The organism is Leptolyngbya sp. PCC 6406 (assembly GCF_000332095.2).
Classification (GTDB): Bacteria; Cyanobacteriota; Cyanobacteriia; order Phormidesmidales; family Phormidesmidaceae; genus PCC-6406.
Genome location: NZ_KI913949.1, coordinates 4,583,509 through 4,640,549, shown reverse-complemented (window position 1 = coordinate 4,640,549; position 57,041 = coordinate 4,583,509). Strand labels below are relative to the sequence as shown.

Annotated in this window: 56 protein-coding genes, 1 tRNA gene and 1 other annotated feature (1 of these 58 running past the window's edge); of the genes, 31 read left to right on the top strand and 26 right to left on the bottom strand. The window is 54.8% G+C overall.

Translation table 11 applies throughout. The annotated features are described in order from the left end of the window. The 3 genes from LEP6406_RS0220705 to LEP6406_RS0220695 all read left to right on the top strand — a co-directional run. Positions 1-680 carry the 3' portion of a cobalamin-binding protein gene (locus tag LEP6406_RS0220705; protein ID WP_008314064.1) on the top strand. Its footprint begins 259 nt before the window's first position, so only the last 680 of its 939 coding nucleotides appear in the window; its start codon lies beyond the left edge, outside the window; the stop codon is at positions 678-680. A gap of 293 nt (positions 681-973) precedes the next feature. Then, a complete protein-coding gene (locus LEP6406_RS0220700; protein WP_008314063.1) occupies positions 974-2,092 on the top strand; it encodes an NAD(P)/FAD-dependent oxidoreductase in 1,119 nt (372 codons plus the stop codon). After that, the gene (locus LEP6406_RS0220695) at positions 2,055-3,746 is read left to right on the top strand and encodes a nucleoside recognition domain-containing protein (RefSeq protein WP_263971205.1); all 1,692 of its coding nucleotides are present in this window, start codon (positions 2,055-2,057) and stop codon (positions 3,744-3,746) included. The genes LEP6406_RS0220700 and LEP6406_RS0220695 overlap by 38 nt, the downstream gene beginning before the upstream one ends. A gap of 31 nt (positions 3,747-3,777) precedes the next feature. Here the strand turns inward: LEP6406_RS0220695 and LEP6406_RS0220690 are convergent, their stop codons facing one another. Beyond that, the gene (locus tag LEP6406_RS0220690) at positions 3,778-4,389 is read right to left on the bottom strand and encodes a cysteine dioxygenase family protein (RefSeq protein WP_008314059.1); all 612 of its coding nucleotides are present in this window, start codon (positions 4,387-4,389) and stop codon (positions 3,778-3,780) included. Positions 4,390-4,880: 491 nt separating this feature from the next. On the opposite strand from LEP6406_RS0220690, the gene LEP6406_RS33075 reads away from it, so the two are divergent. Next, entirely contained in the window at positions 4,881-5,192 is a 312-nt protein-coding gene (locus tag LEP6406_RS33075; protein ID WP_155834734.1) for a hypothetical protein, read from the top strand. A gap of 197 nt (positions 5,193-5,389) precedes the next feature. On the opposite strand, the gene LEP6406_RS33070 is transcribed toward LEP6406_RS33075, so the two are convergent. From LEP6406_RS33070 to LEP6406_RS0220665, 3 genes are all read right to left on the bottom strand, one after another. Beyond that, the gene (locus LEP6406_RS33070; protein WP_008314056.1) at positions 5,390-5,557 is read right to left on the bottom strand and encodes a hypothetical protein; all 168 of its coding nucleotides are present in this window, start codon (positions 5,555-5,557) and stop codon (positions 5,390-5,392) included. Between the two features lie 774 nt (positions 5,558-6,331). Beyond that, on the bottom strand, positions 6,332-8,251 hold the full coding sequence (gene ftsH, locus LEP6406_RS0220670) for an ATP-dependent zinc metalloprotease FtsH (RefSeq protein ID WP_008311260.1): 1,920 nt from the start codon (positions 8,249-8,251) through the stop codon (positions 6,332-6,334). Between the two features lie 191 nt (positions 8,252-8,442). Beyond that, positions 8,443-9,123, bottom strand: coding sequence for a phosphoribosylanthranilate isomerase (locus LEP6406_RS0220665; RefSeq protein ID WP_008311258.1), 681 nt, complete (start codon positions 9,121-9,123; stop codon positions 8,443-8,445). Between the two features lie 135 nt (positions 9,124-9,258). Here LEP6406_RS0220665 and psaK point away from each other — a divergent pair, with 135 nt between their 5' ends. From psaK to LEP6406_RS0220640, 5 genes are all read left to right on the top strand, one after another. Continuing rightward, complete coding sequence (psaK, locus tag LEP6406_RS0220660; protein WP_008311257.1) at positions 9,259-9,537, top strand: photosystem I reaction center subunit PsaK; 279 nt, start codon at positions 9,259-9,261, stop codon at positions 9,535-9,537. 237 nt (positions 9,538-9,774) lie between these two features. Further along, positions 9,775-10,908: a CobW family GTP-binding protein gene (locus LEP6406_RS0220655; RefSeq protein WP_008311256.1), complete on the top strand. Its 1,134-nt coding sequence runs from the start codon at positions 9,775-9,777 to the stop codon at positions 10,906-10,908. Continuing rightward, positions 10,901-11,374 (top strand): HIT family protein, encoded by a 474-nt coding sequence (locus LEP6406_RS0220650; RefSeq protein WP_008311255.1) that lies wholly within the window; start codon positions 10,901-10,903, stop codon positions 11,372-11,374. Before LEP6406_RS0220655 ends, LEP6406_RS0220650 begins: the two co-directional genes overlap by 8 nt. 104 nt (positions 11,375-11,478) lie before the next feature. Then, the gene (locus LEP6406_RS0220645) at positions 11,479-11,676 is read left to right on the top strand and encodes a hypothetical protein (protein WP_008311254.1); all 198 of its coding nucleotides are present in this window, start codon (positions 11,479-11,481) and stop codon (positions 11,674-11,676) included. A gap of 260 nt (positions 11,677-11,936) precedes the next feature. Beyond that, positions 11,937-12,440, top strand: coding sequence for a Tic20 family protein (locus LEP6406_RS0220640; RefSeq protein WP_008311252.1), 504 nt, complete (start codon positions 11,937-11,939; stop codon positions 12,438-12,440). A gap of 149 nt (positions 12,441-12,589) precedes the next feature. Here the strand turns inward: LEP6406_RS0220640 and LEP6406_RS31545 are convergent, their stop codons facing one another. From LEP6406_RS31545 to rplS, 9 genes are all read right to left on the bottom strand, one after another. Beyond that, on the bottom strand, positions 12,590-14,212 hold the full coding sequence (locus LEP6406_RS31545) for an S-layer homology domain-containing protein (RefSeq protein WP_008311250.1): 1,623 nt from the start codon (positions 14,210-14,212) through the stop codon (positions 12,590-12,592). A 252-nt stretch (positions 14,213-14,464) separates the two neighbouring features. Then, the gene (gene rplL / locus LEP6406_RS0220625) at positions 14,465-14,851 is read right to left on the bottom strand and encodes a 50S ribosomal protein L7/L12 (protein ID WP_008311248.1); all 387 of its coding nucleotides are present in this window, start codon (positions 14,849-14,851) and stop codon (positions 14,465-14,467) included. Between the two features lie 111 nt (positions 14,852-14,962). Beyond that, on the bottom strand, positions 14,963-15,496 hold the full coding sequence (gene rplJ / locus LEP6406_RS0220620) for a 50S ribosomal protein L10 (protein WP_008311247.1): 534 nt from the start codon (positions 15,494-15,496) through the stop codon (positions 14,963-14,965). 186 nt (positions 15,497-15,682) lie between these two features. After that, positions 15,683-15,836, bottom strand: a sequence feature (ribosomal protein L10 leader region). An 86-nt stretch (positions 15,837-15,922) separates the two neighbouring features. Then, positions 15,923-16,639, bottom strand: coding sequence for a 50S ribosomal protein L1 (gene rplA, locus LEP6406_RS0220615; protein ID WP_008311245.1), 717 nt, complete (start codon positions 16,637-16,639; stop codon positions 15,923-15,925). A 102-nt stretch (positions 16,640-16,741) separates the two neighbouring features. Then, positions 16,742-17,167 carry a 50S ribosomal protein L11 gene (gene rplK, locus LEP6406_RS0220610; RefSeq protein WP_008311243.1) on the bottom strand — a complete coding sequence of 142 codons (426 nt, stop codon included), beginning with the start codon at positions 17,165-17,167 and terminating at the stop codon, positions 16,742-16,744. Between the two features lie 3 nt (positions 17,168-17,170). Further along, on the bottom strand, positions 17,171-17,830 hold the full coding sequence (nusG, locus tag LEP6406_RS0220605) for a transcription termination/antitermination protein NusG (protein WP_008311241.1): 660 nt from the start codon (positions 17,828-17,830) through the stop codon (positions 17,171-17,173). Beyond that, positions 17,830-18,072 carry a preprotein translocase subunit SecE gene (gene secE / locus LEP6406_RS0220600; RefSeq protein ID WP_008311239.1) on the bottom strand — a complete coding sequence of 81 codons (243 nt, stop codon included), beginning with the start codon at positions 18,070-18,072 and terminating at the stop codon, positions 17,830-17,832. The genes nusG and secE overlap by 1 nt, the downstream gene beginning before the upstream one ends. A gap of 104 nt (positions 18,073-18,176) precedes the next feature. Continuing rightward, positions 18,177-18,249, bottom strand: a tRNA-Trp gene (locus LEP6406_RS0220595). A gap of 86 nt (positions 18,250-18,335) precedes the next feature. Further along, on the bottom strand, positions 18,336-18,698 hold the full coding sequence (gene rplS / locus LEP6406_RS0220590) for a 50S ribosomal protein L19 (protein WP_008311236.1): 363 nt from the start codon (positions 18,696-18,698) through the stop codon (positions 18,336-18,338). A gap of 243 nt (positions 18,699-18,941) precedes the next feature. Here rplS and map point away from each other — a divergent pair, with 243 nt between their 5' ends. From map to LEP6406_RS0220570, 4 genes are all read left to right on the top strand, one after another. Beyond that, positions 18,942-19,739, top strand: a complete 798-nt coding sequence (gene map / locus LEP6406_RS0220585) for a type I methionyl aminopeptidase (protein ID WP_409978150.1) — start codon at positions 18,942-18,944, stop codon at positions 19,737-19,739. Between the two features lie 205 nt (positions 19,740-19,944). Beyond that, positions 19,945-20,769: a 4-hydroxy-tetrahydrodipicolinate reductase gene (dapB, locus tag LEP6406_RS0220580; protein ID WP_008311232.1), complete on the top strand. Its 825-nt coding sequence runs from the start codon at positions 19,945-19,947 to the stop codon at positions 20,767-20,769. A gap of 483 nt (positions 20,770-21,252) precedes the next feature. Continuing rightward, positions 21,253-21,465 (top strand): chlorophyll a/b-binding protein, encoded by a 213-nt coding sequence (locus LEP6406_RS0220575; protein ID WP_008311228.1) that lies wholly within the window; start codon positions 21,253-21,255, stop codon positions 21,463-21,465. 80 nt (positions 21,466-21,545) lie between these two features. After that, entirely contained in the window at positions 21,546-21,785 is a 240-nt protein-coding gene (locus LEP6406_RS0220570; RefSeq protein WP_008311225.1) for a hypothetical protein, read from the top strand. Between the two features lie 205 nt (positions 21,786-21,990). On the opposite strand, the gene LEP6406_RS30595 is transcribed toward LEP6406_RS0220570, so the two are convergent. The 3 genes from LEP6406_RS30595 to LEP6406_RS35035 all read right to left on the bottom strand — a co-directional run bounded on the left by LEP6406_RS30595 (position 21,991) and on the right by LEP6406_RS35035 (position 24,148). Further along, entirely contained in the window at positions 21,991-22,731 is a 741-nt protein-coding gene (locus LEP6406_RS30595) for an FHA domain-containing protein (protein ID WP_008311222.1), read from the bottom strand. Positions 22,732-23,084: 353 nt separating this feature from the next. Next, complete coding sequence (locus LEP6406_RS0220560) at positions 23,085-23,963, bottom strand: alpha/beta fold hydrolase (protein ID WP_008311220.1); 879 nt, start codon at positions 23,961-23,963, stop codon at positions 23,085-23,087. 5 nt (positions 23,964-23,968) lie between these two features. Further along, complete coding sequence (locus LEP6406_RS35035; protein WP_008311218.1) at positions 23,969-24,148, bottom strand: hypothetical protein; 180 nt, start codon at positions 24,146-24,148, stop codon at positions 23,969-23,971. Positions 24,149-24,327: 179 nt separating this feature from the next. Here LEP6406_RS35035 and speA point away from each other — a divergent pair, with 179 nt between their 5' ends. Beyond that, the gene (speA, locus tag LEP6406_RS0220550; protein ID WP_008311216.1) at positions 24,328-26,307 is read left to right on the top strand and encodes a biosynthetic arginine decarboxylase; all 1,980 of its coding nucleotides are present in this window, start codon (positions 24,328-24,330) and stop codon (positions 26,305-26,307) included. A 47-nt stretch (positions 26,308-26,354) separates the two neighbouring features. Then, positions 26,355-26,753, top strand: coding sequence for a nucleotidyltransferase domain-containing protein (locus LEP6406_RS29090; RefSeq protein ID WP_051463808.1), 399 nt, complete (start codon positions 26,355-26,357; stop codon positions 26,751-26,753). Between the two features lie 72 nt (positions 26,754-26,825). On the opposite strand, the gene LEP6406_RS0220540 is transcribed toward LEP6406_RS29090, so the two are convergent. Then, positions 26,826-28,025 carry an IS4 family transposase gene (locus LEP6406_RS0220540; RefSeq protein ID WP_155834733.1) on the bottom strand — a complete coding sequence of 400 codons (1,200 nt, stop codon included), beginning with the start codon at positions 28,023-28,025 and terminating at the stop codon, positions 26,826-26,828. A 757-nt stretch (positions 28,026-28,782) separates the two neighbouring features. On the opposite strand from LEP6406_RS0220540, the gene LEP6406_RS30590 reads away from it, so the two are divergent. After that, the gene (locus tag LEP6406_RS30590) at positions 28,783-29,217 is read left to right on the top strand and encodes a hypothetical protein (RefSeq protein ID WP_008312683.1); all 435 of its coding nucleotides are present in this window, start codon (positions 28,783-28,785) and stop codon (positions 29,215-29,217) included. 397 nt (positions 29,218-29,614) lie between these two features. Further along, positions 29,615-30,532 (top strand): NAD(+) kinase, encoded by a 918-nt coding sequence (locus LEP6406_RS0220530; RefSeq protein WP_008312681.1) that lies wholly within the window; start codon positions 29,615-29,617, stop codon positions 30,530-30,532. A gap of 550 nt (positions 30,533-31,082) precedes the next feature. Here LEP6406_RS0220530 and LEP6406_RS0220520 read toward each other — a convergent pair. The 5 genes from LEP6406_RS0220520 to LEP6406_RS34930 all read right to left on the bottom strand — a co-directional run bounded on the left by LEP6406_RS0220520 (position 31,083) and on the right by LEP6406_RS34930 (position 32,724). Then, positions 31,083-31,493 carry a type II toxin-antitoxin system VapC family toxin gene (locus tag LEP6406_RS0220520; protein WP_008312680.1) on the bottom strand — a complete coding sequence of 137 codons (411 nt, stop codon included), beginning with the start codon at positions 31,491-31,493 and terminating at the stop codon, positions 31,083-31,085. Next, positions 31,484-31,741, bottom strand: a complete 258-nt coding sequence (locus tag LEP6406_RS29080; RefSeq protein WP_008312678.1) for a hypothetical protein — start codon at positions 31,739-31,741, stop codon at positions 31,484-31,486. Before LEP6406_RS29080 ends, LEP6406_RS0220520 begins: the two co-directional genes overlap by 10 nt. Positions 31,742-31,979: 238 nt before the next feature. After that, positions 31,980-32,261 (bottom strand): hypothetical protein, encoded by a 282-nt coding sequence (locus LEP6406_RS33065; protein WP_155834732.1) that lies wholly within the window; start codon positions 32,259-32,261, stop codon positions 31,980-31,982. Next, on the bottom strand, positions 32,200-32,463 hold the full coding sequence (locus tag LEP6406_RS0220510; RefSeq protein ID WP_008312677.1) for a ribbon-helix-helix domain-containing protein: 264 nt from the start codon (positions 32,461-32,463) through the stop codon (positions 32,200-32,202). The genes LEP6406_RS33065 and LEP6406_RS0220510 overlap by 62 nt, the downstream gene beginning before the upstream one ends. 129 nt (positions 32,464-32,592) lie before the next feature. After that, positions 32,593-32,724, bottom strand: a complete 132-nt coding sequence (locus tag LEP6406_RS34930) for a hypothetical protein (protein WP_263971204.1) — start codon at positions 32,722-32,724, stop codon at positions 32,593-32,595. Between the two features lie 92 nt (positions 32,725-32,816). Between LEP6406_RS34930 and LEP6406_RS33060 the strand changes: the two genes are divergently transcribed. The 9 genes from LEP6406_RS33060 to LEP6406_RS0220475 all read left to right on the top strand — a co-directional run bounded on the left by LEP6406_RS33060 (position 32,817) and on the right by LEP6406_RS0220475 (position 43,132). Then, positions 32,817-33,014: a hypothetical protein gene (locus LEP6406_RS33060; protein WP_008312671.1), complete on the top strand. Its 198-nt coding sequence runs from the start codon at positions 32,817-32,819 to the stop codon at positions 33,012-33,014. Between the two features lie 77 nt (positions 33,015-33,091). Then, positions 33,092-36,493, top strand: coding sequence for a HEAT repeat domain-containing protein (locus LEP6406_RS0220505; protein WP_008312669.1), 3,402 nt, complete (start codon positions 33,092-33,094; stop codon positions 36,491-36,493). 173 nt (positions 36,494-36,666) lie between these two features. Then, complete coding sequence (locus tag LEP6406_RS0220500) at positions 36,667-37,158, top strand: HEAT repeat domain-containing protein (protein WP_008312666.1); 492 nt, start codon at positions 36,667-36,669, stop codon at positions 37,156-37,158. Between the two features lie 9 nt (positions 37,159-37,167). After that, positions 37,168-37,269: a HEAT repeat domain-containing protein gene (locus tag LEP6406_RS35715; protein WP_071992258.1), complete on the top strand. Its 102-nt coding sequence runs from the start codon at positions 37,168-37,170 to the stop codon at positions 37,267-37,269. Next, a complete protein-coding gene (locus LEP6406_RS32345) occupies positions 37,266-37,493 on the top strand; it encodes a hypothetical protein (RefSeq protein ID WP_008312665.1) in 228 nt (75 codons plus the stop codon). Before LEP6406_RS35715 ends, LEP6406_RS32345 begins: the two co-directional genes overlap by 4 nt. A 172-nt stretch (positions 37,494-37,665) precedes the next feature. Beyond that, complete coding sequence (locus LEP6406_RS0220490) at positions 37,666-38,115, top strand: DUF937 domain-containing protein (protein ID WP_008312663.1); 450 nt, start codon at positions 37,666-37,668, stop codon at positions 38,113-38,115. Between the two features lie 290 nt (positions 38,116-38,405). After that, positions 38,406-40,478 carry an NAD(P)H-quinone oxidoreductase subunit 5 gene (locus LEP6406_RS0220485; RefSeq protein ID WP_027269311.1) on the top strand — a complete coding sequence of 691 codons (2,073 nt, stop codon included), beginning with the start codon at positions 38,406-38,408 and terminating at the stop codon, positions 40,476-40,478. A 162-nt stretch (positions 40,479-40,640) separates the two neighbouring features. Next, on the top strand, positions 40,641-42,218 hold the full coding sequence (locus LEP6406_RS0220480; protein WP_008312657.1) for an NAD(P)H-quinone oxidoreductase subunit 4: 1,578 nt from the start codon (positions 40,641-40,643) through the stop codon (positions 42,216-42,218). Between the two features lie 503 nt (positions 42,219-42,721). Continuing rightward, positions 42,722-43,132, top strand: coding sequence for a GNAT family N-acetyltransferase (locus LEP6406_RS0220475; protein ID WP_202807544.1), 411 nt, complete (start codon positions 42,722-42,724; stop codon positions 43,130-43,132). On the opposite strand, the gene LEP6406_RS0220470 is transcribed toward LEP6406_RS0220475, so the two are convergent. Together LEP6406_RS0220470 and LEP6406_RS0220465 are read right to left on the bottom strand one after the other, a co-directional pair. Continuing rightward, positions 43,125-43,592 carry a hypothetical protein gene (locus tag LEP6406_RS0220470; protein WP_036028637.1) on the bottom strand — a complete coding sequence of 156 codons (468 nt, stop codon included), beginning with the start codon at positions 43,590-43,592 and terminating at the stop codon, positions 43,125-43,127. The two genes, LEP6406_RS0220475 and LEP6406_RS0220470, sit on opposite strands and share 8 nt — an antisense overlap. 103 nt (positions 43,593-43,695) lie before the next feature. Next, positions 43,696-44,895: a site-2 protease family protein gene (locus LEP6406_RS0220465; protein ID WP_008312650.1), complete on the bottom strand. Its 1,200-nt coding sequence runs from the start codon at positions 44,893-44,895 to the stop codon at positions 43,696-43,698. 209 nt (positions 44,896-45,104) lie between these two features. Between LEP6406_RS0220465 and glgX the strand changes: the two genes are divergently transcribed. The 3 genes from glgX (at position 45,105) to radC (ending at position 49,754) form a co-directional block, all read left to right on the top strand. Beyond that, the gene (glgX, locus tag LEP6406_RS0220460) at positions 45,105-47,249 is read left to right on the top strand and encodes a glycogen debranching protein GlgX (RefSeq protein ID WP_008312648.1); all 2,145 of its coding nucleotides are present in this window, start codon (positions 45,105-45,107) and stop codon (positions 47,247-47,249) included. 38 nt (positions 47,250-47,287) lie between these two features. Continuing rightward, positions 47,288-48,736, top strand: a complete 1,449-nt coding sequence (locus LEP6406_RS0220455; RefSeq protein WP_008312647.1) for a pyridoxal phosphate-dependent decarboxylase family protein — start codon at positions 47,288-47,290, stop codon at positions 48,734-48,736. Between the two features lie 277 nt (positions 48,737-49,013). After that, positions 49,014-49,754 (top strand): RadC family protein, encoded by a 741-nt coding sequence (radC, locus tag LEP6406_RS0220450; protein ID WP_008312644.1) that lies wholly within the window; start codon positions 49,014-49,016, stop codon positions 49,752-49,754. A 52-nt stretch (positions 49,755-49,806) separates the two neighbouring features. Here the strand turns inward: radC and LEP6406_RS34470 are convergent, their stop codons facing one another. After that, complete coding sequence (locus LEP6406_RS34470) at positions 49,807-50,277, bottom strand: c-type cytochrome (RefSeq protein WP_008312642.1); 471 nt, start codon at positions 50,275-50,277, stop codon at positions 49,807-49,809. 11 nt (positions 50,278-50,288) lie between these two features. Continuing rightward, positions 50,289-54,434 carry an EAL domain-containing protein gene (locus LEP6406_RS30585; RefSeq protein WP_008312640.1) on the bottom strand — a complete coding sequence of 1,382 codons (4,146 nt, stop codon included), beginning with the start codon at positions 54,432-54,434 and terminating at the stop codon, positions 50,289-50,291. A gap of 569 nt (positions 54,435-55,003) precedes the next feature. Here LEP6406_RS30585 and LEP6406_RS0220435 point away from each other — a divergent pair. Both LEP6406_RS0220435 and LEP6406_RS0220430 read left to right on the top strand, forming a co-directional pair. Further along, positions 55,004-56,095, top strand: coding sequence for a D-alanine--D-alanine ligase family protein (locus LEP6406_RS0220435; RefSeq protein ID WP_008312638.1), 1,092 nt, complete (start codon positions 55,004-55,006; stop codon positions 56,093-56,095). 244 nt (positions 56,096-56,339) lie between these two features. After that, positions 56,340-57,041 (top strand): IS4 family transposase (locus tag LEP6406_RS0220430; protein WP_027269308.1); only part of this gene is annotated, 702 nt, incomplete at its 3' end.

The following is a 57,041-nucleotide window of genomic DNA, read 5'->3' as shown; positions in this document are numbered from 1 at the left end:
CCACCCACATTGTCACCCAGGCCCAGTGTGAGGTGTGCGCTGTCAGCCTGGGAGAGGTAGAGGCGGCGGTGGCTCAGCTCACCCAGAGTCATCCCCAGATTATTTCCCTCGAACCCAACCGACTGGCAGAGGTCTGGACGGATATTGAACGCATTGGCACAACCCTCTTAGGAGAGGCCGCGCCCACCAAAACAGCAGCGGTTTTAGCCGATCTCCAGTGCCGCCTTCAGTCCTGCGCCCACCGAGCCGCGACCGTGACCCCGCAGCCAACGGTCGTCTGCATCGAATGGACAGAACCGCTGATGGCCGCCGGTAACTGGGTGCCCGAGCTGGTTCAACTTGCCGGTGGCCAGTGTCTATTGGCCACCGCCGGTCACCATTCGCCCTGGATGTCTTGGGAAGAATTGGCCGCTGCCGACCCCGATGTGATCGTCATCATGCCCTGTGGCTACGACCTAGCGGTCACCCGTCGAGAGGCCCAGGCGTTGGCCAACCATCCAACCTGGGAAACCCTAAGGGCGGTGCGCCAGCAGCGGGTCTACATTACCGATGGCAACCAGTACTTCAACCGTCCAGGGCCGCGCCTGGTGGATTCCCTAGAAATTTTGGCCGAGATTTTTCACCCCGAGCAGTTCGACTTTGGCCATCGGGGTTCGGGCTGGCTGCCCTGGGCCGGGTAGCCTTTATTTCTATCGAAGTCGTTGGCTTTGCCGCCCCAAGGGGGCTAGATGACATCTGGGGTATCAACTCAAAGCGGGACAAATGTCGTGGGGAGAAGTTAGGAGTTAGGAGTCAGAATCTAGGAGAGTACTGGATTCTGACTCCTGACTCCTGAATTCCTCGGAGCCCATATTGTCTCGGCTTACGTTGATGCCGGACATCTGTAGTCTTATTGCGGGGAATTGGTATTACTCTAGTTGCACGAAAGAATGATAATCATTATCATTTTGTAGGTATTCCCTCTGGTATTCCTGTGGCCAAATCAAGCGTTCCCTATGATGTCGTCGTCGTTGGTGCGGGAGCGGCGGGAATTGGCATTGGGGTGGTGCTCCAAGAGCTAGGGGTGAAGCGGTTTGTCATCCTGGAGCGCCATCAGGTCGGCGCATCCTTCAGCCGCTGGCCCCAGGAAATGCACTTGATTACGCCGTCGTTTCCCAGCCACGGCTTTGGGCTGCTCGATCTCAATGCGGTGACGCGGCAGACCTCTCCGGCGATCGCCTTTCGGCGAGAGCATGTCAATGGCCAGCAGTACGCGGAATATTTGCAGCGGGTAGCCAGCCATTTTGATCTGCCTATCCATACGGGGATTGATGTAAAAAGCGTAGAACCGTTGTTGGGCGGTGGCTTTGCCCTGCATACTGACCTGGGTCAGTTGCGATCGCAATTTGTGATCTGGGCCGCTGGAGAATATCAGTACCCCCGCACACACACCTTTCCGGGGGCAGAGCACTGTCTGCACAACTCCCAGGTGCCCTCGTGGACTGAGCTAAAGGGCGACGATTTTATCGTCATTGGTGGCTACGAAAGCGGCATGGATGCCGCCGCCAACTTGGTCACCCTGGGCAAAACAGTCAGGGTGCTTGATCGCAGCAGCGCCTGGGCCGACCCCGATACCGACCCCAGCATTGCCCTATCGCCCTACACCGCCCAGCGGCTAGAAATGGTGTACCGCACCGGTCGCCTCGACCTGGTGGGCAATGCCGCCGTCGAAGCGGTCAAACCCGTCCCTGGCGGCTATGCCGTCTACAGCGAATACCAAAAGTGGGTGACCGCCCATCCCCCGATTCTCTGCACCGGCTTCGACACCAGCCTGAAGCTAATCGCCCCGTTGTTTGACTGGTCAGAGGGCCATGCCGCCCTCACCGATAACGATGAATCCACCCTCACCCCCGGCCTCTTTGTCGTTGGCCCCTCCGTCCGCCACGGCGATCTGATCTTTTGCTTTATTTACAAATTCCGCCAGCGGTTTGCGGTGGTAGCTAGCGCGATCGCCACCCGCCTCCGCCTCGACACCACCCCCCTAGAAACCTACCGCCGAGAAGGTCTCTTCCTCGATGACCTCTCCTGTTGCGACAACGACTGTGTTTGTTAGCCCCCCATCCCCCATGCCCACTGCCCCACCCACCCAACGCACCACCGTGATCGTCGGCAAGGAAAGTACCGGCAAATCCGAACTGGCTGCTGCGCTTACCGGACAGTCTCCCATTAGCAGCAACATTCAGGGATCAACTCTAGCCTGCGAAAGTTACCAGACCGGGGACGACATCTTGATCGACAGCCCCGGCATTCTCTTTCGCTCCGACACCGCCACCACCCGCACGGCCCTAGCCCAGCTCCAGGCCCATGACACCATCCTTCTGGTGATTAAAGCGACCCATGTCGATGACGATCTGACAGATTTGCTGCCGCTGGCGGCGGGGAAGCAGGGGATAGTGGTGATCACTTTTTGGGATAAGGTGCTGCCCTCTGACTTCACCCGGCAGGTGGTGCGTCGTTGGGAGCAGGCCTCTCAGGTCAGGTTCATTCCGGTGGATGCGCGCCATCTCCACCCCGGCCAACGCCTACAGATTTTGCAGTCGCTCCAGACCCCGGCCCCCTTTCCCCAGCAGTGGCAGCCAATTCCAGCGGGCTGGCGCATTGAACCGGTCCCCACCTGGCTAGAGCATCCTCGTTGGGGCGGACTGCTGGCGATCGCACTGCTGCTGCTGCCTGCGGTGGTCGCTGTTTGGGTAGCCAATGGTGTGGCGGGTGTACTTGACCCCCTGTTGCAGGCGGGGCTAGCCCCGCTGGCGGCATTGCTGTCACGCTTGCCGTCGCTCCCGCAGGAGATTTTGATGGGCCGCTATGGCCTGATCACTATGGGGCCGTTGTTGTTCGTCTGGGCGGTGCCCACGGTGGTTCTCTACGCCCTATTTTTGGGGGCTTACAAGGCCAGTGGACTGGTAGAGCGCCTGACCGTGGCCCTGCACCCCTGGCTGCGACCGTTTGGCCTCTCGGGGCGCGACCTGGTGCGGGTGATTATGGGGTTTGGCTGCAATGTGCCAGCGGTGATCAGTACGCGGGCCTGTTCGGGGTGTTCGCGGCAGACCTGTATCAGTGCAATCGCCTTTGGCTCGGCCTGCTCGTACCAGTTTGGGGCCACCTTGGGGGTTTTTAGTGCCGCCAATTTGCCCGGCCTAGTGGTGCCCTATTTAGCCTACCTGACCCTGACCACCCTGATTTATACGCATCTGGTTTCTCCCAAAGCCGCCCGCTCAACCCACAACACCCTGATGATCGAACGGCGCACGTTTCTGGAAGTGCCCCGCTGGTCGGCGATCTGGCGCGAGACCCAAGGTACCCTCAACCAGTTCTTCACCAACGCGATTCCTATTTTTTTGCTGATCACGCTGATTGCCTCAGTATTGGACTGGCTGGGCCTAATTACGACTCTGGCAGGGTTGATCAATCCCCTGATGGGTCTGTTTAACTTGCCCCCAGAGGCGGCCTTACCCGTCATTTTGGCCTCAATTCGCAAGGATGGTCTGCTGCTGTTTGCTGAACCGGGCACCCTCTCAGTGCTGACACCGCTACAAATTTTGACCGGGGTCTATCTGGCTGGGGTGCTGCTGCCCTGCCTGGTGACAGCCCTCACCATCGCCCGTGAGCAGTCGGTGCGGTTTGCGGCGGCGTTGATGGTGAGGCAGGCGATCGCCGCGATCCTATTCTCCCTAGCTCTAGCCTGGGGCGGTGCCGTGCTTGGGTAAAATGCTCGCCCCTCATGCCGAGACCACGGCACTAAAACAGACGGGCAGTCTGGGTCGCCAAGTCAAATTGATACCTCTGGTCCAATTGGGTCACCCCGTACAGATTGAAGGATACGGTGGGTTCGTTTCCTAAGGGTTCAACTTGGTGGATAGCTCCGGGGGTAAATGTAATGATGTCTCCCGGTCCTAAGAGTAGCTCTCCGACCGTTTCTAATCGGTGGGGGGTAGTGGGGGTGGGCGATCGTCGCCAAAACCGATTGTTTTCTTGTCCTCCAACCAGAGCTACCAAACCCCAGGTGCCATGATTATGAATGGTGGAGACGGTTCCCGGCTGCCAGGTCACCATCTGTACTGTCAGGGGAAATTGATGCTCCCGATAGAGAAAATTCACTGCCCAGCCCGTTTTGGGGTCCGGTTGATTGTGTTCCAGTTGCAGCCAGTAGGAGCTGATGAGGAGTTTACGGACTCGGGGCGCGATCGCACGGAGGCGCGCCACATCATCGGCCTCTGCGGCCAAAATATCCTCCAGTTCTGTCAGAAACCGATAGAGGCGGTAGGGGTGTTCTGGTTCTGCCACCGCCTCTACTCCTAAGGCGAGGGGTTCCCCATCGTCGGTAATGAGCCAGGTTTGATCGGTCATCATACAAAGCTCCAGTCTCTAAGGGAGCAAATCTAGGGATGCAATAGTGAGGGCTGATGTTGGGCCTGCCCCTAGAAGCAGTAACGTCTAGGGGCAGACATAGGAAATAGGATGGCCTCTTAGGGCTGGTCCTTGACCATCGCAACCCATCTTAATATTCGGGCCAGGGAACGACATGAGAGGAGCCTGGGAAATCAATGGGGCAGGACAATCTCAGTATCGAGACCCTGGAATCAGGAGATGATTTTTTAGGTGGAATACTCTAACTCCGCTAGATACCAGGAAAATCTCAGCGGTTTCTCAGTCTAGACAGGCTTAATGCTGATAGTAATTGCGGCTTACAAAAGGTCCAATTGAGAACATGTCAGGAGAAAAATGTATGAACGCCAGATATCTCAGTGCCCTTGCTATTTCCTCTGTTCTAGCCGTGGGGTTCGTTGGCTGTGGTGCTACCCCTAGTGCAGACACGACCGAAGAGGTCACCCCCGATCCCTGTGCCGCTGACCCCTGTGCTGGAAAAGCTGACCCTTGTGCTGGAAAAGCTGACCCTTGTGCTGGAAAAGCTGACCCCTGTGCTGGAAAAGCTGACCCCTGTGCTGGAAAAGCCGATCCCTGTGCTGGAAAAGCCGATCCCTGTGCTGGCAGCTAGACTACCCCCCAAGTCTGCCCTGCATAAAATGGGTAGGGTGAGACCAATAATCGGCATCACCCTACCCATAGGAGTGGAACTCAAACTTGTAGGCCATTTCCCGAAAGGCAAGATCCTAGTACTGGGCGGCGTAAATACTCTGACCGTTTCGTCGTGATACACCCCGGCCCCTCACCGTAGCCCTCTCTGAGGCAGGGAGAGGGGACCAGAAAATGTTGGACTAGTGCGGCAGAATAGCAAGCCTATTTCTGCCAGCCAGCCCTAAACCTTGCCCAAGTCCAGAAGTGGAGTTTTCCCGGTGGGGAAACTCTAGATTTCAAGCTGGACTTGGTATAGGTTAGGCGCAACATCTACTTACTTGGTCTGCTTATTCTCAATCAAGTTTTGAATCTGCTCAAGATTAGTGTCATTGCCCCACAACTTGACTGCCTGGGACACGATCACAAACAGTATCGCCGCAGTGGCTGCTAATTGTAGATAGGACCACAGTGCTGCTAGGGTTCGATTAGTGTAGATACGCATAGACTCGACTCTCCAAAAATACGTCCAGATGAGGGGCGGAAATACGTTCGGGCAAACGTTCTACAGTCCGTAGGGACATGAACCGATGGATGACCTTAGCTGGGTCAAGTTCATGTCTGGAACCACTGGGTAGAATGCGCCCTCCGCCATGCCTCCAAAACTTCCTGGGCGGCAAGGAAAGGTGCTATTCGATACCGCCTATTTCTACGATGCCCAAAAGATTTGCCCCTGTGGGGAGAAGGATAGGAACTTTATCAAAGCTTTGAAAGATAAGCTGTTGGGTGAAGTCAAGGCTATGTTCCGGGCATGAAGCGCATGGTCTGGGAGCAGTCTGTCTCTGACCCACCCGCAGGTTTACGGAAGCTAGACCTGTATCCAAATTTTCTTTACACGGACATTATTGCCCCTATCGGAAAACACGCTGTGCTTCCCTGGGGAATCTCTCGGAATAGACCGTTGCTGCTGCTTTGATCTTCCGCATTCCTGGGGGAACTTTCGGGGCATTTATAGCGGTTCCCTAATGGATGAGGTACAGCTCAACTTGATGGCAATTCGGGGAACAAGGGGCTTAAGCCCCTTGCCTGTACTTAACCCGAGTGAGAACCGCTATATCTTTCGGCGCACCTATCCTTCACAGCACAACAGCTAAAACTTCCATCCCGTAGCTTGGAAGTTTAGCTGTTGTCATAGTTTTGGCGAATTGGCTGGGGACACCAAGTGCCTCTCTGATGCTGATTGCTCAAGCAAGTTGGCTTGTAGTCTGGTCTTAAAGAGTTAGGGTGTAGCGCCGCTCTTGGCAAAGGATTTTTCCGGAAGGGTCGTATATTCGCTCACCAGTTTGCGGAACTCGTCGCCTTCCATGGTTTCTACCTCCAGCAGGCGATCTACCAAGCGATCAATCAGAGCACGATGTTCCCGCAACATGTGTCGGGCTCGGTTATAGCCATGGTGTGCGATCGCGCGGACCTGCTGGTCAATCTTGCTGGCCATTTCTTCGGAATATTCCGAGCGTGGGGCTAGGCTGCGCCCCAGGAACACCGGACTGTCCATGGTTTCTAAGGCCACAGGTCCCAGATCTGACATGCCGTAGAGCGTAACCATCTGACGGGCTAGGGTGGTCACCTGCTTAATGTCGCTGCCTGCCCCCGTCGTGGTTTCCATGTCACCGTAGACCTCTGCCTCCGCCGCTAGACCACCTAGGGCAACGGTGATGCGATCTAGGAGCCAGTTGCGCGTATAGAGTCCGCTGTCGATCAGATCTTCATTGGGCAGGGACTGGGTAAAGCCCTCTACTCCGCCGGAGCGGGGAATAATGGTGACCTTGTTCAGATCGTCGGAGTGGGGCAGTAGCGTTGTAATCAGGGCATGGCCTACCTCATGGTAGGCAGTCATCCGCTTACGGTTGCTGTCTAAGAGGGGGGTCAAGCTCAGACCAATGGTGAGGCGATCGATCGCGTCCTCAATTTCCAGCATGGTGACCGCCTCTTTGCGGCGGCGAGCCGTGAGAATGGCGGCCTCGTTGAGTAAATTGGCCAACTCCGCACCAGAAAAGCCGGGGGTGCGACGGGCCACGGCTCCGAGGGAAACGCTATCGTCCACCTTCTTATTCCGGGCGTGGACTTCTAGAATGGCGAGGCGACCTTGGTAGGTGGGTAGATCCACCATCACCTGGCGGTCAAAACGGCCTGGACGTAGTAGAGCCGAGTCGAGCACGTCTACCCGATTGGTGGCGGCAATGATGATAATGCCGCTGTTGCCCTCGAAGCCGTCCATTTCCGTTAGAAGCTGGTTCAGGGTTTGCTCCCGCTCGTCGTTGCCACCACCGATGCCCGTGCCCCGCTGGCGACCTACGGCGTCAATTTCATCAATAAAGACAATACAGGGGGCGTTTTCCTTGGCTTTTTTAAACAAGTCACGGACACGGGAGGCTCCTACCCCTACGAACATCTCCACAAACTCGGATCCGGAGATACTGAAGAAGGGGACGCCTGCCTCCCCGGCGATTGCTTTTGCCAATAGGGTTTTGCCGGTCCCTGGGGAGCCGACAAGGAGCACCCCTCGGGGAATTTTGGCCCCAACTGTGGTGAACTTCTCGGGATTCTTGAGAAAGGACACCACCTCTTGCAGTTCTTCCTTGGCCTCCTCAATCCCCGCTACATCCTCGAACTGAACCCCAGTTTTGGCCTCCATCTGGAAGCGAGCCCGTGATCGGCCAAAGTTCATCGCGCCCCCTGCCCCAGAGGCAGAGCGTCGCAGGATCAGCAGCACACCGAATACCAGCACCACCACGAGCAGGGTATTGGCGGCAAACCACGCGATCGCGCCCCCACTCCCCGGCGACTGGATTTCCACATCTACTTGCTGTTGCCGCAAACGCTGAATGAGCTCAGGGTTGCGCCCATCTCCAGCGAAGAGTAAGACCTGACGGGGCTCATCCGCATCACTGTCTCCCTTGAGGCGGACTTGGGCGATCCCCCGTTCGGGATCGATGTCCACCTGTTGAACCTGCCCCTCGTCCACCTTCTCCAAAAAGTCTCCATAGGTAAATTCATCCTCGGTGCTCTGGGTCTGGGCCAGGGCAGGAGGCAGAGCCACTAAGGCTTGGAGCAATAACCACCCGACGGCAATGAAGCCGGAGGCGGTAACAGGGAGGGTGCGACGCAGCGTAGAATGCTGGGGCAGTCGGGAAGCCATAGAATACAGTGCCTTTCTCGGTCTAGTGCAACGTCAAAGATATCTTGAGATATCTTTCTGGAATATTCCACCTAAAAATCATCCTGTGGATCGATGTCGATTAAGCCTGTTGCCCTAGGGATTACACCCCTAAGGGTTCTTGATGATAATACTGGGTAGGTATTTAGCAGGAATACTCTTAGTCTAATCCGTCAGCTTCCTGGGTGTGGCGCTACGGAGGGGATTACTGTATCAAGCTGGCGCAATAGGTGCTGCACCTGGGTCACATCCTTATGGCCGGGACTGATTTCTACGCCGCTGGACAGGTCGATGCCATCGGGGGTGAGGTGGGCTAGGGCGGTTGCAATGTTGCCTGGGGTAAGACCTCCAGCTAGGATCCACGGCAATATGGGGCGAAAGGACTTTAGGGTATCCCAGTCAAGTGTATGGCCGGTGCCCCCCAACAGGTGGGGATGGTAGGCATCTAGTAGAATCCGGTCTACGGTGTCGGTATAGGGAGCGATTTTGGCCAAATCCCCAGCAGTCCGAATGCGAAAGGCTTTGATCAGGGCTAGATCCGGGTATCTGACCCGCAGATCTCGGCAGTCTTCCGGAGACTCCTGTCCGTGGAGTTGCAGTGTGGTGAGGTGGCCCTGGGTGATGGCTACCGCGATCGCATCGGTATCGGCATTGGCAAACACACCAACCCGCTCCACCTGCTCCCATCCCTCATGGCGTAGGGCCGCTGCCAGGGTTCCCACCTGGGTAGGGGTGACATAGCGTGGCGAACTGGGAACACAGATAAAGCCAATGGCACTAGCTCCACAACGGGCCACCGCCACCGCCTCTTCAGGATCCATGAGCCCGCAAATTTTAACCCAAAGACCAGTCATGGTGTCTGTTAACTCTATTGAACAAGCTGCGAAACCCATTCCGGGGGTGCCTATAATCCCCTGTATTCTGTCAAAAACTGTGTTTTGGCAAAATTCGTTTTGACAACTCTCTTTTAGCTTCAGGAGCTTAGACCCTTGCTATTATCATCCGCGTCTCTACTGCTCGCCGATGTTACGCCCACGACCCCCCAATGGTCCTTTCAGATCGCCCTAATCATGATCACGGCTAATCTCTTTGTGATTGCCATTGGCCGCTACGCGATCAAAAATCCGGGGGCGGGTCCTGCCCTGCCCTTTACGTTGCCTGGGCTCTTCGAAGGATTTGGGCTACCGGAGCTGCTGGCCACGACTAGCTTGGGTCATATCCTTGGGGCAGGCATGGTTCTAGGGCTGGGTAGCGCCGGTATTTTATAGGGATGTTCCCAAGACTGAATCCCGTTGTGCCATGCCATTGCTCAAGAATTGGATGCGTCACGTACTGGGATGACGCATCCTGTTGGGATGTCCATGACCCTGCCCCGTCTCGCTAGTATGGAGAGTATGTTAACTGCGTGGGTCTCCGACCGGCCTCTGGCTATAGCCTCCGACCGGCCTCTGGCCATCGCGCTGTTGCCCTATTCACCTCACCGTCTATCCTGTAAACCTTGAGCCATGACTTCAGCCACCCCCCTTGCCACCCAGCCCCTTGACGATACCAAACATGGCCTCCCCGTCACCATCATCACGGGGTTTCTGGGTAGTGGCAAAACCACCCTGCTGAACCATATCCTCAGCAATCAGGCGGGGCTCAAAACTGCCGTCCTCGTGAATGAGTTTGGGGAAATTGGTATTGATAATGACCTCCTCATCACCACCCCCGGCAGCGACGATACGATGGTGGAGCTGAGCAACGGCTGCATCTGCTGCACCATCAACAATGACTTGATGGACGCTGTCTACAAGGTGCTGGAGCGTCAGAACCAGATTGACTATCTAGTGGTGGAAACCACAGGGCTGGCGGACCCATTACCCATTGCTCTTACCTTCCTGGGGACCGAACTGCGGGATCTCACCCGTCTGGACTCGATTGTAACGGTGGTGGATGCCGAAAACTACAGCCTCGATCTCTTCAATAGTCAGGCCGCCTACAACCAAATTGCCTACGGCGACATTATTCTGCTCAACAAGGTGGATCTGGTAGATGAGGCGGATCTGGATCTCCTAGAGGTCAAGCTGCGGCAGATCAAGGAGGGGGCACGGATTTTACGTACCACCCGCTCCGAGGTGCCCCTACCCTTGATTCTGAGTGTGGGCCTATTTGAGTCAGACCAGTATTTTGCAGCGGCCAATCCCGACAATGGCCATGATCATGGCTCCCATGGCCACGATGACCATGATCACGACAACTGCGACCACGACCATGGCCACTGTGAGCACGACCACGGCGATCACGATCACCATGCTGAAGACCATGGCCATAGTCATACCCATAGTCCCTATGCCTCTGATCATCTAGCCATTGATGGCTTTACCTCTCTTTCTTTTCAGAGCGATCGCCCCTTTGCTATTCGCAAGTTTCAGTATTTTCTAGACAACCAGCTTCCTGAATCCGTCTTTCGGGCCAAGGGCATTCTCTGGTTTGATGAAAGCCCTAAGCGCCACATTTTTCACCTCAGTGGCAAGCGCTTTTCCCTGGATGACGATGAGTGGAAGGGGAGTCCCAAGAACCAAATGGTGCTGATTGGCCAAAACCTAGACCATGCTGTGCTGCGAGAACAGCTCAATACCTGTCTGATGGATGGTTGAGGTCTCCAAGTCTCCCTTAGAGCATCCTGACTGTCTTGCCTGCCAAATTCTGGCGGGTCAGGTTCAGGTTCCTGGCGGCATGATTGCTGAAAATGCCTGGTGGGTGGCGGACCACTGCCTCGGAGCCCATGGGCTGGGGGCGATTGTGGTCAAATCTCGTACCCATCGAGATAATCTCTGGGATCTCACCCCCAAGGAAGCAGCCACTCTGGGGCCTTTTTTGCAGCGACTGACCCAGGCCATGGTGGCTGCCCTCGGAGCAGAACGGATTTACATTAACTCTTGGGTGGATCAACCCCCCTACCATGTCCATTTCCTGCTCCAGCCCCGCTATTCAGGCAAGGTGGAACTGGGGCTGCAAGGGTTGGAATTACAGGTCTATCGATCGCTCCAACCCAAGCCTAAATGGGATGAAGCTGCCGCGATCGCAATCCAGATCCGCAACCATCTTTCTGCTAAAACTTGAGTACGCAGTCATTAAGGTGTGTACCCAGGCACACCGCCCACCGAGGGGCTGACCTAAAATAGGCCCATGGGATACTTTGAAGGTTCTCTGGGAGGTGATGACCTATGTTGGTTGTAATGATGGACAACCAGCTTCTAGCCCCCGATGCTATCTGCCAAAGTTGCTTGATGGCAAACCAAGCAGGACAACCCCGTTGGCGTCAGGGCAGACTATGCTGCGGGCGCTTGCTGGCGGATTCCAGTGCGGAGCAACCCGCCCAATATGAATGTCAAATGGGGTTTCGTATTGCCCACATTGAATAGTTCCCATGGCTACCCACCTTGAATAATTTTAAGGAGAGCTGATTGAGGAACCCCCGACTCTCGGTTAGCATAGAAACCAGTTGAGCTGGACCAGTTGAGCTAGGTCAACACTTTTCAGATGCTTAATAGCAGTCGTCAGTCCGATTTAGGACCAGACTGTGAGCCAATTTGCTTGAGTCCTCAGCATCAGAGAGGTATCTGGTGTCCTAAGCAAATTAGCTCAAGTATAGTTAGCAATCTTTTGGAGGCTTAGTTTTAGGATGACTTGGCGCGGCAATGTAACGGCCCAAGACCGACTCTTCGGCTCTCTTCCCTACCTCTTACCCCTCGTAGAGGTCTGCTTACTGGCCTTGTTCTATGCGGTTCGCTACGATATTGGACTGTTTGCCCAGTTTCCTATATTCACCCTGATTTTGGTGCCGCTGTCTCCCCTGATACGCCTTTATACAGGCTTCCCCTTTGCTGGATTGATTGTGTTTATTCTGCTGCTGAGTCTAGTGGTCCGCAATACCAATATCAGCCGCTTTATCCGCTTCAATACCATGCAGGCTATTCTGCTGGATATTCTCCTCATTTTGGGGCGATTGATTCTTAACATGGTCCTAGAACCTATTCTCCGGGGTGGTCTTATCCTCGATACCCTGGTAAATGTAGTCGTACTGGGGATTCTGGCAGCAGTGGTTTACTGCGTCTCCCAGACAGTGCTCGGTCGCGAGGCTCAGATTCCAACGCTGTCGGATGCGGTAAACATGCAGGTGCCATAGTCATAAAAAAGACTCCGGAATTCCGGAGTCTTTTTTGCCGGTCCCCTCTTCCCTTGGGAGAGGGCTAGGGCTTCGGCGTGAGCTCAGCCGAACGGTGAGGGGCTGAGTGTGTCACGATGGAACGGCCAGGGTATTTCCGCCGCCCAGTACTAGGGTACCTGACCCGTGATATTGCCAGCAGGATCGTAGTGGCAAACCAGAATGTCTTGCCCCCCAGTACTGGCAAGGCCACAGCCGACACTGGTAGTTGCGCGCCAAATAATCTGGGTGTAATGGCCGATATCCTGCCAGCGGCCTGTATTAGAAGCAGAGTCAGAGAAAGGCTTGCCCGGAAGAAAAGCCTGCTGTTCAGCGCCCCAGAGATTGACTAAATCCGTGACGGAAAGCCGACCTGGAGGGCCACTGCTAGCCAAATTTTCTCCTGCACCATTGCGTTGCTCAACAGCGCTGTGGTAGAAAGCACCCTCTGAAGCCAGTTGATTGGCCCAGCGCTGGGCGGAGGTCGCGAGAACTGGAGACCAGTTCAGATTGGTGGCTCCAACCTCGGTCCGATAACGATTATGGGCAGTCAAAAGCTGTCGGGCGAAGGCGCTGTTACTGTCGGTGGAGGGAGTGACTGGACCGGAAGCCGCAGGGGGAAATTCAGTAATCGAAATGTCGTAGGCAAAACTCTGGTTTTGCACAAAATCCCCAATCCAGATGTCATAGGTTCCAGTGGACAAAGCGCCTTGGAACTCGGGCAGGACTGTCCCGTTGGAGTCGTCAATGCAGGTGTATTGCCCGGTTTTGTTATTGCGCATCACCAGGGAGACATCAGCATTGGAGGTGACGTTGATGCGGAGATAAGAGAAGGACTGTTCTACCGTCAGGATGTGATCTGGGGTGGCTGAATTGATAAAGCCGCCGAAACCACAGGCGTTGGGTACAGTATTGGGACCACCAGAGAAGCCGCTACCCGTGGCCGGATCAGGTAGAAAACCAGGGGCGAGGGTGAAAACGTCATAACTTGCCATCGGTGTTGCGACTGGTGGCGTCGTGTCTGGGGGAGGCGTGGTGTCTGGAGCAGCGGCAGTCTGGCTACAGTCATAGAGCCGTACAATTGCGGCAGCGGTGAAGGCTCGGGTCGCACCGTTGTTAGGGGCAAAGTTGACCCCTTGCTCCCCTAGGGGTGTGGCGACATTACAGTAGCCTGACAGGTAGGCAATGGTCTCATTGGCCCAATGGGTGCTGGTGTCGGCAAAGGCAAAGCTGGGCTGCTGGGGACGGCCACTGAAGTAGCGGTCGGCTACCTTTCTGAGCATGGCCATCAGCTCGGCCCGAGTCACTGCCTGGGTGGGCTTAAAGGTACTGTCGGCGTAACCCGACACAATATCCGTTGTAGCAGCGTAGGTGATTTTGCTGGCACTCCAGCGGTCAGCCGGAACATCACGGAAACGGCTAGGCAGGTTGCCCACTTCTGCGGCGAGTTGGGCATCAGTCACGCCGATGGCGGCCAAAATAATAGAGACAGCCTGCTCTCGGGTGACAGTTGTGTTGGGGCGAAAGGTGCCGTCCCCCGGACCAGCAATAAAGCCAAGGTCGGCGGCTCGTACAATTTCGATACGATAAATGTTGTCGCCGATATCGGAGAAAGCCGCTTGGGCTATCTGAGTTGTCGAACGGTTCAATCCCTGGGCTACCCCATTGGGGGCTGTAATTGCGATCGCACCTGCGGTTGATAGCAGGAAAGCGGTCCCTACACTAAGGACACGTAGTTGTTTGCAGTAAGTCATCACTCTATCCGACCTCGTAACGCTATATTTGGCGCGCTAAATCGGATACAGCCTAACACTTGCCCCAGGGAGCCACAATACACCAGGAATTCCCATGAGTTGCTAGCGGCTAGTTATGGTGACGGTCTTTCAGCAGTGATTGCAGAGTTTCAGATAGAGCTTGTAGGTAAAGCGTTCAGTCAAAGGGTGGAGGCGCGATCGCAATGGCCTAAAGACCGACCCCAAAGGGCCATCGCGCCTCCAAAGGGCCTTCTACTTCACAGAAACCTTACCACCGGCTTCTTCAATTTGCTTCTTGGAATCTTCGGCGTCATTCTTAGAGACGCCTTCCTTGATAGCCTTAGGTGCTGATTCAACCAGCTCCTTCGCTTCCTTCAGCCCCAGACCTGTCAGAGCGCGCACAGCCTTCAGAATGGAGATCTTCTTGTCGGCGGGCACTTCCTCTAGCACCACATCGAACTCAGTCTTCTCTTCTTCAGGCTCAGCCGCCGCGCCAGGAGCCGCCGCCATCATCATGCCGCCAACAGGAGCCGCAGCACTGACGCCAAAGGTCTCTTCAATTTGCTTAACCAGTTCCGCTGCTTCTAGCAGGGTCAAGGTTTGTAGCTTTGCCAAAATTTCATCGGTTGCAGCAGACATTCTAAAACTCTCCTTTTGGGTCAATTTGGTCAAATTCGGTCAACTGGGATGAGTCTGCACAGGGGCCATAACCTCACCTATTGGGAAAGGTAAACCGCTTGCTTGTGTAGACTAGGCGGCGTCGCTTTCCTGCTCAGAAACCGCCTTGATTCCCCTTGCGAGGGAAGCAGGCACTTCCTTGATACCCACGGCCAGCTTGGTTGCCAGAGCATTGAGGGCACCCGCAATTTGCCCGTATAGCTGCTCCTTGGAAGGCAGATCCCCAATGGCTTCTATCTCTTCCTTGGAAAGGGCACGTCCTTCCATGACGCCCCCCCGCAGTTCGGTTTTTTTGGTGGCTTTCTGGAATTCCTTGTAAGCCTTAACCGCCCCACTAAAATCCTCTTTGACAAAGAGGAATGCCGAGGAATCCTTCAGGAAATCCTGCATTGGTTGCCAAGCCTCATCGCCATCGACAGCGATGTGCATGAGGGTATTCTTGGTAATTTTGCAGGTGCCACCTTTTTCCCGCAGACGATTCCGCAGGTCTGTCATCTCAGCAACGGATAGACCTTTGTAATCAATCACAAAGGCCAGTTGGGCTTCCGTTAGGATGGTCTTAAGATCGGCAACGATCTCTCTCTTGTTCTCCGATGTTCTCCCCATTCAGTCTCACCTCCTTTTCGTTAGGGATGGTTGCGAAGCTCTAAGACAAGCGCTATGGCAGTGGCCATCTAGGTTAGGACAAGGGGCTTAAGCCCCTTGTTCGTTCCAGGCTTTGAAACGTCCTAGCGATAGTGACTCTTGCTATATCTAGCAACCGCAAAGACCTGACAAGCAGGCATTCAACATACACCAAATCAAAAACCCCGGTGGGGAGCCGGGGTTCAAGGAAAGATAAAGGTCCACAGCGCGATCGCGGAACTCTATCTCTTCTATGCACCTCGGCAGGACATTAAGCTGGCTTAGCAGCGCCTGCTGTCTTGGGTTGCTATTCAGTTAAAACTCACTGGATTTTTGGAGTCGCGCTTGTCCTCAAAATGAGATGTTGTAGCAACTTGGCCTTCTCTTGATTCGCTTCTGAAGACTGGGTTACGTCAGCTCTGAAAGCTTAATATCCCGTAGGGAACTAATCTCTAGAGGAATCGCGGGACCCATGGTCGAAGATATATTAATCGTGCGCCAATAGCGCCCCTTAGAACCAGAGGGTTTATTGCGATCAATACACTCCTGAAGCGCTTTGAGATTGACTAGTAAATCTCCAACCTCAAAGTTCACCTTGCCAAACATAACATGAACGATGCCAGTTTTGTCAGCTCGGAATTCTAGTTTTCCCGCCTTGAATTCTTCAATGGCTTGGGGTAAATCGAAGGTGACGGTTCCCCCTTTGGGGGACGGCATCAAACCTCGGGGACCCAGCAGTCGTCCCAGCTTAGCCACTTTGGGCATCATATCGGGGGTGGCAATCAGGACATCGAAGTCCATCATGCCCTTTTGAATCTCTTCGATCAACTCTTCGGAACCAACAATATTGGCTCCAGCCTCACTGGCTTCGTTGACCTTTTCTCCCCGAGCAATAACCGCGATCCGCACAGTCTGCCCCGTTCCCTTGGGCAGAATGACAGTCGTGCGGAGCTGTTGGTCCGTGTATTTTGGATCAATGCCTAGACGGATATGAGCCTCAGCAGATTCCACAAATTTAGCAGTGGCAGTATCCTTCAGGAGTTGTAGCGCTTCTGCTGGTTCATAGAGCCTATCTTGGACCTTTTCATGCAGGGCTTGCAAACGCTTGGAAATTTTTTTCGTCATGGTAATGAACTCCTTGGGGTATTAGCGAAGCGCTGCTTCTCCCCCGATAAATAAATGATTCAGTCGGACATGGGCTCTATTTAGGTCGGGCAGATACCTAACCTAATCAGCCACAGTGACGCCCATGTTGCGGGCGGTGCCTTCGATAATGCGCATAGCTGCTTCGACATCGTTAGCATTCAAGTCAGGCATCTTTGTCTCGGCGATCTCCTTGAGTTGCGCCCGAGTAATGCTGCCTACCTTGACCCGGTTAGGTTCCCCCGATCCGGTTTCAATGCCGATGGCTTTTTTGATCAGCACGGAAGCAGGAGGGGTCTTGAGAATAAAGGTGAAGCTGCGATCTTCAAAAACGGAAATTTCCACCGGCACAATCAGGCCGACTTTTTCAGCGGTTCTAGCGTTGTACTCTTTGCAGAACGCCATAATGTTAACCCCGTGTTGCCCCAAGGCTGGACCTATGGGGGGGGCGGGGTTAGCTTTCCCGGCTGGAATAGCCAGCTTAATGAGTGCGACAACCTTCTTTGCCATTAATTAACTCTCTTTCTGAACTTGGTTAAATTCCAACTCTACGGGCGTATCCCGTCCAAAGATGGACAGCAATGCCTTGAGCTTACTGCGCTCGGGGCTAACTTCAATGACCTCGCCCTCGAAGTCCTTGAAGGGGCCAGAGAGCACCGTAATGCGATCGCCCGCCTCCATATCAATTTTGACGACGGGTTTTTGCTCTTGGGCTTGCTTGAAGATACGCTCTACTTCGCCGCGACTAAGGGGCATCGGCTTTACGTGTCCCCGCCCACGGCCATAGGCGCGCCGCTGCTCTGCGCCCACAAAGTTAATCACATGGGGGGTGTTTTTTACCACTTGCCAAGCCTCATCATCAAGGGCCATGCGAATAAGTACATAGCCTGGGAAGACTTTTTCCTCGGCGTTTTGGTGGGTACCGTCCTTGCGAATCCTGCGAATGGGGGTTTGGGGAATCTCAATCTGGAGAACCCGGTCTGCCACATCTAGGGTCTGGAGACGTTGCTCCAAACTCAGTTTGACTTTTTTTTCGCACCCGGAGGCTACTTGAACTGCATACCAGCGGGCAGAGCGCTTTAGGGACTCGGGGGAGACTTCGGTATTATTCTCTATGCCCTCGTCACTTGGGTTAAGGCCATCATCGGGGCTAAATTCGTCTGCCATGATCATCAAAACACCTGCCCGGACGCCCAACCAAAAAATTGATCGATAAAGTAAATCAAGGTGGCAGAAAGGCTCACCATCAGGATCACTGCCGCCGACTCACTGATGAGCTGCTGACGAGTTGGCCATACAACCTTACCCAACTCCTCTTGAGTCCCTTTCAAGAATTGGGAGAGGTTAAAACCACCACTCCCTGCGGATGCTGCTGCATCCCGCTTGACTTCTTTTTCTGCTTCCTTTTTAGCCACTGCGACTGCCTCAGCTTTGCAATACCCAAAACACCATCGTACCCAAAGATTCGCTTATAGGAAAAACCTCGCGAATCTTTGGGTCGATAGCAGTGTTAGCCCAGCGCGCCCTCGAGGACTCGAACCTCGGACATCAGGTTTTGGAGACCTGCGTTCTACCAACTGAACTAAGGACGCATGGGGGACTCGACTGTCCTAACTAGTTCTCTAATCGTAACATGGGCAGAGCGGTAGCCCGCGCCGCCTCAATCTTCGGAGCTTGCCTATAGAGGACGATCAAACCGTTGTTTGAGACGGGTTGCCTTCCCGATGCGATCGCGCAGGTAGTAAAGCTTGGCCCGACGAGCCTTGCCGCGTCGCATTACCTTGATGCTAGCAACGAGAGGGGCATGCAGCAGAAAAACCCGCTCTACGCCCACCCCCTGGAAGATTTTCCGAACGGTGATGGACTCGCTAATGCCACCATTTCGCATGGCAATGACGGTGCCCTCGTAGGGCTGAATTCGCTCTTTGCCCCCTTCTTGAATGCGGACATCGACACGCACGGTGTCGCCCACATAGATCAGGGGGAGGTCGTCTTTGAGATAATCCGCTTCTAAGGAGCGAATCGCTTCTTCAGCATGCATGGTTTTTCTAAAAGCGCACAGTCTTCAATTGTAGGTCATGGCCTCGGTTGTTGTCTATAAACGTGTTGGGAATGGGGGGTATGTGCTGGAGGCGGGCTGTGGTCACGCTGTAACGGAGGTTAGGTGATCTGGGGTTGGAAGCTGGTGGCGCGTTACACTGCTGAAGCTTTGGTGTGGCAAATATCGGGTTTTTAGGAACTGGACATGAATTTTTTGACACAGTTGTTGCCGAAGGTGGCCCCTATGGGGGAACGGCGACAGCGACAGCGCCGGGTGCGGGGGGTGGAGATCAAGGGGGCGGCGGAGATTGAGATCATGCGCCAAGCTGCCCGGATTGTGGCGACGGTGCTGAAGGAAATTGGGGAGCGGGTGGAGCCGGGAATGACAACGGCGGATCTAGATGCCTATGCCGAGGAGCGAATCCGGGCTATGGGAGCAACCCCCAGTTTCAAGGGTTACCACGGTTTCCCCGCTAGTATTTGTGCCTGCTTGAACCATGAGGTGGTTCACGGTATTCCCCGGCGGCGTCAGGTGGTGCGTGCTGGGGACCTGCTCAAGGTGGATACGGGGGCCTACTACCAGGGTTTCCATGGGGACTCCTGTATTACGATCGCGGTGGGGGCAATTTCCCCAGCGGCACAGCGGCTGATGGCAGCGGCAGAAGCGGCACTGTACGCGGGGATCGCCCAGGTGAAACCGGGCAATACGCTGCTGGATCTGGCGGGGGCTATTGAAGACTGTGTCCAGGGCTACGGCTACAGTATCGTGGAGGACTACACGGGCCATGGTGTAGGGCGCAATCTCCACGAACCGCCATCGGTGTTCAACTTTCGCACCCGTCAGTTGCCCAATGTCACGCTGCAAGCGGGTATGACCTTGGCGATTGAACCGATTGTGAATGCGGGATCCAAGCATACCCGTACCCTCAAGGATCGCTGGACCGTGGTGACGGTGGATAAGGCCCTGTCGGCCCAGTTTGAGCACACGGTCCTAGTGACGGAAAGCGGGCACGAAATTTTGAGTGATCGCACCCTGGTGTGATCTGGGTTCGATGTTCGTTGGGGCTGGAACACTTTTTGCGAATCTCATATGCTTTGCTTCGAGATACCTCGGAGCGGTTTGTTCCGTGGCCTGATGCTTGTCAACCAGCAGTCCAGTAGGATGGGTTAGAGATTACGGTAATCCTGTTGGCGTCAGGCGATTGTGTCAGCCTGACTAAACCCTCCTCAGAATCAGAGAGCAACCTATGGCAGCACCAGTCACTATTCCTATTGTTGTCAACGGAGCCTGCGGCAAAATGGGCCGTGAGGTGATTAAAGCAGTTGCCCAGGCAGAGGATATGACCCTGGTGGGTGCGATTGATAAGAATCCTGCCGTACAGGGAGAAGATATCGGCGAGGTGGTGGGCTGTGGTCCGGTGGAGGTGCCTATCACCGCCGATCTGGAGGCTGCCTTGGTGATGGCCCAGAGTGAAGGGCTGGGGGTGATGGTGGACTTCACCCATCCCGGCACGGTGTATGAGTCGGTGCGGGCTGCGATCGCATACGGTGTCCGTCCCGTTGTCGGCACCACGGGCCTCAGCCCTGAACGGTTGCAGGATCTGGCAGAGTTTGCTGAAAAGGCCAGCATTGGCTGTCTGATTATTCCCAACTTTTCCATTGGCATGGTGTTGCTGCAACAGGCGGCAGTTCAGGCGGCCCAATACTTTGAGCATGTAGAGATTATTGAGCTGCACCACAACCAAAAAGCTGATGCCCCCAGTGGAACGGCGTTGCAAACCGCACAAATGTTGCAAGGGTTGAAGAAGACCTATAACTCGCCCCAGGTAGAAGAGACCGAAAAGCTGGCGGGGGCACGAGGAAGCACTACTGCCGACGGTATTCGTATCCATAGTGTGCGCCTACCCGGATTGATCGCCCACCAGGAGGTATTGTTTGGGGCTCCAGGGCAACTCTATACCCTGCGCCATGACACCAGCGATCGCGCCTGCTACATGCCGGGGGTACTGCTGGCAATCCGCCGTATTTTGCCCCTTAAGTCTTTGATTTACGGACTCGAACAAATTCTCTAAAAAAAATTGCCTGACCCCATAAAGCCCCCGAGGTCAGGCAATTCACCTGTAAGGACGCTTTCCTGGCAAAGGACCAACCGCCCTAAAGTTGCCCCCTTACGGCGGGCTGGCAATCTCTGCGTGCGTTCTTCAGAATTGAACCTATTCTCATTTGAACTGGGGAAAACTGGCGTCCCCAGAACTACGCAATTCTAAGTGCGATCGCACTTATCTCCCATTGGCCCTATCCGTAGGACTACCTGTTCAGTCTGGAGCATGACAGGCCAGGAATCATGTTGGCTTTGATCCGCCACCAATGGCTCATGAAATGCCACTATTTGACTGGATTTTGTCAGATCCGCTTACCTGTCCAGCCCCTGCCCCAGGGGACTGTAGGAACCCGAGGACCTTTTAGTGATGGCCAGAACGTCAATATTTTGCAACATTTGTTTACAAAACGATTTACATTGTGTTACGTTGGTGGCATCACCACAGGAAATACCCATGACATCCAACGGATACACCACTGAAGACGGTAACCGCTTGAACAACTTTGCTATTGAGCCCAAAGTCTACGTGGATGACAGTCAGCAGTTTGGCTTCAATGTCTACGCCGAACGGATGAATGGTCGTCTTGCCATGGTTGGTTTTATCTCCGCGATCGCATTTGAAGTGCTGACGGGCCACGGCGTCATCGGTTGGCTCACCCAACTTTAGACCGTCTCCCTCCAACGCCCCATGGCAGCTTCTACTCCCTGCCCATTTATTTACTGCCCATTTATTGAAGGAGCATTCCCATGAGAAGCGATCTTGATTTTCCCCGCCAAGAACTACTCGGTCCCGTAGTCTTTCGCCCCACCTTTAACCGTTCTGAAGCCATCAGCGGCAACCAGGCTTGGTCTCTTTTTTTTACCGCCGGTCAAGAGGATAAAATCCTCGGCTACAACTCAGAAACCGGTCGCTTATTTACTAATTTGCTTGTTGCCGTCGCCTCTGCTGGCGTGGTCTGGGCAATTCTATTTACGAAGGCGATTTAGGTATACAGCGGTTCTCCCTCGGGTTAAGGATAGACAAGGGGCTTAAGCCCCTTGTTCGCCGAAGTGTCATTAAGTTGAGGTGTACGTCATACATTTAGGGAACCGCCATACATCCTACCCATAAAAATGGGTGGAAACCTCTTCAGAATCATCAAAATGGGGACACCGTGTCACGGTGTCCCCATTTTGATGATGGGGAGACGCTCTAATTCAGAGATCCCTTAGGGTGGGATGGCCCATTTCCAGTACCGCCATCCCGACTATTGCGTCGGAGAAAATGAAGGGTCTCTTCTAAATTGGGAGTACTGTCTGGCTCGTGTTCCATGTTCTCTTCCTCAGGGATGGGCGTTGTAGGAGGAATGGTCATATCATCTAGCCACTGAAGTACTTCCGCCGACGGTGCAGCGGTGCGACGAAACTCCGTGGCGTGGAAAAACCGGAAGTTGAGACTCCCTAGGCGAATATGATCGCCATCCTGGAGGGTATAACCATGGCGAATCCGGACTCCATTCACAAAGGTGCCATTGGTACTGCCCAAATCGTGAATCATAAACCCGTGATTTTTGTCATACACCAAGGCTGCATGACAGCGAGAAAGGCGACGATCACGTAGGGATAGGGCTGCCTTTTGGGGATCGCGCCCAATCGTCCAAATGGGGAGTCCGCTACTAGTCCGCAGGAAAATCTGCGATCGCCCCTTCAACAAATTGGTCAGGATTAAGGGCTGTTTATCGGTGACTAAACCTAGGACATAGCAGAGATGGTCTGACCGCAGAGTGCTCTGTGCTGCCGGGGTTTCTAGATTTAGCAGCTCCGTCACAAGGGCAGGATTTTGATCGTAGACTCGCTTAAAAGCTTGAAACAAATTTAAGCTGCGCTGCACATCTTCCTGGGAAGAGTCTAGGTGGGCAAGGGCATATTCACTGAGAGCTTTAGGGTCTAGCATAGGGTTCCCGTGTGCATGGTGTACGGGCAGAGGTTATCCATACAGCGTGATCAAAAAAGCAATGGCGTCTACCGTGGGCCATAGGAGAGCAAGGGGAGCATAGACTCACCTGTGGGGACACCGACAATCCCGACCGCTGGGGTTAAAAAGGCGGGGGCTATTCTGATGTGGGGCCGACGTCGGGCTGCAACTATAGCTATAAAGCCTTGCCCAAATTGGGTCACGAAACTGGGGACTTAGTCAAGTTCTCCAGGGAGGATAGGACTGGACTAACCCCGCCTTCGCGACTTGTGAGTCAAGCGCCAAGCATCCATAGTGTACCCATGGATGCTTCTGGGGACGTTACGGCCCATCTATAGAAAATCTAACAGGGCTCGATTCACAGTATGGGGCACCTCCTGTTGAATCCAATGACCACACTGGGGCACTTGTCTTAGTTCTAAAGGCGCTGTCATATATCGTTCCATGCCGTCATTTAGGTGGTGACTCAGGAGGGTGTCCTCCTGCCCCCACAGTACGAGGGTGGGCGTTGTGATGGGGAGGGGCGTCAGGGTATTGGTAAACCAGCTCTGCCAGCTAAAGGCTTGGCTGTATTGTTGAATGGCCGCTGCGATCGCACCCGGTTTCCGTAGAGCCGCCTCATAGAGTTGGGTATCCTGCCGCGTAAAGGCCGTCTTGCGAACAGATTCCGACTGAAACAGCCTTGTGACTAGTTCCGGAACGACGGATTGCAGAATCCAGTCGGGCAGAGGGGGAAGTTGAGAGACCACCAGGGGCCAGCTTCGCCGCAGGGAGTCCAGATTTTGGCCTAGGGTCTGCCGCCATTGGTGAGGATGAACCCCACTGAGAATCACCAACCGCTTCAGAAGTTCGGGGGAGGTTTGGGCTAAGGACCAGGCCACGGTTCCTCCCCAGCCGTGGCCCACAACATGGGCAGTGCGATAGCCTAAACCGCGAATTAGCCCTGCAATATCAGCGGTAAGCGTCACCAAATCATGGCCGCTAGAAGTCTTTTCGGAATCATTGTAGCCGCGCAGATCGGGGACAACTACCTTATACCGGCGAGCCAACACTGGGATCTGGTGTCGCCAGGAGTACCAAAACTCAAAAAAACCGTGCAAAAGAACGACTAAGTCCCCCTCTCCTTGGGTGACATAGTGGAGTCTGACTCGGTTCGTCTGGATAAACTGATGCTGCCAAGCAGCCGCTGGCACCGCAAAGGCTTTGACCACAATGCTTACTGGGATAGGAGAATTAGGACTGAGGCCGTCGGAGTCCCCAGGAGAATTGTATCCTGCAATACGAAGACTACCCGACTTCCTTGCAAACTCAGGATTAGTAGCATCCACAAGGGGTGGCGACGCCCCCGCAGATGGCGATGGTCGGGAATTTGTTTTAATTGCTCTATGAGGGGCATGGGCTGAGGCTCAAGATAATGACTCAGCCCATCCTCATTTTTCTACGCCGGCATGAAACCACTCTGCTTCCTGGGAGAATATAGGGGGGATGACGGATCTCTTCCCCAACACACGGGAAGAGGATCGGCATTGTACAAGCTGCATTTTGAGAGCCATATTTTCAAGGAGGAGCAAGGCCATGGATGCCATGGAACAGCACAATGGGGACACAACCAAGGGAACTGCCTCCCCTACCGGATCGGCATTGGTGCGACCTGTGCCCCGCCAACGCTGGACCATTGAGCAGAGCGAAGAACTGTATCGCATTCAGGGCTGGGGCGACCCCTACTTTTCCATCAATGCAGCGGGCCATGTAACGGTGTCGCCTCGGGGTGCTCGCGGCGGTTCCCTAGATCTGTACGAACTGGTGGAGTCCCTGAAGCAGCGAAACTTGGGGCTACCGATCTTGATTCGCTTCTCCGACATTCTTGAAGATCGCCTAGAGCGTCTGAACGCCTGCTTTGCCCGCGCCATCGCCCGCTACAACTACAACGGCCCCTACCGGGGCGTGTTCCCGGTTAAGTGCAACCAACAACGCCACCTAGTAGAAGATCTGGTGCGCTTTGGCCAGCCCCACCAGTTCGGCCTAGAGGCGGGGTCTAAACCAGAGTTGCTGATTGCCCTAGCCACCCTGAATACGCCAGGGGCACTGATTATCTGCAATGGCTATAAAGACCGGGAATATATCGAAACCGCGATGCTCAGCCAACGGCTGGGGCAGACCCCGATTATTGTGCTGGAGCAGTTGGAGGAGGTGGATCTGGTCATTGCCGCCAGCCGCCACCTCAAGATTCGCCCCATCCTGGGGGTGCGGGCCAAACTCAGCAGCAAGGGCATTGGCCGCTGGGGGGGGTCGGCAGGGGACCGGGCCAAGTTTGGCCTCACCATCCCCGAGGTGCTGTCGGCGGTGGAAACCCTGAAGCAGGCGGAAATGCTGGACTGTCTGCAACTGCTCCACTTCCACATCGGCTCCCAAATCTCTGCCATTAGCGTGGTCAAGGATGCTCTGCGGGAAGCCTGTCAGGTCTATGTGGAACTGGTGGGGCTGGGGGCAAAGATGGGCTATCTGGATGTGGGCGGCGGACTGGGCATCGACTACGACGGGTCCAAAACCAACTTCCACGCTTCTAAGAACTACAGCACCCAAAACTACGCCAATGATGTGGTGGCGGAGGTCAAGGAAGCCTGCGCCGCTCGGGAAATCCCCGTCCCCACTCTGGTTAGTGAAAGTGGCCGCGCGATCGCATCCCACCAATCGGTGCTGATCTTCGATGTCCTCAGCACCAGCGAGGCCCCCGGCCTCACCACCCCCGTCCTCCCCAGTGACGAAGACCACGCCCTGCTGCGAGAACTCTACGATGCCTACCAGTCCGTCAGCATCCACAACTACCAAGAGGCATACCACGACGCGGTGCAATTCAAAGACGAGGCCATTAGCCTCTTCAACTTTGGCTACCTAAGTCTGACGGATCGGGCCAAGATTGAGCGGCTCTACTGGTCCTGTTGCCGCCGCATCCTAGACGTGGTGCGCCACGAAGACTATGTGCCCGACGATTTGGAGAATCTGGAAAAGAGTCTGGCCTCGATTTACTACATCAACCTATCGGTGTTCCAGTCGGCCCCCGATAGCTGGGCCATTGACCAGCTCTTTCCCATCCTGCCCATCCACCGCCTCGACGAGGAACCCACCTGCCGGGGCACCCTAGCGGACCTTACCTGTGACAGCGATGGCAAGATCGATCAGTTCATTGACCTACGGGATGTGAAACCCGTTTTGGAACTCCATTCCCTCACACCGGAACAGCCCTATTACCTAGGACTGTTTCTGGGGGGAGCCTACCAGGAGATTATGGGCAACCTCCACAACCTCTTTGGCGACACCAACACGGTCCATATTCAACTCACTCCCCAGGGCTACACCATCGAGCATGTGGTCAAGGGAGACACCATGACGGAGGTGTTGAGTTATGTCCAGTACGACTCTGAGGATCTGATCGAAAATATCCGTCGCCGCACGGAGCGGGCACTCCAGGACAAGGCCATCACGCTGGAGGAATCGCAACTCCTGCTCCAGCACTATGAGCACAGCCTCAGCCGCTACACCTACCTGTCGGCTTAGGAACCCGGATCCTTATTATGCCCGTGCGATCGCTGAATTCGTCCGTGATGCGATGGCCCAGCCACCAGGCAGTGGTGGCAGCCGCGATCGCGTGGGCTGAGGCAGCAATCGCTAATGATCCCAGCATCTTAGCCCTGGGTTACTTTGGCTCCTACGCCCGTCACCAAGCCGGAGTAGGCAGTGATTTAGATATCGTGATCATTGTCACCAGCAGTCAGGCATCCGAGGAGCCGCGAGGGTCTAGGATCGACCCGAGGCTATCCCTGCGCTGGGACTTTGCCACCATTCCTGTTCCCGTAGATGCCTTGGTGTATACCCTAGCGGCGTGGCAAGCCCTGAGCCGTCACCCTAATCGCATGTACACCACCCTCACAACAGAAACGGTTTGGTTAGTTGGCCCCGTTGAGATGAAGGCAGAAGGCAGAAGGATGAAGGCAGACTATTAGTACTCTGCGGCGTAAATACCCTGGCCGTTCCATCGTGGCACACTCGGCCCCTCACCCTAGCCCTCTCCCAGGCTAATCCTGTAGGGGTTTGGAAACGGCAGCAGCCCCTTGTTTAACAAAAAAGAAGCGTTCAATGGCCGTGGCTAAGACTTTGCCCCCTGGCCAGGGTTGCTTCTTAGACGGGGCAAAGCCAACCAATCTAGTTAACGCGAGAGTGGCCTGCCGCAGCGAGTCCACCGGTTGGCCCGACAGATGACGCAACAGGGTCAGTTCATCGGGTTCAAATATCGTCTCCGCAGGTTGTTCCGGGTCATGTCGCAAGGCATAGGTCAGTCCCAACAGTTGCCAAGCGACCACTGAGTAGAAGGTTAAGGCATTGACCAAGGTATGGACATCATCAAACTGTAACTTCTCGACATTTAACGCCCCTGACTTGAGGGTGAAATGCAGTCGTTCGATGCGCCAGCGTAGAGCGTAGAACCGAACAATGCGTTGCACGTCGTCCACGTGTTCAATCGGCAAACTGGTCAGCAGCGACCAGGACAAGGCATTGTCGGCCTCGAAGCAGTCCGCTTGGGATTTGGCATCGACACAAGCGACTTCCGTCGCCACGACCAGCGAGAGGGGTTGGGTCTTATGGCGCGCCGGGCTCAAGTCTTGGTTGGGGTAGATTTGAACGGTGGCGGCTTGCAGGTGGAGCGTCAGGTCTACGGTGCGTCGCTTGCCTTCCACCTGACGCTCAATCTGCACACAATAATATCCGTAGTCGTCGAGGTGCGCACTGGTCATGGGTAACGGGCAGACCACTCCATCTGTGGTGATTTCGACCCGACGCGGTTGACACACCCGCGCCAGCAGGTCGACATTCGACTCCCGTGGCGCTTTGAAGAAGTCGAAGATGTCGCTCTCACGGTCCCCCGTCACCACCCAACGTTGGTTCGACCCCTGAGCCTGTTGGTTGACCGCAGCCAGTCCGTTGAACCACTTTTGAGACTCTTTCTGGGAGGCAGGCCAGTCCATCGCCCCGCNTCGGGTCCAGTACTGTTGGTCGATGACCCCGAGTGGCAGGCCCCTNTCATCCATCAGCAATACGTTGTGTTGCATCAGACCCCGCACCTTGCCCTGGATGACCCCGAGCCCCGTCATCTGCCCCTGACCTGAGTAGTTATAGTACGTTGTGTCTTGCGCCGCTATCAGATACTCGCTCTCGCTCGCCTGCGCCCGCTCTCGCGTCGCCGCTACGTGACCTGACAACATTGTTGAATCGTTCATCTCGTCCCTCGCAAACAACCCAGCGACGGTTTGCCTGAAACTATTGCCCAGGCAGCTCGAAAAGGACAGGGTCGGTTGCTCGCAGGACAGCTCGTAGGCTTTGTTCAGACTTTTTTTACCTGCGGTCGAAAGGCACTTAATTGGCTAAACTCTGACATTGGGATACCGCTAACGTTCGCTAACTTTTAGCACCAGCTTAGTCCATGTCATCGGCGTTATCCTCTACCGAACAAGGGATCTGCGATTCGCTCATAGACTTGTGCAAAACCCCTACAGGATTAGCTCCCAGGGGGAGAGGGGACCGGAAAAGGTTGGGCTGGTGCGACAATAGTGGACTGATTTACGCCCTGCGGTACTAGGTGCCAGGGCCAGGAACTCCAGGATCGCGGCGCGAGTCCTAATCTCTATAGCTGGGACCGATCTCAGGCAATATTGGGGCATCCTGAATTGGACGCGGAAACCGTCCCCCTACAGCGAATCCTGCATTAAGCGCAGGCACTGCACCCCCATAGCGGCATTCTGCCTTGGGCGCGGTTTCCGCGCCCCTACGGGTAATTCAATTCAAAATTCCCCCACTCCCTGGCAGGGCGAGCACCGCTCGCCCCTACCCACCTCAATACCCCAATACCGGTCACCCGCTACAGGGCGGGGTTTGATTGATCACTACCGAATTACCCGATAGGTTCTGGCTAAACCCGCCCCTACGAAAATAACCCCCAATACCCCAATACCCCAATACCCCAATACCCTCACTCCCATGCCCTCCCCCCAATCCCAACCCAACCCCAACATCCAAGCCACAGTAAATGTGGATAGCCTCGCGGGTCAGGTTGCCATCGGCAATCAGATTCAGCAAACGCAACAGGTGCAGCCCGCCGCCGCAATTTCTGAGGCGGATCGGGCGGTGATCCATCAACTTCTTGCTACCCTGCGAGGGGATGTGGCCGTTGCTGCCCCTGCTGAGCAGCAACAGGCAGCACTGGAGCGGTTGGAGGAACTGGAAACCGCGATCGCGGAAGAGACCCCCGACATTACCACCATGGCCTATGTGCGCCAGTGGTTCGTCAAGAATCTACCCACCTTCTCTGGGGCAGTGACCAGCGTCATCGTCCATCCTATCGTGGGCAAAATCGTCGAGGCCGCTGGGGAAATGGCCTCCAGTGAGTTTCGCCGCCAGTTCCATAAACCCTAGATGGCAGGTCCGCAAATACGGCAACGAAGTACGCCCCGAACCCAGCTTCGTCCCAAGCCCTATGCCACGGTAGGCTCATCGCCAACGGGCAGGCTAACTCTCCTGGAGTGGCTTTGCCAACGCCTTTCTTGAATGCCGTTAGGCTATACCCCCCGTCACCCATCACCCGGCAACAACAGGGCGGGTTTTGAGCCTCCCATCCTGAATTACCCGCTACATACGGGCTAAACTCGCCCCTACGGGATTTACCCCATCACCCATCACCCATCACCCGTCACCTGAAACCTGAAACCACCTTGCCACCTTCGGGTAAAGCGGGATTTTCAGAGGTGAGCTGTACTATCAACACCTCCATAGAATAGAGGGGCGCAGTGTTCCTTAGGAGTATGGCCAGACCGTGCAGCTTAAGCAAGTGATTATTGCCTACAAGGCAGGTAACCGTCAGAGCCAGCGTCAAGCAGAGACCTGTGCTCAGCAGTTGCAGGCCCTAGGGTGCCAGACCTTGGTGGGGCCAAGCGGTCCCAAGGATAATCCCTATCCGGTCTTTTTGGCCTCGGCCCCCGCCCCCATTGATCTGGCGGTGGTGTTGGGGGGAGACGGCACGGCATTGGCGGCGGCGCGCAATCTGGCGGCGGACAATGTGCCCATCCTGGCGATCAATATTGGTGGCCATCTAGGATTTTTATCCGAGTCTCCGGAGGATCTATCCTTTGAGAAAATTTGGGAACGGCTCCTAAGCGATCACTTTGCGGTCCAGCGACGCATGATGTTGCAGGCTCAGATCTTTGAGGGCAACCGCACCAACTTAGACCCCGCCAGCGATCGCTACCTGGCTCTGAACGAAATGTGTGTCAAACCTGCCTCTCCCGATCGCATGATCACCTCAATTCTGGAAATGGAAATTGATGGGGAGGTGGTGGACCAATACCAGGGGGATGGGCTTCTGATCAGCACCCCCACGGGGTCCACGGGCTATACCGTTGCTGCCAATGGCCCCATTATCCATCCCGGCATGGATGCGATCGTGGTCACGCCCATTGCCCCGCTGAGTCTGTCTAGCCGTCCCATTGTCTTGCCACCGGGCTCTGTGGTGAGTGTTTGGCCCCTAGTGGATCCCGATGTCACTACGAAACTCTGGATGGATGGGGTTCTGGCGACGGGGATTTGGCCTGGTCAGCGGGTGGATATTCGCATGGCCGACTGTCTGGCCAATTTCATTGTCCTTAGCCAAGACTATTCCTACTACCGCACCCTCCGCAGCAAGCTTCAGTGGGCTGGAGCCCGCATTCGCTATACCAATGATCACCGCAATTGAATCTTTAAATTCTAAAATACTTCACCCATCGCCCCTTCAACTATGCTCACCAAAACCTTGGTCTCTTCCTCTCAAGGCCAGTGCTCTACACCATCCCAAAGCGTAATCGGCTTTAGCTGTCAACTTCACTATCCGCGATCGCGCTTTTCAGTGAAGATTGAACGCTGTACATGCAGATGATCGCGCTTGGAATCCTGTCTTGGGAACGCTACCCCCCAGGGGACGGGTTCCTAATCGCAATCTCCCCCACCCCGATGGTCAAAGACCGGTCCCTATGGACCATCGCGCTTTGCCAGGAACCCGTCCCCTTCACCAGCTTAGGGTTGTGGCGGATTGAGGGGGGGAGGTGGCAGAGGGCGCGCTCTGGTCAGAAATATTGCGGTTGTAGGCGAAGTAAGGGTGAGGCGCTGGCAGGCGGCGGCGAGGAGGTCGAGGCTGTAGACGCGGCGATCGCTTCAATATCCTGACTGACGCGAGGGGCAATGCGGCAGGAGCGGTTCAGGTTCGGCGTGGCGTTGAGGATGGATTGATGGAAGAGCGGTCTACAACCTTAGCTAGAAAATAGGTTGACAGCCTTGCTAGCGGCAGATGTGTTCAGGCGATCGTCGTTAGTCCAGAGTTCTGTGCAGGCGTAGTGATGGGCAATCGCGAGGTGTAGTGCATCGGGCGTTTTCAAGCTATGTCTCGCTCGTAGTTCGGCGGCATGGCGATAGGTTGAAGATTCAATATCTAAAATAATCTGGCACTGAAAAAAGTTTTCGTAACGCTGAATCAGCGGTGTATTTTGGGCACGTAAGGGGCCAACTAGACATTCCAGCTCTACTAGGGGTGAGATGCAGAATTGTCTATTTTTAGATGTCTCAAAGGCATTGCGGACAATGCTGCTGAATTGGGGATGTTCTTCGAGCAAGTAGATGACAATGCAGCTATCTAAATACACTTTGATGGGCGCTACTCCCATGCGGTGCGCTCCTCACTGATTTGCTGATTGATCTCTAAGGCCGTGCGCTGATGTTCGGGCGCTAGAGGGTAGTTGTGTAAAAACTTCAAAATAGCAGCGCTGCTCCCTTTTTCAGGCTGTTCAGTGTGGGCCTGTTCTTGGGTAACGGCCTGACTTTTCTTGAGCAGTTGAATGAATTGGGCCAGCAGGTTCAGCGCGTCTTTGGGCAGCGTTTGGATGTCTTGCTGGATTTGTTCGAGGGTGGTCATGGCTGAACTTCTCGGGGGATACAGAGCTGGGCGATGGGGCTAGCTTGGGTTTAACGCTATTTTACTTATCTGGTAGGCTACCTCGTTCGACGGCAGGGATTGGTTGCAGAGTACCCCAGCCCAGGAACCCGTCCCCTTTGCACACCCACCGCTCACCCGGTCAGGGGACGGGTTCCTAACCCGTAATCTCCCTCACCCCGATGGTCAAAGACCGGTCCCTATGGACCATCGCGTTTTGCTAGGAACCCGTCCCCTTCAGCAGGCTAGGGTTGTGGTGGGTTGAGGGGGGGAGGTGGCAGAGGGCGCGATCGTCGTCAGAAATATTGCGGTTGTGGGCCAGGTAGGGGATGAGGCGCTGGCAGGCGCTGGCAGGCGGCGGCGAGGAGGTCGTCGAGGATAGATGCGGCGATCGCTTCAATATCCTGAACTGGCGCGAGGGGTAATGCGGCAGGGGCGGTTCATGGTTCGGTGTGGCGTTCTCGTAGCTGTTGCCGAATGGCGTCAATTTCGGTTGCTGCATCGAGGAGGTGTCCGCGTTCGGCTTCGGCAGCACCGATCAAAATGTCTTGGCGTAGGTCTTCAAAGCGGCCCTGATAAACCTGTTCCCGTTCAGCCAAGGCTTGTAATCCTGCCAGGAGGATTTCATCTAGAGAGGTGTATTTGCCGCTAGCGATCTGGCGATCGGCAAATTGTCTTAGCTCCAGGGGCAGTGATAGGGCCATGGCGGCACAGGTTTAGATGATCACTACTTCTAGTGTAGCTTCCCCATTATTCCCACGCTCTGTGCGCCCAGATTTGGAGGACGCTGGAGCGTCAGGGGGGGTGTCTCCACGCGGGAGCGTGGGACGAGGTTAGGGTGTTAGGGGTGGGAGGTTGCAGAGGGCGCGATCGACATCAGTGCGGTTGCGACTGTGGGCAAGGTAGGGGGTGAGGCGGGTGCAGGCGGCGGCTAGGAGGTCGAGACGGTAAGCGCACCATGCCATGTTGTGGGGAGGGATCATCGGCTTATCGGCCACAGCATCCCTGGTGTCCGTAGAATGAAAATCATAGGGGCTGAAGTAAGGGTGAACTTCCCATGACCTGGAATGATGTTTTGGTGCTGGTCAGACAGTTTTCTGTACTGGATCAGGTCAGGTTAATTGAGCGCATTGCACCTGAGATTGAGCAAGCCTTGCAGCATCCACAGCCGGAGCCCAAAAAGTCGCTGTGGGGGTTATGTACTGAACTACCACCTCTACGCTTAAGCCCAGTCTCCTACGCGATCGCTGCTTAAAGTAGCTACAATCGCTCGTTAGGGACAGTAATCGCAATTCTGTCCAAAGCTTCGTATCATTTTCAGATTTTTTTGGAATGAGTGGCAGTGGTGGCTCTGGCGGATATGAATACCAACACAACGCTATTGGATATGTAGCCGCTCATATTTTGGCGGGTGAGCCATTGGGCTGGCGGCTTGAAACTGGAGCCCCAGATATTCCGGTAGCTGTAGCTGCTGAAACAGGTGGACCGGGAGATGACCTTTGCATTGCGCTGCAAAACGGTGTCATCGTTGAGTTACAAGCAAAGCATGGCTTGCGGAAGGGCAAGCTTTTTGAACCGCTGTTGAAATTAGCTCAAGGATTATATGAGAATCCGAGTCTATATGGAGTGCTACTGACCGACTCCACAGCTAGTCAGACGATTCAAAACGATTTGCGTAAAGATCTGGAAAGGATTGGACAAGGTCGCTTTGATAGCTTGAAGAGTATCACAAGAGAGTTTCAAGATAAGCTTGTCAGCGCGAATCTGCCAGACGATAACTCGGACATTTTTCGCAGACTCCGCATCATTGTCCGAGATCTTGAAGATGACCAGCAAGGAGCAAGAATTGCTCAGTCATTTTTATCAAAACTAATTTCAAACCAAGATCAAGCAAGTGTAGTTTGGAAAATTCTATGTGATGAAGGACAAATCCTTACCAGCAACCGAGGAAGAAGAGACCAAGAGGCTTGGTATTCACTCCTCAACAGCCATTCCATTTTTATCAGTGATAGATTGCGACCGAATCTCAATCAAATAGAAGGAAGTAGGACCACTGAAAGATTTGAAGAGTACTTAGATTCGGTCTGCGAAAAATATCAGAACTACTGGCGGCCTTACGCCTTTATCGATGAAATTGATGACTCCACATGGTTTGAGTTTGGTTTAGACACGAAAGTTGAAACCCAGCATCAACGAGAAAATGAATCACAGCAAGATGGCGAATCGCAGCAAACCAAGAGACAGCCAATCTTGCAGGCCATACAAGAATTTGGTGACAAGAGTTTACTGATTTTTGGCAGTTCAGGTTCTGGGAAATCTACGCTGCTTTCAAAGCTCTTTTATGCATCTGTGCTGAAGGCTCGGAAAGGTGAGTCTAACTTGATCCCTGTGTTGATTGAGTTGAAGTCTTATGAAACAGCAGGAGAAAATAGCAAGACAGAAGGGTTGATCCTAAGCTTTCTGCAAAGCCATAATCCCGATTTAGACAAAGAGGATTTAAAGCAGATACGAAAGGAAAAGCGACTTGCACTATTTATAGATGGTTTTAATGAATTGCCCAATGAAAGGGCAAAACCTGAAATCACACAATACTGTAAAAATGTTCGTACAATTGCCACAAGCCGAAATGAAGGAGATTGGGGAGAACTTGGTCAAAGGCTAGAAATTCAACCCCTAACTTACGATGAAGTCATTGGTTTCTTCAAAGAGCATTTACCCGGCACTAGCCAGGAGAAATTAAAAGAACTGGGAAATCGAGTCAAAGATTTTGGTGATACACCCTTAATAGTGTGGATGCTGTACTGCATATTTAACACCAATAAGGAAATCCCAGAGACTCGCGGTGAAGCATATCGAAGATTTACCACGCTTTACTTAGAACGATCAAAAGAAGGGATTGATTTACCCGAATCACGAACTCTACTCAGCAAGCTAGCGTTTGAGATGATGCGGTCTAGCAACACAGAGAATCTTACTGACTTCCGATTAGAGTTGTCTGAGATTGATGCTCAAAACATCTTAGATTCCGAACAAGCGCTAAAGCTTCTACGTAATTGTCATTTGCTCAAGTTCTATGGAAAGCCAGGTAATCGCCGAATCAAGTTTTGCCATCAATCACTTCAAGAATATTATGCGGCTGAGGAACTGTTGCTTAGATTTCAAAAAAAACACCCTGATTGGACTGATGCTCTGCGTTTTCAGTACTTTTATTTGAATCAACGGAAATGGACTGAGTCAATAGCGCTGATGCTATCAATGCATGATGATGAAACGCTCGCAACTCAAATTATTAATCGAACATTAAAGGTTGACTTGCTGCTGAGTGCAAGATTATTCAAGACAATGAAGATTCAGCCTCAGGAAGATATTACAGGGGTCATCCTAAATTATTTGGCACATATTGTTCCAGAAAAACCGACATGGTTTCAACTCAAGCTTCTTAAAGAGATGGGTTCACGAGCTAAGACACAGTATTTTCTTCCTCTTCTCAATGATTCTGATCGCTCTGTAAGAGGACTTGCCTACATTCAACTATTAATCTTAGATAGGAAAGACGAAATCCCAGAAGATTCGCAGGCTAGTCGAGACTCAAACAGAATGAAAAAAATATTACAGACGATAGATGATGGAGACATACAGAACTCTTCTGATTCTCAAGCTAGTTTTCCTGCTGAAAAGAATCCCGAGGAAGGGAAGTTTAGCTTGCATCCAGATGTTATCGATTATCTAAGTGTTGATGCTCGTTCGGTTTACGAGCTATGGCATTCAGCGGAGTTAAATGAGCATGAGGTTTTAGAAAAATTAGCGCCTGCTCTCCAGACTCGAGAGCGTCAGACCCAAATGAGCGCAGTCATGGTAATTGGAAGGATCAGGACCTTTGCCAGCCTCGAACTCCTGTTTAGTTTCCTTGAGTCTCCTGATTGCTTAGTTCGCTCTTCAGTCGCAATAGAGATAGCTGAATCTAGAGAGAAATCTTCAATTAAAAGACTTATCAATATAATTAGAAATAATTCCGATCCAGAAGTGCGGCGACTCGCCGTTTTCGCCTTACCTAAAATAGATACAGAAGATATTATGCCGGGGATTCTGATGGCGCTAGATGATTCAGAGCCTGATGTCATTTTAGAAGGCATCAAAGCAATAGGCGATATCGAAGATATAGGAATTGCTCGAAGACTTTTGGATATTACCTTCCACAAAAACCCTGTCTTAAGTAGAACTGCCGCTCATAAGCTTAGGGAGTTAGGTGGCAAGGATGCAATTAAAAAATATCTTACTGAAGAAGGCATTCAAGATTTAGTTAAAGGGCTTCTTCATCCTGTCGTTTGGGTTCGCTGGAAACTTGCATTGATTCTGAGAAACGTAGCAACTGAGGAAGTTCTTCCTCATTTGATAACTGAGCTTCAGGAGCATAGAGATCCTATTACTGATTTGTGCATTGCCTCAGTTTTAGGAAGATTCAAGTGCTGGGAAGCAATTCCCTATCTAATCAAAATGCTCGACTCTAAGAATTTGGGCGACTTTCCCGAGCACCACGAAGTGATTTGGAGCATTGCAGCCTACGACTTAGGTCGGGCTAGAAACTACACCATATCGCCTGAGAATTTGCCAGCTCTCTTCAGGCTTCTATCTTCTCCTGCTGGGGAGAGCGTTCTTAGAGCTATTGAAGCAACGCAAGAAAACTGTGGATTCTATAACTATGAAATTGCTCAGTTGAAGCTGGAGGCTGTGTGAAAGATCATCATCAAGTGGAGGCCCAACATTCAATTCACCAGTCGGCATCGTGAACACTGGCTCAGTCACAATTCATGGTGATCAAAAAGGAATCAATTGATTCTCAAATTTCAAGAGCAGTATGATTGAGGCAAATCTCGACCGCTGATTCCATCCCTCACTGGAGAGAACCCATGGAGCTATCAACCAACTACCGCCAAATGGTGTTCGACACCCTGGCCCATGCCCTCACCCGTGACCCCAACGCCCAAGTCCGCGCCAAAGCCGCAGAATCCCTCGGTAAACTCGGCGAGACCACTGCAACCCCCCTCTTGCTAGAAGCCCTCACCAATACCAACCCAACCGTTCAACACAACGTTATCCAAGCCCTCGGCCAACTCCAAGACGCAACCGCCGTTCCCCAACTACTCCAAACCCTGAAGCACGGCACCCCTGACCTTCGCCAAACCGCTGCCACAGCCTTAGGTCATATTGTCTCAGAAGCCACCATTCCAGGCTTGCTCCAAGCCCTGCAAGATGAAGATCCCGCTGTACGTGGCAAAGTTGCCCAAGTGCTAGGGGCACTCAACGCCGAAGCGGCTATCCCTGCCTTGCTCAACTTACTCATCGACCCCGACCCCGCCGTCGAGGCCCACGCCATCGAAGCCATTGGCGCGATTGGCTAACAACTCGCCATCAACACGCTGATAGAACTGGTGACCGATCCCAATCCACACCTACGCCAAAACGCCGCGATCGCCCTTAGTAAACTCCAGTATCCAGACACCATCCCTTGAAGAAGGGCCTTAAATTTGAGGTAATCGTCCTTAAGTATTTCCTGCTGATGCTGGTGGGTTGCACCCTTGCCTACGGCGTAGGCAAGGTGTTGGAGTTGTCCCTCCTGACCACTGCGATCGCAGTGGTGGTCGATACAGTCTTGGTGCGATCGCTGATCCTGCTGGCTTGCCTGGGAGTGCTCACCGCCATTACGGAATCGCTTCGATCAGGATCCCAAGAATAGGCCGTAACCTTGAGGCAGACTGATAGCGGTTCCCTAATGTATGAGGGATACCCCAACTTAATGACACCTCGACGAACAAGTGGCTTAAGCCCCTTGTGTGTCCACGGAATCTTGTCGTCCATAGGCAAACCCCTTAATCTATGCGAGTAGCTCGCTATATAGAGGTGACAGCATGGACTTAATGGGTCTAGTTAATAGTGCGATCGCAAGTTCCGACACCGAAGCCAACAGCGGCTTAATGGGCTCCCTGCTAGGCTCCTTGAACGATGCCCCCGTAGAGAACAACAAGATTGGCAGTATTGCCAGCAACCTCCAAGGGTTGCTCCAGCAGAAGAACCAAAACCAAGCAGACGCCAGCTCCCTCATGGGAGTCCTGCAAACGGTAGCGACGACCGGAGCCGTCGAAAAACTAATGGGCTCTGACCAGATTGGTGCGATCGCCCAGAAAGCAGGGGCTAGTCCTGAAATGGTAAAAACCATTACCCCCCTAGTAGCCCAATTTCTGGTCAAAGGATCCAATGCCAAGGGCGGTGGACTGATCCAGAAAGTGCTCTCAGGCGAAGTTGATTTAGGTCAGATGGCAGGGCTCATCGGCATGGCCCAAAAATTCATGACCCCTTAAAGGAGGGGACGTGAGACATGCAGGGGAATCTAAATTCCGTATTACGTCTGATGGGGAGCAAGGCGGTCCTGTTTATCCTATGGACTGGCAGATTTTTAGGACTGGCCACCAGGGCTCACCACCAAGACTGACCGCATTCCCGTTCACCCTGAACCGGATATTGCTGTTATCAGTGGTAGGTTCTCGGGCATGTTTCAGGCATACCGGGCATCGTGACAGGTGTGTGTCAAAATGTAAGCGGTTTTGCCCGATCACGACAGACAGCACAGCAGGCATTAGGAATGGAATCTATCGAGGCAATTTACGCATACGCTTGGCTGGTTCCGGTTTTGCCCCTTGTAGGTGCCGCCATCGTCGGCACCGGGCTGATTAGTTACAGCCAGACTACCAGCACCCTCCGCCGTCCAGCAGCGGTGTTCATCGTGTCCCTGACCGGGGCAGCGATGGTGCTTTCCTTTCTTATATTTTTCAGTCAAGTCCAGGGCCATGAATCCTATACCCGCCTGATTGAATGGGCTTCGGCGGGGGATTTTCGCCTCACCATGGGCTACACCATCGACCACCTGGCATCCTTGATGCTGGTGATTGTGACCACCGTGGCCTTCCTGGTCATGATCTACACCGATGGCTACATGGCCCACGATCCGGGCTATGTCCGTTTTTATACCTATCTCAGCCTATTTAGCTCCTCTATGTTGGGGTTGGTGATTAGTCCCAACCTGCTTCAGGTCTATGTGTTCTGGGAGCTGGTGGGGATGTGTTCCTACCTGCTAATCGGATTTTGGTACAACCGTAAGGCGGCGGCGGATGCCTGCCAAAAGGCGTTTGTCACCAACCGGGTAGGGGACTTTGGCCTGCTACTGGGGATGTTGGCCATCTTTTGGGCCACCGGCAGCTTTGAATTCGATGTGATGGGAGAGCGCTTGACGGAGCTGGTCGCCGCCGGATCCCTGACCTCTGGCCTAGTGGCGGTATTTGCCATTTTGGTGTTCCTCGGTCCCATGGCCAAATCGGCCCAGTTTCCGCTCCATGTCTGGTTGCCAGATGCCATGGAAGGTCCGACCCCCATTTCTGCCCTAATTCACGCCGCCACTATGGTGGCGGCGGGGGTGTTTCTGGTGGCCCGTATGTTCCCGGTCTTTGAAAACCTACCCATCGTCATGACGGTGGTGGCCTGGACTGGAGCCTTCACCGCCTTCATGGGGGCCAGCATTGCCATCACCCAAAACGACATTAAAAAAGGTCTGGCCTATTCCACCATGTCCCAGTTGGGCTACATGGTCATGGCCATGGGGGTGGGGGCCTACGGCGCGGGGCTGTTTCACCTAATGACCCACGCCTACTTCAAGGCCATGCTGTTTCTGGGGTCCGGCTCTGTGATCCACGGCATGGAAGAGGTGGTGGGTCACGATCCCGTCCTAGCCCAGGACATGCGTCTTATGGGGGGGCTGCGCCAATACATGCCCATCACCGCCCTTACCTTTCTGGTGGGCACTCTAGCCATCTGTGGTATTCCCCCTTTCGCTGGGTTCTGGTCTAAGGATGAAATCCTGGGCTCCACCTTTGCCGTGAGTCCGGTGCTCTGGGGCATTGGCTGGCTGACGGCGGGGATCACTGCCTTCTATATGTTCCGCATGTATTTCTCCACCTTTGAAGGGGAGTTTCGGGGGACGGACAAGTCCATCCAAACCCAGCTCAAGCGGGAACAGCTCATGGCGATGGGGGCTTCCCTCGGGCCGGGGGCGATGAATCCCCAGGAACTGACCCTGGAGACGGATGCCCACGCGGACGATCACGATCACCACAGTGAGACGCCCCATGAGTCTCCCTTTGCCATGACCTTCCCGCTAATGATGTTGGCGATTCCCTCGATGCTGATCGGCTTGGTAGGGACCCCCTTTGCCAACTACTTTGAAGCCTTCATCCATCCCCCTGGGGAGGCGGTGGAGTTGTTGGGAGAAGCCGCTGAAGCCTTTGACTGGCCGGAATTCCTGGTCATGGGGGGGGCCTCTGTGGGCATTGGCCTGATTGGCATTACCCTGGCGGTGATGATGTATCGGACTAAGGTGATTGATCCCGGCGCGATCGCAGATCGCATTCGTCCCCTCTATCTCTTGTCCAAGAACAAGTGGTATTTGGACGAGATCAACGACGTTGTGTTTATCCAGGGCAGCCGCAAGTTGGCGAAACAAGTGCTGGAAATCGACGTGCGGATCGTGGATGGGGTCGTCAATCTGGCGGGTTTCGTCACCCTCGTCACCGGGGAGGGATTGAAATACCTAGAGAATGGCCGCGCCCAGTTCTATGCCCTGATCATATTTGGGGCCGTGCTGGGGCTGGTACTTCTGTCGGGGGTGACCTAAACTCTACGGGGTTTCTTTTTTGGGACTGCGGAGTAAAGTGCCCTGAGCGGAGTCGAAGGGTACTTTACCGCCCCGTCATTCATTCATAGTCATAGTTTTGCGTTTTGCGATCGCGCTGACACCTGTTGCTCCATTCAAAAACTGCTGATATCAGCCACCGTTATGGAACTTGATCAATTTCCTTGGCTAACAGTTACCACCCTGTTGCCGATCACAGCGGCCCTTGCGATCCCCTTCATTCCGGATCAGAACGGGCGCACCGTGCGGTGGTACGCCCTGATTGTGGGCCTAATTGATTTTGTCCTCCTCGTCATCGGCTTCACCCAAAGCTATGACCTGAATGGGTCCGGGCTTCAGATGGTAGAGAGCTACACCTGGGTCTCCCAACTGGATCTGAAATGGACCGTGGGGGCCGACGGCCTCTCCATGCCCCTGATCCTGCTGACGGGCTTCATCAGTACCCTGGCCATCCTGGCCTCCTGGCCCGTTACCCTCAAGCCGCGCCTGTTCTACTTCCTAATCCTGGCCATGTACAGCGGTCAGTTGGGGGTATTTGCCGTCCAAGATATGCTCCTGTTCTTCTTCATGTGGGAACTAGAGCTGATCCCGGTATACCTGCTGCTGTCCATCTGGGGGGGCAAGCGACGGCTCTACGCGGCGACGAAATTCATTCTCTACACCGCTGGGGGCTCTCTATTCATTTTGGTGGCCGCCTTGGCCATGGCCTTCTACGGAGATGACATTACCTTCGACATGCGGGCGTTAGCGGCAAAGGACTACGCCCTTAACTTCCAGCTCTTCATGTACGCCGCATTCCTGATTGCCTATGCGGTGAAGCTGCCCATCTTCCCCCTCCACACCTGGTTGCCGGATGCCCACGGGGAAGCGACCGCCCCAGTCCACATGCTGCTGGCGGGCATTTTGCTAAAAATGGGGGGCTACGCCATCATTCGCATGAACGTAGGGATGCTGCCCGATGCCCATGGGGTCTTTGCCCCGATTCTGATCATCTTTGGCATCATCAACATCATCTACGCCGCCCTCACCTCCTTTGCCCAGCCCAATTTGAAGCGCAAGATTGCCTATTCCTCCATTTCCCACATGGGTTTTGTGATTATTGGCATTGCCTCCTTTACAAACCTGGGCCTGAGTGGTGCGGTGCTACAAATGGTCTCCCACGGGTTGATTGGGGCCAGCCTCTTTTTCCTCGTCGGGGCCACCTACGATCGCACCCATACCCTGATCCTCAAGGAGATGGGGGGCGTAGGCAAAAAGATGCCCAAGATTTTCGCCATGTTCACCGCCTGTTCTATGGCCTCCCTGGCTCTACCGGGGATGAGTGGTTTCGTGGCGGAACTGATGGTGTTTGTGGGCTTTGCCACCAGTGATGCCTACAGCTTTCCCTTCAAGCTGATTGCGGTGCTGTTAATGGCCGTTGGAGTGGTGCTGACCCCCATTTACCTACTGTCCATGCTGCGGGAAATTTTCTATGGGCCAGAAAACAAGGACCTGATCGAGCATGAGGTCTTGGTGGATGCGGAGCCTCGGGAGGTGTTTATCGTCGCCTGTCTGCTGGTGCCCATCATCGGTTTTGGTCTCTATCCCAAGCTCCTGACCCAGGTGTACGATTCCACCACCATCGCCATGACGGACCACCTGCGGGAAAAGGTCTTTGCCACTACGGAGTCGGTAGAGCCTTTGGCCCTATTGCCCCATTTGCAAGCCCCCGAACTACCCTAAATTCTTCCGTAACTCCAGAGCAATTGAGAAAGGGTGCGTCACACCAATTAGTGTGACGCACCCTTTTTGTCTTTTGAATGGGCGTAAAAATTTCGTCACCGATAGGTGAGAAACCCCTAAGGCAATCCTAAATCCTAGGGCTTAGGGCACCGTAAATCAACGGTTGATTTGGGTCCAAAAAGCGCAGAAGATAACCATGGATACGGGCATTGCTTAGGGTGAATCTTGGTGAGTTTTATGGAACTAAAGGACTTCAAGGCTTTTTAGCCAGAGGCTCCAAGAAATTTCAATGCTTACCATTAATCTCGGCCCCGGTCAGTATCCAGAACAACACATAATCAGCCGAGTTCTGTGTAACTTTACAGAGCTACCGGTGATGCGTGAAGGTCGAGGACTGCCCCCATGGGGCCATCGCAACAATCAGGCTGTTGAGACTAACGGATAACGTTCCTATGATCAGGGTGGAGACTGCTACGCTGCCAAGACTTGAGAGTCCTATTTTTGTGGATGTTGTAGACTATGACGCTCACCGGACTGATATTCACTACATTCGTCAATCCGTATTTGTCTGTGAGCAACGGGTTCCGCTTGCCTTTGAGACCGATCGCCTAGACCCCGACTGCCGCCATGTCCTAGCCCGTTGGAATGGCTGGGCGGTCGCTACGGGGAGACTGACGCCGGAGGGGCGCATTGGTCGGGTATCTGTTACCCAGCCCCTGCGACGACGGGGAGTGGGTCGCCAGGTGATGGAGACGCTTCTGGCCACGGCCAAGGCTGAGGGCCACAGCCGGGTTTTCCTCGCTGCCCAGTGTCATGCCATTCCCTTCTACGAAAAGCTGGGATTTCGCACCGAGGGTCGGGTCTATCGGGAAGTGGGCATTGAGCACATCACGATGGGGAAAGTCCTCAGCTAGGGCGTTGTTGCAATAGTCGGACCTGCATGGTCACATAGATGGGAAATTGGTAGTGCTCTGCCAGGAGCCACAGCACCAGGAGGAAATGGGCGGCAAAGGTGATTGCTGCCCAGATCAGGGAAAAGGGCAGTCCAGGGGCAGGAGCCAGGGGTGGAAAGAGATATCCGGCAAGGCTGACTACGCCAGCGGGCAAGCTCAGTAAAAGGGCTGTGGTTATCCAGACTAGGGGGGTTAGGGGCCGTCCCCAGTGGCTGAGGGATTGCCATCGCTGTCCGGTCCAGGTCCAGGTTATGGGTTGGCTGCTATCCACAACCTGCACCTCCTGACGATCTAGATCGGCGGTGAGGATATGGCGACAAAAGTTGCAGGCAAAGGCGTCTATGAGGGTCAGAGCTTGGAGATCGCCCTGGCGACACAGGGGGCAACGGTAGGTGTCGGTGAGGTTTAGAGATCGTTCCACAGTTTCAGAATGCAGCCCAGACGAGCTGTCGTAGGAGGCTACTTTGTACACAGTAGGTTGTAGTAGGGAGCGGAGCGGAGACAGTCATGGGGGAGAGATGTCCCTACTCCATGATGGCCTTGGCCAGGGCCTCTAGCTTGAGACCGGGGGGATATTCTCCTTCCTCTTTGATGTGTTGGATCAGGGCTTCGGAAATGGCCAGATTCATGCGTTGGGCCATGGCCCGCACCACATCTCCCCGGTCAATTACCCCGGCTACGGCGTCGGCGGGGGTGAGCACCGTAATTTGGCTTAGGGTTTCTCCCTCTAGGATATTAATGACCTTTGCCAGGGGGGTGGTTTCTCGCACTGCCGGAATGGTTGTGAGGGGACGGGCAATGGCCTGGAGGGTGAGGCTGTCCCACTGGCTGCGTTCTGCGGCCCGTAGGTCATCTATCAGGACCAAGCCCCGATAGCGCCCGTCGGAGGCGGCGAAGTAGGCTGGTGATCGCTCCGTATTTAGGACGTACTCATCAGCAAATTGTCGCAGGGCCATCTTGGCATCCACGACCCGGAATTCGCGGGATACGGCATCTGCTGCGGTCAGATTGGTCAGGGTTTCCTGGAGGTCTGCCACCCGACTGTAGGCGGCGGCATTGCGAATGGTAAAGCCACCAATTAACACAATCCAGATTAAATCTAGGCTGGGCTGGGCCAGATAGGCTAAGACGCCACAGCCTACGGCTCCCCAGCCTAGAGCTTGGCCGGTGCGAGCGGCCCAGCGGACGCCCTGGATCCGGTTATCGGTGGCTTTCCACACTAATGCCTTGAGGACTTGGCCGCCGTCTAGGGGGAGTCCTGGAATCAGGTTGAATAGGGTCAGAATCAGGTTGATCTGGGCCGCACTCGCCAGTACGGTCTCTGCCATTATGGGCAGGGTGCCAATGGCCAGTAATAGGCTGAGGCTGAGATAAAGGCCAAAGCTGACGAGGGGGCCTGCGATCGCAACTTGAAACGCTTGTCCTGGGGTCTTGGACTCCTTCTCAATAGCGGCGATGCCCCCAAATAGAAATAGGGTTATGGAGTTGACCTGGATGCCCTGAGACTGGGCTACAAGGCTGTGACCTAGTTCATGGAGGAGGACCGACACAAATAACAAAATGGCTAGGGCAAACCCGATGACCCAGGCGTATCCGCCCCAGCTAGATTGCCAATTGGGGTTGTTGCCATAGGCGAAGGTCACCAGCAACAAAATGATGAACCAAGAACTGTCTATGAATAGGGGAATGCCCAAGATTGAGCCAACACGCCAACCAGATTGCATAGGAATTTCAGACTTTAAGAATGCGCTGCTTCTATGATGACCCCTAGGGCCATGGCGCTGCTCTTATCGCTTCAGGATTTCATGGGATTCTTCACATCACTATTCTGCCAGAGCCTAGAACCCGCACCATTTCCCCGTAAAACCCCCTCTAGACATCCCCGCTAAAATCAATATGATCTGTCTACCCCCTTTGGTCCCAGCCTTTGACCATGACGCCTAACCCCTGGCCCGGTTCTGTCCATCCCCTCGGTGCTACGTGGGATGGGGCGGGGACCAACTTTGCCCTTTTCTCAGAAAATGCGACGGCGGTGGAACTGTGCCTATTTGACGACCAGGACCAGGAAACCCGGATGCAGTTGCCGGAGGTGAGCAACTATGTGTGGCATGGTTACCTGCCGGGGATTGGGCCGGGGCAGCGCTATGGCTTCCGCGTCTATGGGGCCTTCACGCCGGAGGATGAAGGCCATCGCTTTAACCCCCACAAGCTGTTGCTGGATCCCTATGCCAATGCGATCGCAGGGGATATTCGCCACGACGAAGCCCTCTTCAGCTATCCCCTAGCGGCGGGTACCGACCCCCATCGCGATCTCGCCTTTTACCCAGCGGATGATGCCACCTTGATTCCCAAATGTGTGGTCATAAACCCCCACTTTGACTGGGGAGAGGATGCCCACCCCCAGACCCCCTGGCACCAAACGGTTATCTACGAAACCCACGTCCGGGGCTTTACCCAGCAGCACCCCGATATTCCTGAAGCACTGCGGGGCACCTACGCCGGATTAGGTCACCCCGCTGCTGTGGCCCACCTGAAATCCTTAGGTATCACCGCTATTGAGCTGTTGCCGGTCCACCACTTCAACGCCGCTCCGGGGCACCTCGCCAACCTTGATTTGCATAACTACTGGGGCTATGACTCCCTGGGCTACTTTGCCCCCTATGGCGGCTACAGCGCCTCCGGCATTGGCGGCGACCAAGTTCGTGAATTTAAGGCCATGGTCAAGGCCCTCCATGCCGAGGGCATCGAGGTGATTTTGGATGTGGTTTATAACCACACCGGAGAAGGCAACCACTTTGGCCCCACCCTCACCTTCCGGGGCATTGACAACGCGGTCTACTATCGCCTAGTGGAGGATCAGCCCCGCTACTATATGGACTTCACGGGCTGCGGCAACTCCCTCAATGTCTGCCACCCCCAAGTGCTGAAACTGATTATGGATAGCCTGCGCTACTGGGTGTTGGAGATGCATGTGGATGGCTTTCGGTTTGATCTGGCTTCGGCCCTGGCCCGAGAACTGTATGAGGTGAATAGCCTTGCCGCCTTCTTTGACATCATCCACCAGGATCCGGTGTTGTCCACCACCAAACTGATTGCCGAACCCTGGGATTTGGGGGAGGGGGGGTATCAGGTGGGGAACTTTCCTCTGCTGTGGTCGGAGTGGAATGGTCAGTATCGAGATACGATGCGGGATTTTTGGCGGGAGGGGCACTGTCGCCTGGGGGATTTTGCCCTGCGCCTGACGGGCAGCCCCGATCTGTACGAGTCCAACGGCAAGCGCCCCCACACCAGTATCAATTTCATTACCTGCCACGATGGCTTTACCCTACGGGATTTGGTTAGCTACAACGAAAAGCATAATGAGGCCAACGGCGAAGATAACCGGGATGGGGAGAGCTACAATCGCTCCTGGAATTGCGGCATTGAGGGGGAGACGGACGATCCCCTAGTGCAGCAACTGCGACTCCGGCAGCAGCGTAATTTCCTCGCTACTCTCCTGCTGTCCCAGGGGGTGCCCATGTTGTTGGGGGGGGATGAGTTTGGCCGCACCCAAGGGGGGAATAACAATACCTATTGCCAAGATAATGAGCTGTCGTGGCTGGACTGGACCTTGCGGGAGTCTCAGGAGCCCCTGTTAACCTTTACCCAGAAAATGCTGGCCTTTCGCAGTGCCCATCCCGTGTTCTGTCGTCGCGACTGGTTTCAGGGGCGCGCCATCCATGGTTCCGACATCAGCGATATTGGTTGGTATGATCCCGAGGGTAATGAGATCGGAGAGGAAGCTTGGCAGGAGGGCATTGCTAAAGCGCTGGGGGTGTTTTTGAATGGGTCCGAAATTCCCAGCCCCGACCTCCAGGGCAATCGCATTATCGATGACTCGTTTCTGCTGTTTTTCAATGCTCAGGAAGAGGCGGTGACCTTTACGGTTGCGGCGATGTTGAGAACCCTTCCCTGGTACCTTGTTCTGGATACCAAGCTGGAGCAGGGATTTTTGGAGGAGCCCAAGGTGCTCCCTGATGACGCCGTGGTGGTGGGGGCGCGATCGCTAGTGCTGCTGCAATATCAGTATCAAGGCTAGCTGTTGCCCCCAGAAAAGCCATATCGAGGAGCCCCGATTTGGACAGAACTGTTTTACCCGCTACCGCTTTTATCGATCCCTCTGGTCACAACCGGGCGGAAATTGAGATCCTGATGCAGCGGGTCAGCCAGCAAATCTTGGATCACCTCAGCGGCGCGGGACTGGAATCCCCTCTCCCCTCCAGCGCCCCGGCCCAGTTTTCTGCCCTCCTCCCCGATCTGCCTGCTGGTACCGAAGTGCTTCTAGAGCAGATTCAGCAGGTGCTGGCCCAGGCTATGAATCCCGCCCATCCTGGCTATCTGGGCCACATGGATCCTTTGCCCAGTACTTTTTCTCTGCTGGGGGATTGGGTGGCAGCGGCTCTGAACAACAACATGCTCAGCGTGGAAATGTCGCCACCCTTTTCCCGATTGGAGCTGTTGCTGCTGCGGGCAATTGCCCAGATGTTTGGCCTGGGTGCCGAGGCGGGGGGATTGCTGGTGAGTGGGGGGAGTCTGGCCAATCTGCAAGCGATCGCGGTGGCCCGCAATGTCAAACTTGGCACTCTGACCACGGGGCTGAGTCAACGGTCCCGGCCTCCGGTTCTCTTTACCTCAGAACTGGCCCACACCTCGATCCGCAAGGCGGCTATGGTGCTGGGGTTGGGAACAGAGGCTGCGATCGCAGTGCCCACCAATGATCAAAACCAGATGGATCCCTTGGCTCTGAAGACGGCCATTGTAAGTGCGATCGCGGCGGGACAAGAGCCCTTTGCCATCGTCGCCACCGCCGGAACCACCGTCACTGGCTCCATTGACCCCCTGCCGGACCTGGCTGCTATCGCCCGCGCCCACGGCCTCTGGTTCCACGTAGATGCCGCCTACGGGGGAGCCCTAGTGTTTTCCCCCCGCCACCGTCATCGCCTCCAAGGCATTGAACAGGCGGATTCCGTTACCTTTAATCCTCAAAAGTGGCTCTACGTCACCAAAACCTGTGCCTCCGTCCTCTTCCGCCAGTTCCAGTACCTCCACCGCCATTTCCAGATTGCCGCTCCCTACATGAACACCGAGGAGGACTGGCCCAACCTGGGGGAACTGACGATTCAGGGCACCCGCCACGTAGATGTCCTGAAGCTGTGGCTCACGCTGCAACATTTTGGCAAGCAGGGCTGCGCCGCCCTTATCGACGCCAGCTACGATCTCACGGCCCATTTCCTCCAAAACCTCCGCCAGCGCCCCTATCTCACCCTCGCCAGCGAACCAGAAATGAATGTGATTTGCTGGCGCGGCTCTCCCCCCGATCTGCCCCGCGATCGCTGGGATGAATGGAACATTGCGCTTCAGCAATATCTCCTCACCCAGGGGAATACCTTCCTCTCTTTGCCCCTCTATCGTCACCAGCGCTGGTTCAAAGCCGTGCTCCTCAACCCCTTCACCACCCCAGCCCACCTAGACGCTTTGTTCTATCACATCGACGCCTTTGCCACTCTACCTAGTGCTGGGGTATAGATCCCTCCTTTGCGGCAGGGCAGATTTTGTGTGACATCTTGCATTGGGCGCGGAAACCGCGCCCCTACGGCGATATTCTGCATTGGGCGCGGAAACCGCGCCCCTACCCCATCACCCCATCACCCCAACACCCCATCACCCCAACACCCCAACACCCCAACACCCCAACACCCCATCACCCCATCACCCCATCACCCCAACACCCCATCACTCCCCCACCCCCTCCTATGAGATAACTAAAAACAGGATGAATTGCTGCTTCAGACCAGGGGTGCTCATGGCGACAACCGAAACCGAATATCGAATGCGGATCACTGACATGCCCGACAGTGAACGCCCCCGCGAACGACTTCTGACCCACGGGGCCAAAAATCTAGCCACCGCTGAGCTGATTGCCATTCTTTTGGGGACGGGCCAGGGTCCGGGTAAGCTCTCCGCCGTGGGGTTGGGGCAGTACATCCTGCAATCCCTGGCAAAGGATCAGCGGGATCCGATGGGTGTCTTGCGGGATGTTTCCGCCCAGGAACTGATGGAAATTCCCGGTGTTGGCCCTGCCAAGGCCACCACCATCCTCGCTGCCTTGGAATTGGGGAAACGGGTGATTCAGGCCCGTCCGCCGGATAAAACCGTTGTCGATGACCCCAGTGTTGCCGCCGCTGCCCTCAGCCATGACCTGATGTGGCAAAGCCAAGAGCGCTTCGCCGTGCTGTTAATGGATGTCAAGCACCGCATCCTGGGTAGCAAGGTGATTACCATCGGCACTGCTACGGAAACTCTGGCCCACCCCCGCGATATTTTCCGGGAAGTGCTGCGCCACGGGGCTACCCGCATCATCATTGCCCACAATCATCCCAGTGGCAATCTTGACCCTAGCCCAGAAGATATTTCCCTGACGAAGCAACTTCTGGAGGCGGCTCAGGTGTTAGGTATTCCCCTACTGGATCATCTCATTCTGGGCAATGGCGACTACCGCAGTCTTCGTCAGACGACCCTCATCTGGGAGAAGTCTACGGATTAACAAAGACAAAGACCTCCGAGGTTTTCAAAACCTCGGAGGTCTTTACCAGTCTCTACCACAGATCATCCTGCGCCTGGTGCCAGACATAGGTGGCAAGGAGATCTATCTCCTCAGGGGTAAAGCGATTGCCATAGGCAGACATGATTCCCTTGCCCTGGGTGATGATGGCCGCGATCGCAGTTTCCGAGTCCACCCCATTGCGGGCTAGGGCATGGGATTTCAGTGTCTTGCCCCGGCGGATGATGTTACCGCCGTGGGCATGGCACCCGGCACAGTTCAGCTCAAAGATTTGGGCAGCACTGGGGGCATCGGGAATTGTTTCCGGGATGGCCTCGGGGATCGCCTCTGCAATCATATTGGGTGCCTTGGGGACCGACTGGCCTTTGGCCATCGTGGTCTCAACCCTCTCCCCAGGAAGAGTCGCCGGAGCCGCCAGAACCGGGCGCATCAACCCCAGCCCCAAGAGTCCCAGAGATAGTCCCAGAGTCAGGCCAACACATAACCATTGCCAAAGAATTTTCATCGTGTCATCTCTTAGGAGGGACAAGTGCCCCCCTGATCATATCCGGGCCAGTATCGCTGGAGATACTGGGTCATCGCTGCCACCGCTAAGGGATGGCTAAACCAGTAGCCCTGCATGTCTCGACAACCTAGATCCTTCAGGCAGTCAAGCTGAGCCTGGGTTTCCACTCCCTCCGCCACCACCATCAACCCCAGTTCCTGCCCAAGAGCGATAATCGCTCGCAGCATGGCGACATCCTGAGCGTTGTGGGGAATTTCATGGACAAAGGTGCGATCAATCTTTAACCCTTGGATGGGCAACCGTTTCAAATAACTGAGGGAAGAAAAGCCGGTGCCAAAGTCATCCATCACAATCGGTGTCCCCAACTGCCGCAGCTCATTCAGAGTGGCAATGGAGGCATCGATATCCAGTAGCGCCGCCGTTTCCGTAATTTCTAACTCCAAGCTCTGGGGAGAAAGATCGTAGTGGTGCAAGAGTTCCGCAATGCGGGACACTAGGGTGCGCTGTTGCAACTGGCGGGCTGAGAGGTTCACCGCCACCCGCAGGGGCGTAAATCCCTGCTGATGCCAGGTATGAAGTTGGGCACAGGCTGTCTGGAGGACCCAGTCCCCAAATTCCACAATCAGCCCCACCTCCTCCGCAACGGAGATAAATTGACTGGGCGGCACCCAGCCCAAACGAGGATTCTCCCATCGCAGTAGGGATTCTACCTGGACGACCTGTCCCGTTGTGAGATTGATCTGGGGTTGAAAAAATAGATGCAGTTCTTGTTTGTCTAGGGCATGATGCAGGTGTTTTTCTAGAACCAGTTGGTGGGTGGCCTCATCGTTGGTAGTGGCGGTGTAGAAGCGGTAGGTATTGCGCCCAGCGCCCTTAGCTCGGTACATGGCAGCGTCGGCATGACGTAGCAAACTGGTCATGTCGGCTCCATCTTGGGGATAGAGGGCAATGCCAATGCTGCTGGTGATGTAGAGTTCCTGATGTTCGATCAGAAAGGCTGGCCTGAGGAGGCTGGCAAGACGCTGGGCAATCTTAGCCGCCTCCTCAGGAGCCTTGAGGTTAGGCAAAATCAGGGTAAACTCGTCCCCACCCCAGCGGGCAATGATGTCTCCCTCCCGCAGGATTTGTTTGAGACGCTGGGTGGCTTGTTGCAACAGCAGATCGCCAATGGCATGACCCAGGGTGTCGTTGATGGTTTTGAATCGATCCAGATCCAGAAACATTACGGCAAGCTGTTGGTGTGTCCGTTGGGCTTGGGCAATGGCCACCGGCAAATACTGGTTGAACAGCATTCGATTGGGCAACCCTGTTAGGGCATCGTGAAAAGCTTGGTGCCGCATTTGGGTTTCTGCTTGCTGGCGTTTGAGGACGCCTCCTAAGCTGGCGGAAATCGCCACCAAAATGGACTCTTCGTTATCAGTCCAGTACCGCTCTTGGCGACAGGCGTCGAAGCCTACATAGCCCCACAGGGTCTGGTCGATGAAAATCGGCACCATCAAAATCGAGAGGATGCCATCCCGCTCTAGCAAGGTCCGTTCTGCTATCGGTAAATGTTTCGACAATGCCCGGATAGACTGACCCGATAGAAAGGTCCGGTACCACCGCTGGAGCCCATGTTCTCGATAGGTCTGGTTTTGCCAGTGGGTCTGTTGAATGCTGGGGGCAATGTCTGTGTGGGTCCATTCGTAGCGCATACTCATGGCGGGTTCCCCGGTGTCGGTGTGGGGGTGGTTGCCGTAGAGGTAGACCCGATCGGCATCGGCAGCCGCCCCCAGGATGGCCAGCATCTGGGGCACGGCGAGCTCAAATTCTGGGGCGGTGAGCAAATGCTGGCTGGCCTGGGCAACCCCCTGCAAGAGGCGATCGCGGCGGTGCAGTTCCACCTCTGCCTGTTTGCGGGCGGTGATGTCCTCCACCGTGCCCTCAAAGCTGATGGGGTGGCCCCGATCGTCGTAGACTACCCGTGCCGATTCTGAGATCCAGATAATACTGCGATCGCGGCGATAGACGCGGGACTCAAAGCCCAGCACCGAGCCCTGCTTCATCATTTGGCGAATAAAGACATCGCGACGGTGGGCATCCACATAGAGCTGGGTTTTAATGTCCGTCAGGCTAGCCATGAGGTCGGCGGGGGAGGCATAGCCGTAGATCTGGGCCAGCATCGGGTTGACGGTTAGGTAGGAGCCTTCTAAGGTGCTTTGGAAAATGCCTTCTACCGCATTTTCAAAAATACTGCGGTATTTGGTCTCCGCCCGCCGTAGGGATACTTCGGCTTGGTAGCGCTCGATGGACAGGGCGATGGCTGCCGCTGCCACCTGCAAAAGCGCCACCTCTGAGCGACTCCAGAGGCGGTCCTCGACACAGTTACTAAAGCCGACGATGCCGTAGAGGGCTCCCTTCACCATCAGGGGCAAGAGCAAAATAGACTTCACTTGGGCTGGAGGAGGGGCCAGAATCTTTTGGAGGTCGGTGGAAAACTGCTTACAGGTTTGGTTAATTACGCCCCCGCTGGAGAGGGTCTGAAACCAGGGCTCAAAGGGGCCTCCCTGGACGAAAAGAGTTGTAAAGGCGGGATCGGTGAGGATGGCTTCGCTCCCTTCCCCAGACCACTTGGCCAATTGCTGTAGGTAGTCCTGATCGGGCAGCAGTTCGTAGAGGTAAACCCGGCTGGCTAGGGTTGCCTGCCCTAGAATCTTGAGCATGGCGATGTAGCGATCGCAGTTCCAGGTGCCATCTAGGGTGAGCAGTTGGCGCTGCACCTCCACTAGAGCGGCTAAGTATTTTTCTCGACGAGCTAGGGCTTGCTGGGCGGCAAGGCGATCGCTGATGTCCTCAATAGTTCCCATCACCCCCATCACCTCTCCGAGGCTATCGTAGATGGGAAATTTGCTGACGCTGACCCAGCGGCGACTGCCATCGGCATAGGGCTGGGATTCAATTACATTCAGATCGGCCTCTCCGGCAGCCATGACCTGAACATCGCGGTGCTGGAAATGGGCTGCTTCTTGGGGGCTATAGAGGGCAATATCGTTGTCGGTGAGACCCAAGATGTCTGTAGGGGAGGCCAGCCCAGCATTTTCGGCGAACATGCGATTGCAGCCGAGATAAACTCCCTGGGTATTTTTCCAAAACACCTGCTGGGGAATGCTGTTGAGCACAAGACGCATCAAGCGTTCGCGATCGCGCAGGGTCTGCTCCACTTCTACGTGGTCGGTCACATCCCGAGTCAGGGCTAAGATCTGTCGCCGCTGGTGCGTAGATTGGCGGGGGAGCAGACAGCTCACGGTTTCAAACCAGCGGTAGTGGCCCTGGCGATGACGCATCCGAAAGCGCACTGTAGAACAGCCGCCTTGACGCAACACCTGACGATAGGCAGGCAACACCCGTGCCTCATCCTCTGGGTGTAGCAATTCCTGAGCAGGGCGTCCTAGCAACGCTTCGGGTTCGTAGCCCAGGAGCAGCCGACAGGCGGGGGACACGTAGCTGTAGATGCCCCGGAGATTGTGGCGAGAAATTAAGTCTCGTGACTGCTCCGCCAGCAAGCGATACTGCTGTTCACTATGGCGTAGGGCAGATTCGGTTCGCTTGAGCTGGACAATGGCTCCCACTTGGGTTGCGATCGCGCTGACCCACTCCACCTGATCCGCATTGGGTTCCCAGGCTTCCCCCTGAAAAAACACCATCACGGCTAGAGTCTGGTTGTCCAGCTTCAGTGGCACCCCCAGCCCTGCGCCCAAATTCAAGGCCAGAGCCGCCTCCGCTCGCAGAAATAGGCTGGTGGGTTGGGCCGCGACATCAGTAATCCATTCTGGCTCCTGACTGGCCCAAACCCGCCCTGGCAACCCCTCCCCCCTAGCAAAGGAAAGGGTCTGGCTCAATTCCCCAAAACTGTTGAGGGCAGAAATCGGGGTGTACCAGATACCACTATGGACCAAGCGATCACCCTGGGGCACTGGTAGCCAAACTTCCCCAAAAATCCACTGGTTATGGGTACAAATTTGCTCAACAATGCATTGCAAAGCCTCCTGAAACCCAGGCGCTTGACTCGCCGCCACCACGATATGTTGCAGATGGTGCAGCAGGGCCAAACTGGCGCTGGTGTTAGGGAAAGGGGACGACAGGGACAACAAGGGACGGGAACTCCGAGGGTCGGCCATGGATAGGTGGGAATCCGATTGCCATTGGAACAGTGACGAAGGTGGGCGGGGCGTCGGAATGATGGGCGTACCACACCTCTATGGTTGTTCGTGCTCCACGCTCCGTCTTCAGAGTAGATTCCAGCAAACCAATGGGAAACTGGGGGGGACCTACCCTAGCAGTGAGGGACAGCAGGTTTTCAGGATTGAGTAGACCGTGGAGAGGGCAACCCCCTGAGCTATAGAACTAACCTGGAACCCGATTGTGGTCAGAGAGATGGCGTAATGCCCGAACCTAGATCCTATGATCCTAGCGAGATGGGGGGCAATCAATGTGCCTGATAATACTAATTGAGTCCTGCCTAATTTTGTCCGGATACTAGGTGGGTTAGGGGAAAAGTGGGGTGGTAGATGCACCCTGATTGTCGCACCCTGGAACTCCGAATGGGATTCCAGGGTTTTTTTTGACCTTGCGGGCTAAGGGACTGGGGATTTGGGAATCTTTCTGATCTCTGGGGCGTAGTCTCTAGGGCCTCAACGTGATAGATATGAGGCTGATCTAGCTCTAGCATCACGGACGGGAGGACCCAATGGCACGGCAGCGAATAGGGGTGTTGTTTGGGGGTTGCTCTGGGGAGCATGAGGTGTCTATCTCCTCAGCTCAGGCAATTGTGGCGGCTCTCCAGCAGGGTCGCAATGCAGAAAAGTATCAGGTCATTCCCGTTTACATTCAAAAGGATGGGGTCTGGCGGTTTGGAGCGGCGGCGGCGATGGTGCTGGCGGCGGGGCAACCTCCCCAGCCCGAGTCTGCGCTAACGGCGACCCCCGATGTGTTGGTTTCTCGCCTACCCGATGGTACCGCTGCTGCTGAGATTGAGGTTTGGTTTCCCGTCCTCCACGGCCCCAATGGTGAAGATGGCACCCTCCAGGGGCTGCTGACTCTGATGCAGGTGCCCTTTGTGGGGTCGGGGGTGCTGGGCTCGGCCCTGGGCATGGACAAGGTGGCGATGAAGATGGCCTTTGCCCAGGCGGGGCTACCCCAGGTCAAGTACCTGCCGGTGTTGCGCTCTGAGGTTTGGTCCAATCCCTGTATTTTTCCTGCCCTGTGCGATCGCATCGAGACCACCCTGGGCTATCCCTGTTTTGTTAAACCCGCCAATCTGGGATCCTCTGTGGGGATTGCAAAAGTGCGATCGCGATCGGAACTAGAGGCCGCCCTCGACAGTGCCGCCAGTTATGACCGCCGCATCATTGTCGAAGCAGGGGTCACCGCCCGAGAGGTGGAATGCGCCGTCCTCGGCAACGATACCCCCAAGGCATCCGTTGTCGGAGAAATTGTCTTCAGCAGCGACTTCTACGACTACGAAACCAAGTACACCGCCGGACAGGCCGATCTGGTCATCCCCGCCGCCCTCCCGGAAGCCATCAGTCGCCAGATCCGCGAGATGGCGGTGGCCGCTGTCCAAGCCGTAGATGCAGCGGGTTTAGCCCGTGTGGATTTTTTCTATGTGGAAGCGACGGGAGAGGTGTTGATCAACGAGATCAACACCCTCCCCGGCTTCACCGCCACCAGTATGTACCCCCGCCTCTGGCAGGCCACAGGGGTCAGCTTTGAAAGTCTCGTCGATCAACTGGTCCAGTTAGCCCTAGAACGCAAGATTATTCTTGAACCTGAGCCCTAGTAGTCTGCCAAGCAAACTTTGCAGGGTTCTCAACTCTTCAAACCCCCAAGAATTGGTTCTTCTGGCTTGAGGCAACCTGGCAAAGTTCCTTTGGTGAACTACTAGTACTGGGCGGCGTAAATACTGTACCTGGTTGACCGACCTTAACGGGTGACAAGGGCACTCAACGTCATACGGTACAGGGTTTTGAGATAATGGAGGGGACAAAAAAAAGGGAGCCTCAGTACAGCTCCCCCAACCAAATATGTTCCCTACATTCTACCAAACTACCCTTCTCACCCATCTCAATGAAAAACAGTACTTGACCTTCCAGTTACTGTTGTTATTGCTACAAGCGCATCGCCAAGTCAAACTCTCCGTCTTAGCCAGCGTCTTTCCTCAGCCCATTCAGTATCAAAGTCGCAAACGGAACTTACAACGCTTTTTAGCCTTACCCCAACTCACGCTCAAGGTGCTGTGGTTTCCACTGCTCAAATATTGGATCCGCCAAGTGGAAACGGGACGGGGCTTGAACCGTGACCAACGCCGTCGTCTGAGAACGCTCAAACACCATAAACACGGCTATTGGATTCTGGCAATGGACCGCACGGAATGGAAAGGGCGAAATATATTCATGGTCAGCGTGGTGTGGGGGACTCATGCTTTACCCGTCTATTGGGAGCGTTTAGGGCGGGCGGGTACGAGTGACCTGAAAACGCAACGGCGACTGCTGAAAGCGGCCCTGTCCTTGTTTAAGTCCTACCCGGTTCTACTGCTGGGTGACCGGGAGTTCCATAGCCCTAAACTGGCGGACTGGTTGGAGCAGCGCGGGGTGTCCTTTGCACTGCGACAGAAAAAGGACTTCCATTTCAAGACCGATACCGATACCGACTATCAAGTCCTCAAAAACGCTGGCTTCAAACCGGGCCAGTCTCGATTTTATGAGGGAGTTTTGTGCAACAAGGGC

Excerpts from the sequence above, each read along its gene's own strand:
- LEP6406_RS0220645 (WP_008311254.1), top strand. The coding sequence starts at position 11,479 with ATGTTGGTTGTAATGATGGACAACCAGCTTCTAGCCCCCGATGCTATC.
- LEP6406_RS0220570 (WP_008311225.1), top strand. The coding sequence starts at position 21,546 with ATGAGAAGCGATCTTGATTTTCCCCGCCAAGAACTACTCGGTCCCGTA.
- LEP6406_RS0220510 (WP_008312677.1), bottom strand. The coding sequence starts at position 32,463 with ATGGCCCTATCACTGCCCCTGGAGCTAAGACAATTTGCCGATCGCCAG.
- LEP6406_RS0220520 (WP_008312680.1), bottom strand. The coding sequence starts at position 31,493 with ATGGGAGTAGCGCCCATCAAAGTGTATTTAGATAGCTGCATTGTCATC.
- LEP6406_RS0220575 (WP_008311228.1), top strand. The coding sequence starts at position 21,253 with ATGACATCCAACGGATACACCACTGAAGACGGTAACCGCTTGAACAAC.
- LEP6406_RS0220500 (WP_008312666.1), top strand. The coding sequence starts at position 36,667 with ATGGAGCTATCAACCAACTACCGCCAAATGGTGTTCGACACCCTGGCC.
- LEP6406_RS0220690 (WP_008314059.1), bottom strand. The coding sequence starts at position 4,389 with ATGATGACCGATCAAACCTGGCTCATTACCGACGATGGGGAACCCCTC.
- rplS (WP_008311236.1), bottom strand. The coding sequence starts at position 18,698 with ATGCATGCTGAAGAAGCGATTCGCTCCTTAGAAGCGGATTATCTCAAA.
- LEP6406_RS33065 (WP_155834732.1), bottom strand. The coding sequence starts at position 32,261 with ATGCAGCAACCGAAATTGACGCCATTCGGCAACAGCTACGAGAACGCC.
- map (WP_409978150.1), top strand. The coding sequence starts at position 18,942 with ATGGGGGAACGGCGACAGCGACAGCGCCGGGTGCGGGGGGTGGAGATC.
- LEP6406_RS0220435 (WP_008312638.1), top strand. The coding sequence starts at position 55,004 with ATGGCACGGCAGCGAATAGGGGTGTTGTTTGGGGGTTGCTCTGGGGAG.
- LEP6406_RS0220655 (WP_008311256.1), top strand. The coding sequence starts at position 9,775 with ATGACTTCAGCCACCCCCCTTGCCACCCAGCCCCTTGACGATACCAAA.
- LEP6406_RS35035 (WP_008311218.1), bottom strand. The coding sequence starts at position 24,148 with ATGCCCCTCATAGAGCAATTAAAACAAATTCCCGACCATCGCCATCTG.
- speA (WP_008311216.1), top strand. The coding sequence starts at position 24,328 with ATGGATGCCATGGAACAGCACAATGGGGACACAACCAAGGGAACTGCC.
- LEP6406_RS0220640 (WP_008311252.1), top strand. The coding sequence starts at position 11,937 with ATGACTTGGCGCGGCAATGTAACGGCCCAAGACCGACTCTTCGGCTCT.
- LEP6406_RS29090 (WP_051463808.1), top strand. The coding sequence starts at position 26,355 with ATGCGATGGCCCAGCCACCAGGCAGTGGTGGCAGCCGCGATCGCGTGG.
- LEP6406_RS34930 (WP_263971204.1), bottom strand. The coding sequence starts at position 32,724 with ATGGCATGGTGCGCTTACCGTCTCGACCTCCTAGCCGCCGCCTGCACC.
- rplA (WP_008311245.1), bottom strand. The coding sequence starts at position 16,639 with ATGACGAAAAAAATTTCCAAGCGTTTGCAAGCCCTGCATGAAAAGGTC.
- radC (WP_008312644.1), top strand. The coding sequence starts at position 49,014 with ATGGCGACAACCGAAACCGAATATCGAATGCGGATCACTGACATGCCC.
- LEP6406_RS31545 (WP_008311250.1), bottom strand. The coding sequence starts at position 14,212 with ATGACTTACTGCAAACAACTACGTGTCCTTAGTGTAGGGACCGCTTTC.
- dapB (WP_008311232.1), top strand. The coding sequence starts at position 19,945 with ATGGCAGCACCAGTCACTATTCCTATTGTTGTCAACGGAGCCTGCGGC.
- LEP6406_RS0220465 (WP_008312650.1), bottom strand. The coding sequence starts at position 44,895 with ATGCAATCTGGTTGGCGTGTTGGCTCAATCTTGGGCATTCCCCTATTC.
- LEP6406_RS0220480 (WP_008312657.1), top strand. The coding sequence starts at position 40,641 with ATGGAACTTGATCAATTTCCTTGGCTAACAGTTACCACCCTGTTGCCG.
- rplK (WP_008311243.1), bottom strand. The coding sequence starts at position 17,167 with ATGGCAAAGAAGGTTGTCGCACTCATTAAGCTGGCTATTCCAGCCGGG.
- ftsH (WP_008311260.1), bottom strand. The coding sequence starts at position 8,251 with ATGGCTTCCCGACTGCCCCAGCATTCTACGCTGCGTCGCACCCTCCCT.
- LEP6406_RS0220490 (WP_008312663.1), top strand. The coding sequence starts at position 37,666 with ATGGACTTAATGGGTCTAGTTAATAGTGCGATCGCAAGTTCCGACACC.
- LEP6406_RS30590 (WP_008312683.1), top strand. The coding sequence starts at position 28,783 with ATGCCCTCCCCCCAATCCCAACCCAACCCCAACATCCAAGCCACAGTA.
- nusG (WP_008311241.1), bottom strand. The coding sequence starts at position 17,830 with ATGATCATGGCAGACGAATTTAGCCCCGATGATGGCCTTAACCCAAGT.
- LEP6406_RS30595 (WP_008311222.1), bottom strand. The coding sequence starts at position 22,731 with ATGCTAGACCCTAAAGCTCTCAGTGAATATGCCCTTGCCCACCTAGAC.
- rplL (WP_008311248.1), bottom strand. The coding sequence starts at position 14,851 with ATGTCTGCTGCAACCGATGAAATTTTGGCAAAGCTACAAACCTTGACC.
- LEP6406_RS0220505 (WP_008312669.1), top strand. The coding sequence starts at position 33,092 with ATGAGTGGCAGTGGTGGCTCTGGCGGATATGAATACCAACACAACGCT.
- LEP6406_RS34470 (WP_008312642.1), bottom strand. The coding sequence starts at position 50,277 with ATGAAAATTCTTTGGCAATGGTTATGTGTTGGCCTGACTCTGGGACTA.
- LEP6406_RS30585 (WP_008312640.1), bottom strand. The coding sequence starts at position 54,434 with ATGGCCGACCCTCGGAGTTCCCGTCCCTTGTTGTCCCTGTCGTCCCCT.
- LEP6406_RS0220695 (WP_263971205.1), top strand. The coding sequence starts at position 2,055 with ATGACCTCTCCTGTTGCGACAACGACTGTGTTTGTTAGCCCCCCATCC.
- LEP6406_RS33060 (WP_008312671.1), top strand. The coding sequence starts at position 32,817 with ATGACCTGGAATGATGTTTTGGTGCTGGTCAGACAGTTTTCTGTACTG.
- rplJ (WP_008311247.1), bottom strand. The coding sequence starts at position 15,496 with ATGGGGAGAACATCGGAGAACAAGAGAGAGATCGTTGCCGATCTTAAG.
- LEP6406_RS0220665 (WP_008311258.1), bottom strand. The coding sequence starts at position 9,123 with ATGACTGGTCTTTGGGTTAAAATTTGCGGGCTCATGGATCCTGAAGAG.
- LEP6406_RS33070 (WP_008314056.1), bottom strand. The coding sequence starts at position 5,557 with ATGCGTATCTACACTAATCGAACCCTAGCAGCACTGTGGTCCTATCTA.
- LEP6406_RS29080 (WP_008312678.1), bottom strand. The coding sequence starts at position 31,741 with ATGACCACCCTCGAACAAATCCAGCAAGACATCCAAACGCTGCCCAAA.
- glgX (WP_008312648.1), top strand. The coding sequence starts at position 45,105 with ATGACGCCTAACCCCTGGCCCGGTTCTGTCCATCCCCTCGGTGCTACG.
- LEP6406_RS0220650 (WP_008311255.1), top strand. The coding sequence starts at position 10,901 with ATGGTTGAGGTCTCCAAGTCTCCCTTAGAGCATCCTGACTGTCTTGCC.